General features: G+C 37.3%; 76 protein-coding genes, 1 pseudogene and 1 riboswitch. Of the genes and pseudogenes, 67 read left to right on the top strand and 10 right to left on the bottom strand.

Features of this window, described 5'->3' with window-relative positions:
- Positions 1-332: 332 nt before the first annotated feature.
- The 8 genes from V7164_RS19610 to rlmD all read left to right on the top strand — a co-directional run bounded on the left by V7164_RS19610 (position 333) and on the right by rlmD (position 7498).
- Positions 333-527, top strand: coding sequence for a hypothetical protein (locus tag V7164_RS19610; RefSeq protein ID WP_335354999.1), 195 nt, complete (start codon positions 333-335; stop codon positions 525-527).
- Positions 528-653: 126 nt separating this feature from the next.
- Positions 654-1229, top strand: coding sequence for an RNA polymerase sigma factor (locus V7164_RS19605; RefSeq protein ID WP_335347741.1), 576 nt, complete (start codon positions 654-656; stop codon positions 1227-1229).
- Positions 1226-1699 carry a hypothetical protein gene (locus V7164_RS19600; RefSeq protein WP_335354998.1) on the top strand — a complete coding sequence of 158 codons (474 nt, stop codon included), beginning with the start codon at positions 1226-1228 and terminating at the stop codon, positions 1697-1699. Before V7164_RS19605 ends, V7164_RS19600 begins: the two co-directional genes overlap by 4 nt.
- On the top strand, positions 1696-2778 hold the full coding sequence (locus V7164_RS19595) for a hypothetical protein (RefSeq protein ID WP_335355004.1): 1083 nt from the start codon (positions 1696-1698) through the stop codon (positions 2776-2778). The genes V7164_RS19600 and V7164_RS19595 overlap by 4 nt, the downstream gene beginning before the upstream one ends.
- Before the next feature lie 226 nt (positions 2779-3004).
- Positions 3005-3931: a hypothetical protein gene (locus V7164_RS19590; RefSeq protein WP_335347739.1), complete on the top strand. Its 927-nt coding sequence runs from the start codon at positions 3005-3007 to the stop codon at positions 3929-3931.
- A gap of 448 nt (positions 3932-4379) precedes the next feature.
- Positions 4380-5312 (top strand): diacylglycerol kinase, encoded by a 933-nt coding sequence (locus V7164_RS19585; protein WP_335343904.1) that lies wholly within the window; start codon positions 4380-4382, stop codon positions 5310-5312.
- Positions 5313-5413: 101 nt separating this feature from the next.
- A complete protein-coding gene (locus V7164_RS19580; protein ID WP_335343905.1) occupies positions 5414-5692 on the top strand; it encodes a hypothetical protein in 279 nt (92 codons plus the stop codon).
- Between the two features lie 435 nt (positions 5693-6127).
- Positions 6128-7498, top strand: coding sequence for a 23S rRNA (uracil(1939)-C(5))-methyltransferase RlmD (gene rlmD / locus V7164_RS19575; RefSeq protein ID WP_335354997.1), 1371 nt, complete (start codon positions 6128-6130; stop codon positions 7496-7498).
- Between the two features lie 63 nt (positions 7499-7561).
- Here the strand turns inward: rlmD and V7164_RS19570 are convergent, their stop codons facing one another.
- The 5 genes from V7164_RS19570 to V7164_RS19550 all read right to left on the bottom strand — a co-directional run bounded on the left by V7164_RS19570 (position 7562) and on the right by V7164_RS19550 (position 10511).
- On the bottom strand, positions 7562-8710 hold the full coding sequence (locus V7164_RS19570) for a tyrosine-type recombinase/integrase (protein ID WP_335354996.1): 1149 nt from the start codon (positions 8708-8710) through the stop codon (positions 7562-7564).
- A 17-nt stretch (positions 8711-8727) separates the two neighbouring features.
- The gene (locus V7164_RS19565) at positions 8728-9108 is read right to left on the bottom strand and encodes a hypothetical protein (protein ID WP_335354995.1); all 381 of its coding nucleotides are present in this window, start codon (positions 9106-9108) and stop codon (positions 8728-8730) included.
- Positions 9083-9469 (bottom strand): hypothetical protein, encoded by a 387-nt coding sequence (locus V7164_RS19560; protein ID WP_335354994.1) that lies wholly within the window; start codon positions 9467-9469, stop codon positions 9083-9085. The genes V7164_RS19565 and V7164_RS19560 overlap by 26 nt, the downstream gene beginning before the upstream one ends.
- Positions 9462-10091, bottom strand: coding sequence for an ImmA/IrrE family metallo-endopeptidase (locus V7164_RS19555; RefSeq protein WP_335354993.1), 630 nt, complete (start codon positions 10089-10091; stop codon positions 9462-9464). The genes V7164_RS19560 and V7164_RS19555 overlap by 8 nt, the downstream gene beginning before the upstream one ends.
- A gap of 75 nt (positions 10092-10166) precedes the next feature.
- Complete coding sequence (locus V7164_RS19550) at positions 10167-10511, bottom strand: helix-turn-helix domain-containing protein (RefSeq protein WP_335354992.1); 345 nt, start codon at positions 10509-10511, stop codon at positions 10167-10169.
- 157 nt (positions 10512-10668) lie between these two features.
- Here V7164_RS19550 and V7164_RS19545 point away from each other — a divergent pair, with 157 nt between their 5' ends.
- Positions 10669-10902, top strand: a complete 234-nt coding sequence (locus V7164_RS19545; protein WP_335354991.1) for a helix-turn-helix transcriptional regulator — start codon at positions 10669-10671, stop codon at positions 10900-10902.
- 30 nt (positions 10903-10932) lie between these two features.
- Positions 10933-11160, top strand: coding sequence for a hypothetical protein (locus tag V7164_RS19540; RefSeq protein ID WP_335354990.1), 228 nt, complete (start codon positions 10933-10935; stop codon positions 11158-11160).
- Here V7164_RS19540 and V7164_RS19535 read toward each other — a convergent pair.
- Positions 11153-11317, bottom strand: a complete 165-nt coding sequence (locus V7164_RS19535; protein ID WP_335354989.1) for a hypothetical protein — start codon at positions 11315-11317, stop codon at positions 11153-11155. The genes V7164_RS19540 and V7164_RS19535 overlap by 8 nt on opposite strands.
- A gap of 67 nt (positions 11318-11384) precedes the next feature.
- Here V7164_RS19535 and V7164_RS19530 point away from each other — a divergent pair, with 67 nt between their 5' ends.
- The 18 genes and pseudogenes from V7164_RS19530 (at position 11385) to V7164_RS19445 (ending at position 21098) form a co-directional block, all read left to right on the top strand.
- Complete coding sequence (locus V7164_RS19530; protein WP_335354988.1) at positions 11385-11594, top strand: helix-turn-helix domain-containing protein; 210 nt, start codon at positions 11385-11387, stop codon at positions 11592-11594.
- Between the two features lie 24 nt (positions 11595-11618).
- Positions 11619-11936, top strand: a complete 318-nt coding sequence (locus V7164_RS19525; RefSeq protein ID WP_335354987.1) for a hypothetical protein — start codon at positions 11619-11621, stop codon at positions 11934-11936.
- Complete coding sequence (locus tag V7164_RS19520) at positions 11936-12730, top strand: phage antirepressor (protein WP_335354986.1); 795 nt, start codon at positions 11936-11938, stop codon at positions 12728-12730. The genes V7164_RS19525 and V7164_RS19520 overlap by 1 nt, the downstream gene beginning before the upstream one ends.
- A gap of 145 nt (positions 12731-12875) precedes the next feature.
- Positions 12876-13142, top strand: coding sequence for a helix-turn-helix domain-containing protein (locus V7164_RS19515; protein WP_335354985.1), 267 nt, complete (start codon positions 12876-12878; stop codon positions 13140-13142).
- A 14-nt stretch (positions 13143-13156) separates the two neighbouring features.
- Positions 13157-13357, top strand: coding sequence for a hypothetical protein (locus V7164_RS19510; RefSeq protein ID WP_335354984.1), 201 nt, complete (start codon positions 13157-13159; stop codon positions 13355-13357).
- Positions 13358-13939: 582 nt separating this feature from the next.
- Positions 13940-15925 (top strand): AAA family ATPase, encoded by a 1986-nt coding sequence (locus V7164_RS19505; protein WP_335354983.1) that lies wholly within the window; start codon positions 13940-13942, stop codon positions 15923-15925.
- A gap of 1 nt (position 15926) precedes the next feature.
- Positions 15927-16850 carry a recombinase RecT gene (locus tag V7164_RS19500; protein ID WP_335354982.1) on the top strand — a complete coding sequence of 308 codons (924 nt, stop codon included), beginning with the start codon at positions 15927-15929 and terminating at the stop codon, positions 16848-16850.
- Positions 16847-17548 (top strand): MBL fold metallo-hydrolase, encoded by a 702-nt coding sequence (locus V7164_RS19495; protein ID WP_335354981.1) that lies wholly within the window; start codon positions 16847-16849, stop codon positions 17546-17548. The genes V7164_RS19500 and V7164_RS19495 overlap by 4 nt, the downstream gene beginning before the upstream one ends.
- A 25-nt stretch (positions 17549-17573) precedes the next feature.
- Complete coding sequence (locus V7164_RS19490) at positions 17574-18512, top strand: DnaD domain protein (RefSeq protein WP_335354980.1); 939 nt, start codon at positions 17574-17576, stop codon at positions 18510-18512.
- Entirely contained in the window at positions 18496-18708 is a 213-nt protein-coding gene (locus tag V7164_RS19485) for a hypothetical protein (protein ID WP_335354979.1), read from the top strand. Before V7164_RS19490 ends, V7164_RS19485 begins: the two co-directional genes overlap by 17 nt.
- A gap of 231 nt (positions 18709-18939) precedes the next feature.
- Positions 18940-19158 (top strand): hypothetical protein, encoded by a 219-nt coding sequence (locus V7164_RS19480; protein ID WP_335354978.1) that lies wholly within the window; start codon positions 18940-18942, stop codon positions 19156-19158.
- Positions 19158-19415, top strand: coding sequence for a hypothetical protein (locus tag V7164_RS19475; RefSeq protein ID WP_335354977.1), 258 nt, complete (start codon positions 19158-19160; stop codon positions 19413-19415). The genes V7164_RS19480 and V7164_RS19475 overlap by 1 nt, the downstream gene beginning before the upstream one ends.
- 95 nt (positions 19416-19510) lie before the next feature.
- The gene (locus V7164_RS19470; RefSeq protein WP_335354976.1) at positions 19511-19720 is read left to right on the top strand and encodes a hypothetical protein; all 210 of its coding nucleotides are present in this window, start codon (positions 19511-19513) and stop codon (positions 19718-19720) included.
- A gap of 1 nt (position 19721) precedes the next feature.
- Positions 19722-20015, top strand: a complete 294-nt coding sequence (locus tag V7164_RS19465; protein ID WP_335354975.1) for a MazG nucleotide pyrophosphohydrolase domain-containing protein — start codon at positions 19722-19724, stop codon at positions 20013-20015.
- Between the two features lie 12 nt (positions 20016-20027).
- Complete coding sequence (locus V7164_RS19460; protein WP_335354974.1) at positions 20028-20375, top strand: hypothetical protein; 348 nt, start codon at positions 20028-20030, stop codon at positions 20373-20375.
- The gene (locus V7164_RS19455) at positions 20372-20542 is read left to right on the top strand and encodes a DUF6011 domain-containing protein (RefSeq protein ID WP_335354973.1); all 171 of its coding nucleotides are present in this window, start codon (positions 20372-20374) and stop codon (positions 20540-20542) included. The genes V7164_RS19460 and V7164_RS19455 overlap by 4 nt, the downstream gene beginning before the upstream one ends.
- Positions 20520-20909 (top strand): annotated as a pseudogene (locus V7164_RS19450) (DUF1064 domain-containing protein); the annotation flags it as partial. The gene V7164_RS19455 and the pseudogene V7164_RS19450, both read left to right, overlap by 23 nt.
- 6 nt (positions 20910-20915) lie before the next feature.
- The gene (locus V7164_RS19445) at positions 20916-21098 is read left to right on the top strand and encodes a hypothetical protein (protein ID WP_335354972.1); all 183 of its coding nucleotides are present in this window, start codon (positions 20916-20918) and stop codon (positions 21096-21098) included.
- A 47-nt stretch (positions 21099-21145) separates the two neighbouring features.
- Here V7164_RS19445 and V7164_RS19440 read toward each other — a convergent pair whose 3' ends face one another.
- Together V7164_RS19440 and sda are read right to left on the bottom strand one after the other, a co-directional pair.
- Positions 21146-21505: a response regulator gene (locus tag V7164_RS19440; protein WP_335354971.1), complete on the bottom strand. Its 360-nt coding sequence runs from the start codon at positions 21503-21505 to the stop codon at positions 21146-21148.
- 67 nt (positions 21506-21572) lie between these two features.
- Positions 21573-21658: riboswitch (cyclic di-GMP riboswitch) on the bottom strand.
- 27 nt (positions 21659-21685) lie between these two features.
- Positions 21686-21832 (bottom strand): sporulation histidine kinase inhibitor Sda, encoded by a 147-nt coding sequence (gene sda / locus V7164_RS25740; RefSeq protein WP_438824730.1) that lies wholly within the window; start codon positions 21830-21832, stop codon positions 21686-21688.
- 174 nt (positions 21833-22006) lie between these two features.
- Between sda and V7164_RS19435 the strand changes: the two genes are divergently transcribed.
- Complete coding sequence (locus V7164_RS19435; RefSeq protein ID WP_335354970.1) at positions 22007-23035, top strand: DNA cytosine methyltransferase; 1029 nt, start codon at positions 22007-22009, stop codon at positions 23033-23035.
- Positions 23036-23126: 91 nt separating this feature from the next.
- Here V7164_RS19435 and V7164_RS19430 read toward each other — a convergent pair whose 3' ends face one another.
- Positions 23127-23597 carry a hypothetical protein gene (locus V7164_RS19430; protein WP_335354969.1) on the bottom strand — a complete coding sequence of 157 codons (471 nt, stop codon included), beginning with the start codon at positions 23595-23597 and terminating at the stop codon, positions 23127-23129.
- A 609-nt stretch (positions 23598-24206) separates the two neighbouring features.
- Here V7164_RS19430 and V7164_RS19425 point away from each other — a divergent pair.
- Positions 24207-24356, top strand: a complete 150-nt coding sequence (locus V7164_RS19425; RefSeq protein ID WP_335354968.1) for a hypothetical protein — start codon at positions 24207-24209, stop codon at positions 24354-24356.
- Positions 24357-24385: 29 nt separating this feature from the next.
- Positions 24386-24538 (top strand): hypothetical protein, encoded by a 153-nt coding sequence (locus tag V7164_RS19420; protein ID WP_335354967.1) that lies wholly within the window; start codon positions 24386-24388, stop codon positions 24536-24538.
- Between the two features lie 40 nt (positions 24539-24578).
- On the opposite strand, the gene V7164_RS19415 is transcribed toward V7164_RS19420, so the two are convergent.
- The gene (locus V7164_RS19415; RefSeq protein WP_335355003.1) at positions 24579-24746 is read right to left on the bottom strand and encodes a hypothetical protein; all 168 of its coding nucleotides are present in this window, start codon (positions 24744-24746) and stop codon (positions 24579-24581) included.
- A 73-nt stretch (positions 24747-24819) separates the two neighbouring features.
- Here V7164_RS19415 and V7164_RS19410 point away from each other — a divergent pair, with 73 nt between their 5' ends.
- From V7164_RS19410 to V7164_RS19235, 36 genes are all read left to right on the top strand, one after another.
- On the top strand, positions 24820-25020 hold the full coding sequence (locus V7164_RS19410; RefSeq protein WP_335354966.1) for an XtrA/YqaO family protein: 201 nt from the start codon (positions 24820-24822) through the stop codon (positions 25018-25020).
- Complete coding sequence (locus tag V7164_RS19405; protein WP_335354965.1) at positions 25017-25577, top strand: hypothetical protein; 561 nt, start codon at positions 25017-25019, stop codon at positions 25575-25577. Before V7164_RS19410 ends, V7164_RS19405 begins: the two co-directional genes overlap by 4 nt.
- 106 nt (positions 25578-25683) lie before the next feature.
- Positions 25684-26139 (top strand): sigma-70 family RNA polymerase sigma factor, encoded by a 456-nt coding sequence (locus V7164_RS19400; protein WP_335355002.1) that lies wholly within the window; start codon positions 25684-25686, stop codon positions 26137-26139.
- Between the two features lies 1 nt (position 26140).
- Positions 26141-26431 carry a hypothetical protein gene (locus V7164_RS19395; protein WP_335354964.1) on the top strand — a complete coding sequence of 97 codons (291 nt, stop codon included), beginning with the start codon at positions 26141-26143 and terminating at the stop codon, positions 26429-26431.
- A 63-nt stretch (positions 26432-26494) separates the two neighbouring features.
- Positions 26495-27052: a YfbU family protein gene (locus V7164_RS19390; RefSeq protein ID WP_335354963.1), complete on the top strand. Its 558-nt coding sequence runs from the start codon at positions 26495-26497 to the stop codon at positions 27050-27052.
- Positions 27053-27141: 89 nt separating this feature from the next.
- Positions 27142-27351, top strand: a complete 210-nt coding sequence (locus V7164_RS19385; protein ID WP_335354962.1) for a hypothetical protein — start codon at positions 27142-27144, stop codon at positions 27349-27351.
- Between the two features lie 55 nt (positions 27352-27406).
- Positions 27407-27619, top strand: coding sequence for a hypothetical protein (locus V7164_RS19380; protein WP_335354961.1), 213 nt, complete (start codon positions 27407-27409; stop codon positions 27617-27619).
- A 213-nt stretch (positions 27620-27832) separates the two neighbouring features.
- Positions 27833-28588, top strand: a complete 756-nt coding sequence (gene terS, locus V7164_RS19375) for a phage terminase small subunit (protein ID WP_335354960.1) — start codon at positions 27833-27835, stop codon at positions 28586-28588.
- Positions 28588-29862, top strand: a complete 1275-nt coding sequence (locus tag V7164_RS19370; protein ID WP_335355001.1) for a PBSX family phage terminase large subunit — start codon at positions 28588-28590, stop codon at positions 29860-29862. The genes terS and V7164_RS19370 overlap by 1 nt, the downstream gene beginning before the upstream one ends.
- 9 nt (positions 29863-29871) lie before the next feature.
- Positions 29872-31311 carry a phage portal protein gene (locus V7164_RS19365; protein ID WP_335354959.1) on the top strand — a complete coding sequence of 480 codons (1440 nt, stop codon included), beginning with the start codon at positions 29872-29874 and terminating at the stop codon, positions 31309-31311.
- Positions 31312-31336: 25 nt separating this feature from the next.
- Positions 31337-32323, top strand: coding sequence for a minor capsid protein (locus V7164_RS19360; RefSeq protein ID WP_335354958.1), 987 nt, complete (start codon positions 31337-31339; stop codon positions 32321-32323).
- Positions 32324-32418: 95 nt separating this feature from the next.
- Entirely contained in the window at positions 32419-33018 is a 600-nt protein-coding gene (locus V7164_RS19355) for a phage scaffolding protein (protein ID WP_335354957.1), read from the top strand.
- Between the two features lie 14 nt (positions 33019-33032).
- A complete protein-coding gene (locus V7164_RS19350) occupies positions 33033-33392 on the top strand; it encodes a hypothetical protein (protein WP_335354956.1) in 360 nt (119 codons plus the stop codon).
- Positions 33393-33408: 16 nt separating this feature from the next.
- Positions 33409-34458, top strand: a complete 1050-nt coding sequence (locus V7164_RS19345; protein WP_335343948.1) for a major capsid protein — start codon at positions 33409-33411, stop codon at positions 34456-34458.
- Between the two features lie 44 nt (positions 34459-34502).
- Positions 34503-34673, top strand: a complete 171-nt coding sequence (locus tag V7164_RS19340) for a DUF7210 family protein (protein WP_335354955.1) — start codon at positions 34503-34505, stop codon at positions 34671-34673.
- Positions 34674-34675: 2 nt separating this feature from the next.
- The gene (locus tag V7164_RS19335; protein WP_335343950.1) at positions 34676-35029 is read left to right on the top strand and encodes a hypothetical protein; all 354 of its coding nucleotides are present in this window, start codon (positions 34676-34678) and stop codon (positions 35027-35029) included.
- Positions 35030-35389 carry an ABC transporter ATP-binding protein gene (locus V7164_RS19330; protein WP_335354954.1) on the top strand — a complete coding sequence of 120 codons (360 nt, stop codon included), beginning with the start codon at positions 35030-35032 and terminating at the stop codon, positions 35387-35389. It begins immediately after the preceding gene.
- Positions 35389-35940, top strand: coding sequence for an HK97 gp10 family phage protein (locus tag V7164_RS19325; RefSeq protein ID WP_335354953.1), 552 nt, complete (start codon positions 35389-35391; stop codon positions 35938-35940). The genes V7164_RS19330 and V7164_RS19325 overlap by 1 nt, the downstream gene beginning before the upstream one ends.
- Complete coding sequence (locus V7164_RS19320; RefSeq protein ID WP_335354952.1) at positions 35927-36349, top strand: phage tail terminator family protein; 423 nt, start codon at positions 35927-35929, stop codon at positions 36347-36349. The genes V7164_RS19325 and V7164_RS19320 overlap by 14 nt, the downstream gene beginning before the upstream one ends.
- Positions 36350-36353: 4 nt before the next feature.
- Positions 36354-36551: a hypothetical protein gene (locus V7164_RS19315; protein WP_335354951.1), complete on the top strand. Its 198-nt coding sequence runs from the start codon at positions 36354-36356 to the stop codon at positions 36549-36551.
- On the top strand, positions 36551-37873 hold the full coding sequence (locus V7164_RS19310; RefSeq protein ID WP_335354950.1) for a phage tail sheath family protein: 1323 nt from the start codon (positions 36551-36553) through the stop codon (positions 37871-37873). Before V7164_RS19315 ends, V7164_RS19310 begins: the two co-directional genes overlap by 1 nt.
- A 13-nt stretch (positions 37874-37886) precedes the next feature.
- Entirely contained in the window at positions 37887-38360 is a 474-nt protein-coding gene (locus tag V7164_RS19305) for a phage tail tube protein (RefSeq protein ID WP_335343956.1), read from the top strand.
- A gap of 56 nt (positions 38361-38416) precedes the next feature.
- On the top strand, positions 38417-38845 hold the full coding sequence (locus V7164_RS19300) for a phage tail assembly chaperone (RefSeq protein WP_335354949.1): 429 nt from the start codon (positions 38417-38419) through the stop codon (positions 38843-38845).
- Positions 38846-39144: 299 nt separating this feature from the next.
- Positions 39145-39489: a hypothetical protein gene (locus tag V7164_RS19295; protein WP_335343958.1), complete on the top strand. Its 345-nt coding sequence runs from the start codon at positions 39145-39147 to the stop codon at positions 39487-39489.
- A 1-nt stretch (position 39490) separates the two neighbouring features.
- On the top strand, positions 39491-39904 hold the full coding sequence (locus V7164_RS19290; protein WP_335343959.1) for a hypothetical protein: 414 nt from the start codon (positions 39491-39493) through the stop codon (positions 39902-39904).
- Between the two features lie 60 nt (positions 39905-39964).
- The gene (locus V7164_RS19285) at positions 39965-42082 is read left to right on the top strand and encodes a tape measure protein (RefSeq protein ID WP_335354948.1); all 2118 of its coding nucleotides are present in this window, start codon (positions 39965-39967) and stop codon (positions 42080-42082) included.
- Positions 42083-42754, top strand: coding sequence for a LysM peptidoglycan-binding domain-containing protein (locus V7164_RS19280; protein WP_335354947.1), 672 nt, complete (start codon positions 42083-42085; stop codon positions 42752-42754).
- A complete protein-coding gene (locus V7164_RS19275) occupies positions 42751-43710 on the top strand; it encodes an XkdQ/YqbQ family protein (RefSeq protein ID WP_335354946.1) in 960 nt (319 codons plus the stop codon). The genes V7164_RS19280 and V7164_RS19275 overlap by 4 nt, the downstream gene beginning before the upstream one ends.
- A 1-nt stretch (position 43711) precedes the next feature.
- On the top strand, positions 43712-44065 hold the full coding sequence (locus V7164_RS19270; RefSeq protein WP_335355000.1) for a DUF2577 domain-containing protein: 354 nt from the start codon (positions 43712-43714) through the stop codon (positions 44063-44065).
- A complete protein-coding gene (locus V7164_RS19265) occupies positions 44062-44466 on the top strand; it encodes a DUF2634 domain-containing protein (protein ID WP_335354945.1) in 405 nt (134 codons plus the stop codon). The genes V7164_RS19270 and V7164_RS19265 overlap by 4 nt, the downstream gene beginning before the upstream one ends.
- A complete protein-coding gene (locus V7164_RS19260; protein ID WP_335354944.1) occupies positions 44466-45557 on the top strand; it encodes a baseplate J/gp47 family protein in 1092 nt (363 codons plus the stop codon). Before V7164_RS19265 ends, V7164_RS19260 begins: the two co-directional genes overlap by 1 nt.
- Positions 45550-46098, top strand: a complete 549-nt coding sequence (locus V7164_RS19255) for a putative phage tail protein (RefSeq protein ID WP_335354943.1) — start codon at positions 45550-45552, stop codon at positions 46096-46098. Before V7164_RS19260 ends, V7164_RS19255 begins: the two co-directional genes overlap by 8 nt.
- Positions 46098-46952: a phage tail protein gene (locus V7164_RS19250; RefSeq protein ID WP_335354942.1), complete on the top strand. Its 855-nt coding sequence runs from the start codon at positions 46098-46100 to the stop codon at positions 46950-46952. The genes V7164_RS19255 and V7164_RS19250 overlap by 1 nt, the downstream gene beginning before the upstream one ends.
- Positions 46953-46970: 18 nt before the next feature.
- Positions 46971-47357, top strand: a complete 387-nt coding sequence (locus tag V7164_RS19245; protein WP_335354941.1) for a hypothetical protein — start codon at positions 46971-46973, stop codon at positions 47355-47357.
- A gap of 50 nt (positions 47358-47407) precedes the next feature.
- Positions 47408-47557, top strand: a complete 150-nt coding sequence (locus V7164_RS19240) for a hypothetical protein (protein ID WP_335354940.1) — start codon at positions 47408-47410, stop codon at positions 47555-47557.
- Positions 47558-47887: 330 nt separating this feature from the next.
- On the top strand, positions 47888-48175 hold the full coding sequence (locus V7164_RS19235; protein ID WP_335343970.1) for a DUF5316 domain-containing protein: 288 nt from the start codon (positions 47888-47890) through the stop codon (positions 48173-48175).
- Positions 48176-48218 lie beyond the last annotated feature (43 nt).

Raw genomic sequence — 48218 nt, 5'->3', positions numbered from 1 at the left:
TGTGGGCCGCAACTAACAATCAATGGGCGCGATGAGGGCAGATTAAGAGCGCAACATCCTGTCGCAACGTCTGCACTAGCACGTCCTGTGTGTCGGCCCCCCATTGATTGAAGTTTCACTTTATGGGAAAATAGTGGGTAGGGATTTCCATGCATTTGGTAAAGTAATTAATTTTATCTTACCATGGATTGATTTCTGTTTGTGCGGAAATTTCTGAGATAGGCAAATGTGTGATGTAAATCACTTATATATCATACTAAGAAATGATATCTTTTATATAAAGAGATTTTCACTATTTATATGTGGGAAATATAGTTTAAGGGGGTAGGAGTTTGATGACAGGAGCGATATTTTTTGTGATCGTCCTTACCATTATCGCAATTATTACTACTATTATATTTATTACTAAAGGTGATCCTAATTACAGAAAATCAGCTAAACGGAATACAAGGAATCTCACCTTTATATACGTGATAGCTACCATCCTATCATTATTTGCATTAGTTTTTTATATTTGGCAATTTTAATAAAATACATTTGTCGAAAACGCTTGGGAAGCCAATTTTCTAAGCGTTTTTCTATGCCATTATATTTTTTTAAAAAAAATTACCTTTTTAGTGTAGGGATAGAGCACCTGACTTTCGTCTATTAGGGTGGAAGCTGTCAGAAAGGGGGAGAGAGCGATTAGCGACCAAGTTCTAATCCAAAAAGTAAAAAGCGGCAATCACCATGCATTTCGGCTTTTGGTTGAAAAGTACCGCAATGATTTGTTCCGGACCATCTACGCTGTATTAAGAAACCAAAAAGAAGCGGAAGATGCCACACAAGAAGTTTTTATTAAGATTTACACCTCTCTCTCCCAATATGAAAATCAAGGGTTTAAAACATGGATTACGAGAATTGCAGTAAATCATGCAATTGATGTAAAGAGGAAGCAGAATCGGAGTCAAGAAGATATAATAGATTTGGCGGAAAGAGAAATATTGGGGAATCGATGGGAAAGTGTAGAGGACGAGATTATACATAAAGAAAAAGTTTCCCGTGTTCGTGAAAAGCTCCATGAGCTGCCTGAAAATTATCGAAACGTCATTTACGATTTTTACATTGCGGATAAGACGTATCAGCAAATGGCTGCGGAACAAAATGTTCAAGTGAAGACAATTGAGACGAAGCTTTACCGTGCCCGCAATTGGATGAAGAAGCATTGGAAGGAGGACGATTTTTCATGAGGCATTATTCAATAGAAGAGTGGATGAAATACGTGAAAAATGAATTCGATCAGGACGTCCGTGAGGAGTATGAAAACCATCTTTATACTTGTGACCAATGCTTGGATTTATATCTAGAGGCGGTGACGGTAGCGGAAAGCGAATTGCCGGAGATTGAGAATGAAATTGAATTTACTAATTCAATCATGGCGCAGATAGCTGAGAGTCATCCTCCTTCAGTAAAGGTCGTGAATAAGAGGAAGGAAAGCCGGCCTTTTTATCAAACGGCGATATTTCACTATACAGTCGCAGCGGCCATGACCATTTTACTTATGACAACTGGCGTTTTCCAGTCGATTACACAATATACCGTAAGTGTCCAAACACCAAGCTTCCAGGAAAAAAGAACATCGGTTACAGAAGGAATTGTAGATAAAACCTTCGCCTGGATGGATTCATTAGATAAAGATAGCAAGGAGGCTAATAAATAATGAAAAATCCGATTATCGCGTTTTTATTGGGATTTTTCCCTGGTGGCGGTTTACTTTATTTAGGGAAGATATTTTGGGGTCTTATTTACATGTTCGGGGAGTTTTTCTTGATTGCGATTACCTTTTTCTTTGCCGCACATGGTGAAGGGGACGTCGCTTTCGTGATTGTCATCATTGGAGTGATTCTTTATCTTGTCAATCTAGTTGATACAGGGATTTCGGCATCTAGAATGTTGCATCGCAAGGAAGCAATGCCTGTCGAATCTGGTTCGGCTGGAAGTGAAATGGAGTATGAACGGTTTCGTACGATTTTATTATCCTTTATTCCCGGTGTGGGGCATTTTCAACTCGGCTTAATGAACCGGGGGATTACCTTATTAATTGCGTTTATGGGCTTAGCGATTATGGTGTTTTTTGTGGCGATATTGACCCATAGAGACGAATTCTTGATTTTTTGGGCGATCTTGCCTGTCATTTGGGTGTACGGGTTTTTTGATGCCATTCAGCAATTAAATAAGAAGCAGCGCGGTGAACAGCTTGTAGACCGCACCATCTTAGAAGACTTCGAATCCCGAAGAGAGGAAGGGAAGAAAAGTAAAGCCATCGCTACTTTATTTTCCGTTTTCCCTGGAGCTGGCCATCTATATATTGGCTTACAGCGCCGTGGAATTCAATTAATGGCTGCTTTTCTATTCTCCATCTATATTTTAGACGTATTAAGATTAGGTATTTTCTTATTTTTAATTCCAATTATCTGGTTTTACAGCTTTTTCGATGGCTTACAAAAAGCTTCAAGATACGAAGATGAACCGCTTGAGGACACGCCCATCATTTCCTACTTATTTAATCATCAGAAATGGATCGGCATTGGTCTCGTGCTCCTTGGTCTGTATTATTTAACAACGAATATTCTTCTGCCTGTTCTATCACCAATGCTAATGAATGCCATCAATATTGATATTCGCTATTGGTTCGAGCGCTATTTCCAAACAGCTGTTGTTTGTATCCTCTTAATTGGCGGGGGCTTGAAGCTGCTTACAGGAAAAAAGGAGAAGAAAATAGAGATATCAGAGGAATAGAGTTTCACTGGTGCCCGTTCGTGTGGAAAAAGGCGAAGGAAGGGCATCAGATAGCGAGATTGATGCCTGATCACGTGGAAAAAAGCGAAGGAAGGGAATCAGAAAGCGAGATAGGTGCCCGTTTGCGTGGGAAAATGCGCAGGAAGGGAATCAAAGAGAGGTTCTAGTAACATCTTGCATGAAAGATTAACCCTTCCATATTTTAATAAAGAAAGGTGGTTTTCCAATGAGGACCTGGCGTGTTGGAACATTTTCCATGGGGGCATCGCTCCTTATGCTTGGGATCATTCTTCTTTTATCACAAATTTTAGGCTACAAGCTTATACATGTGATGATGTCATGGTGGCCGATTATATTAATGATTCTTGGAATTGAAATATTAGTATTTCTCCTCTTTACAAAGCAGGAGAAACCTTTTTTAAAATATGATTTTCTTAGTATATTCTTTGTAGGCTTTTTAGGGACGGTCGGAATTGGCTTTGCGATTATTAGCTCTACAGGAATTTTGGAAAAACTGAATGATGTTTTACAACGAGAGGAGCGGACCTTTGAGCTCCCAGTCTTTGAACAGAAAATGAGTGACAGCATTAAAAGAGTAGTCGTAAATGCGGAGCATTCCCCTTTTACAATAGAGGGGACGCCCGAGAGCGAATTGGCGATATTTGGTACATACCGCGCTCTTTCAGGAAAAAATGAGGAATTAGTATCCGAATCAGAGGATTATGTGTCCATTAAAGAAAAAGGGGACACCCTTTATATCAACTTAAAGGGATTGCCAAGTGAAGCTGCCAGGCCATTTGATAGATTTGCAAGTTTATCTGCAACTATTCTCATTCCTAACAACGTAAAACTTGAGGTGAATGGAAACGATAATTCTATTACTCTTAAACCGCGTTCCCTTATGAGTGATTGGGCTGTTGACCGCGCATCTCATCTTTCCGTACAAATTCAGAACTCCAGTGATGTCAAAATCACTGCCACGGGTGTAAAGGAAATTCAGGGTGACCTGGAAAAATGGAATATTACAAAAGAAGCGAAGCAAAATGAATATGGAGATGCGGCCATAAAACAAGCCACGTTCCAAACAGGGGAAGGAAGCCACAAGCTTCAGATATTAAATAGTTATCAGGTGAGTTTAAATTCAGTCGAGTAGCCGTTATGATGAAAATACGGTACCCGGTTAATCTGGGTATCTTTTTCTAATGGTCTGCATCTATTAGTAGTAGAGATCCGGATAAATAAGCTTGTATTGTGGGAATAATGGATTTATCGCAGATTAACGGGCTGTAAGACCCCCTACTTCAAGAAGTTGAGTAATACAAAATTTCTAAGTGGGGGATCAACAGCCCGTAAAGGCCCGATTGGTTCAACTAACAATCAGTGGGAGATGAGGCAGACTATGAACGCGATGTCCTGTTGCGATGTGTGCACTAGCTTGTACTGAGCGTTGAACCACCCCACTGATTGAAGTTTCACTTTATGTGCTTAGTTCTGTCTTCGGTTTAGGTAAAAAATTGATATGTTGTTGCCTTTTAGATATGATGTTAACTGAATGAGAAAACGGATGATGTAACTTAAAGTTTATTAATAGGATGATGGGTATGAAAAGAGCAAGAATTATTTATAATCCAACTTCCGGTCGGGAAATTTTTAAAAAACATTTGGCGGAAGTATTACAAAAGCTGGAAACAGCAGGTTATGAGACATCTTGCCATGCGACAACAGGACCAGGAGATGCAACAAAGGCTGCACGAATGGCTGTCGAACGTAAATATGACCTTGTCGTGGCTGCAGGGGGAGACGGTACGATTAATGAGGTTGTCAACGGACTGGCAGAACAAGCTTACCGGCCGAAGCTCGGAATCATTCCAGTAGGTACAACGAATGATTTTGCACGGGCTCTGCATATTCCGAGGGATATTGAAGCTGCAGCAGATATCATCGTTAAAGGTGATAGGATCCCTGTCGACATTGGACGGATTAATGATAAGTATTTTATTAATATTGCCGGCGGTGGCAGGCTGACAGAGCTTACTTATGAAGTGCCAAGCAAGCTGAAAACGATGCTTGGGCAGCTCGCCTATTATTTAAAAGGGATTGAAATGCTTCCATCCATTCGATCAACGGAAGTGAGTATTGAGTATGATGGGAAGCTTTTTGAAGGGGAGGCGATGCTTTTCCTTGTTGGGTTAACCAATTCAGTCGGTGGATTTGAAAAGCTCGCTCCAGATTCATCGATTAATGACGGCTTGTTTTCCTTATTAATTTTGAAAAAGACAAACCTAGCTGATTTTATCCGAATTGCAACACTGGCAGTCCGCGGTGAGCATATCAATGATCCGCAAGTCATTTATACACAAGCGAACCGGATAAAAGTACAGTCTAGCGAAAAACTCCAACTAAATCTTGATGGCGAATTCGGCGGATTGCTGCCAGCCGAATTTGTGAATCTTTATCGCCATTTAGAAGTCTTTGTACCAATTGATCAAATCCGTGATGAGGACCGCCCGAGGGATTGGGCAAGTTCCTTATAAGAAAGAGGAGCTCGTTCCTATTGGGGGCGGGCTTTTTGCATACTAAGCATATGAAATGTGATAAACTTTAAGAGAATTTTATAAAAGGGGTGATGTTAAACATGAGTATTAGTGAAAGGATTGTGAACGAACTGATCGAAAAGATGAATCAAATGAATCAAAACCACAGTGAAAGTGAAATCTTTGTCCCTGGAAAGGGGAAATTCAAGATTATTTTACAGACAGAAAATGAAATGTCTATAAACGAAGAGGTAAATGCTGATCCCACATTGGCGGAAAAGTTTGAGAAGAGTCGAGATGCATATCGTCATCAAAGATTTATGACATCCAAAGAATTAATAAACAGGATAAAAGAAACGGACTTTAATGATGAGAAATAAAAGAAGAGTCATATGGCCAGAACCTATCTTGAAAAACTTTTTACCCTTCAAAGTATTCATTTTACACCGGAAGAAACCAAAGATTTTTTAATAAACCTCGTACTAGAAGTTGAAGACCTGTTATTAAACCCAATACTATCTAAATCATATATGGAGGAATTCGGACGATTCATTGGCATCTCAAGAGTTATTGTCAGGAAGTTTTGTATTTATAATGAGTTTCATGGCTCTGACATTGTTATATTGAACATTAAATTCCCAGGTGAATACTCCGGTTAATTTCTTACCTAATTTTCTTCGTTTGCTAATGTCCCTCAAAAAACTAATAACAGTATCCTCTTTTGTTTCTAACACAAAAGATTCATCAGTATTTCGTATTCCCCCAATAATATGATACAATTTCCCTTATTAATGCTGAAAAAAAGGAAGAAACGAATGAGCAAAACATTACCAGTACAAAAAAATGATTATATAGATGTGATTTTTGAAGATTTAACTCATGATGGGGCTGGGGTAGCTAAGGTTGAGGGCTATCCATTATTTATTCCGAACGGGCTTCCCGGTGAAAAGGCAAAAGTTAAAGTAATAAAGGTGAATAAAGGCTATGGATTCGGCCGGATTGTTGAAATGTATGAAAAAAGCCCATATCGGGTTGAGGCGGCATGCCCTATTTACAAAGAATGCGGCGGATGCCAGCTTCAGCACTTAAGCTATGAAGGGCAGCTGAAAGCGAAGGAAAAGCAAGTTAGGGACGTGCTAGAGCGGATTGGAAAACTCGAAAATGTTAAGGTTCACCCTGTCTTAGGCATGAAAGAGCCATGGCGTTATCGCAATAAGGCTCAGGTTCCAGTTGGAGAGCAAGAGGGAGGCCTCATCGGCGGCTTTTATCAGCAGCGCACCCATCAAATTATTAATATGAAAGAATGCATCATTCAGCAGGAAAAAAATGATGAAGTTGTTCAGACTGTAATTGATATCTGCAGTCGTTATGGTGTTAGTGCATATGATGAAGGCAAACATAAAGGCGATCTCCGTCATATTATGGCCCGACACGGACTCGTAACTGGAGAAGTAATGGTTGTGCTCATTACGAGAACGAATGACCTTCCGAATAAAAATAAGATTGTAGAGGAAATTGCTTCTCGAATAAAAGGCATCAAATCCATTGTTCACAACGTCAATTCAAAGAAAACGAATGTGATCTTTGGCGATCAGACAAAGGTTCTTTGGGGTGAGGAAGTCATCTATGATTTCATCGGAGATATTAAATTTGCTATTTCCGCGCGGTCCTTTTACCAGGTTAATCCGGAACAAACAAAAGTCCTTTATGATAAAGCGTTAGAATACGCGGAATTAAGCGGTGAAGAAAACGTGATTGACGCTTATTGTGGGATCGGAACCATTTCTTTATTCCTTGCTCAAAAGGCTAAGAAGGTTTTCGGTGTCGAAATTGTGCCGGAAGCAATTGAGGATGCAAAGCGGAATGCGGAACTCAATGGGATTACTAATGCAGAGTTTGCTGTTGGGGAAGCGGAAGTGGTGATACCTAAATGGTATGAGCAGGGCAATTCTGCAGATGTGTTAGTCGTTGATCCTCCACGAAAGGGCTGCGATGAAGCACTTTTGAACACAATTATTGAAATGAAGCCGAAGAAAGTCGTTTATGTCAGCTGCAATCCGGGGACGTTGGCGAGAGATTTGCGGATACTGGAGGATGGCGGGTATAAGACAGTGGAAGTGCAGCCGGTGGATATGTTTCCGCAGACGATGCACGTGGAAGCAGTAGCAAAATTATCCTTGATATAACAAGGTTTTGATGCAAGGTATGTTGGCATTGACCACATTTTAACCACATACCTTGCAAAATCCTTAATTTGAAATGTATTTTTCGAATAAATCAACGGACTTTTCCTTCATTGATTCGGTTACATGAGCATATACATCTCCTGTTGTTTTTATGCTGCTGTGGCCGAGACGATCTTGCACCTCTTTCAAAGACATTCCAGCTTCGAGACACATAGTGGCGTGTGTGTGTCGTAAATCATGGAAACGTATTTTTGTTACATTGGTGTTTTTTATTGCTCTGTTAAAATCAGAAGTTAAGCTTCTAGGGAAGATCGGCTTACCAGTATGAGTTGAGAAAATTAAATCAATATCTTCAAAAACATTACGATAGGCCATTTTAATTTTATTTTGATGGGCTTTCCATTCTTTTAATTCTTTTATTAATGAATCTCCAATTTTAATTTTTCTAATAGAGGATTCAGATTTAGGCGTAGTAAACCGAAATCCATCTTTGTCGTATACAAGAGTACGTTCAACAGTGAGATTTTTGCTTTCCTCATCTAAATCAGACCATTTTAATGACAATATTTCTCCCCGTCTGCAGCCAGTGTTAAGCGCTAGGTTTACGATTGAGTGCGTTCTAAAATCATTTAACCTGGTGGTTAATAAAAAAAGGTTCATTTCATCAATCGACCATGTTTTTTGTTCAACTCTTCTTGGTCGCGGCTTTTCAACATCCACTAGAGGGTTTACTTGTATGACTTTCCATTTACGGGCAGTTTCTAAAGCCCCATATAATATTGTACTAATGTATTCAACGTATCTAGGTGATAATCCCTCGTCTGATAGGTCGTTTACAAACTTTTGTAGATTAATAGGGTTTAATTGAGTTAATTTATAATTACCTAAGACAGGTTTAATTCGATAATTATAAGCGTTAGTGTATTCTTTGAATGTAGTTTCTTTTACTTTTCTCTTCATAATTAGCTCAAACCATTTTACAAATAAGCCCTCGACTGTGATTTCGGCAAGATCGCTTGAAACTCCATTTGCATCCTTTGCCTTTATCTTTTCAATTGCAGCATCTACTTTTTCCTGTGCTTCTTTTTTTGTATCAGCTCTTCTTGTAACTTGTCTCCTCTTACCTGTAATTGGATCACGAGGTCCATCTTCTGTGCATTTCCATTTATAACCTTGTTTATTTTTAGCAGAAACTTTTTGGAAGTAGGCCATAAATACCCCTCCTATGTTTAGTTTAGAATTAATAAATTCATTTTACGTTCAGCAGGTAGCAAATTAATGAAACCATCCAACAGCGGGTGTGGAAGTATTAATTGCCGGACTAAATATGGGTCCACTCCTACACTTTCAATCCTCTTTCGAATAGTACTTAAATGAAGACCAATTTTGTCTGGAAGTTCACCATTAATAATTAAATCTGAAAGATAAATCGGCATGCTGATAATCGTTTCATCAAATTCATCTCTTCCTGTATATTCAAAAGGTTTAATTGCCTTGTAGTAAAAAACATGCTTGTCCCAGTTTAGTTCACAAGAGGAAAAAGTAAGGACATACCAATATGGAACGAGTTGCCGGTCTATATATTCATAATAAAGTCGTTGCTTCGGCATTGAAGCTCAACTCCTTACTAATTAGTGAAAGACTTTCTTCGATATCAGACATTAAAAATATTAGTTGGCGAACTTGAAGAGGATTAGCTTCATGCTCAATAATTCGTTTTTTAATATTTTTCAGCGTAATTCCTAGAGTTGAGGAATGAGTATTTGATCGGACGATATCAGCGGAATCAATAGACACCCCAACAAGATATTCATCAAAGTCAAATGTACTAAACTTTTGAAATGGAGCCTTTACCTCGAAATAAAAGGTGTCTTTATTCCAATTTATTTCACCTTCTTCTACGGTTATTACAAACCAGTAAGGATACTCACTTCCGTCAATTTCTTCGTAATAAACAGCCTGTCTAGACACTTGTTAGCACCCTTTCTGTTTTCTTTTGTTTAAGTTGATTCTCTAATTGCAGTAATAGTATTTTTGTTTCTTCAGACCAATCCTGTACAACCTTTGAGTACCTATTCTGTTCTTTTTCAATTATTGCTATATCAATTTTGTTCCTTAGTACCCTCTGCTTAATCTGTTCCATCCTTTTTGTAGCCAAAGAAAAGGGAATATTAAATACTTCTTCAATTGCTTTAATTGCATAAAACTCATTATTCGGTAGTTCAATAGAATCTAACATAAAGGTAGGTATTGCTGCGTAAAGTTGGAATTGATTCGCTTGGGTTTCTTGTAGATCCAGAAACAACTTACACTTCATTTCCTCCTGTGCTCCTATATGCCTTAACGGATGACCAAATTCATGAAAGAACAGAGCACGTTGCTTTTTTTCGGGTAATAATGGGTCTAAAAAGATCATCGCATCCTCCTCATCCCACAAAGCTCTACAAGGTACTTTTTCTATGTATTTAATATGAAAATTAAAAGATTCACTAATATTCTTTATTGATAAATCAGAAGGAGTAAGAATTCCTTTTTCCTTATATAAATTTTCTAGCAACAATTCTAAATCAGTTTTCTTATATAAAGTTAGCAACTATATCACTCCAAAGATTATGTTATAGGAATGTATGTTCGGTTCCGGTGTAAAAAATAAATAAGGCAATTGCCTTCATTTATTTTTCTTCTTTTTCATATCTCTGAATAATTCTAGCTGCATGTCTAGAAACTCTTTTTCTTCATCGGTTAAATTTTCATAATTGTAAAATGCAGAATTGATTTCTTCCTTTTTAGAAGACGGCTGCGGATCATTGGTCCTTCCAAGTAGAAAATCGATAGTTGTATCAAATAAATCTGCTATTTTTAGTAGCGTTTCCTCTCTAGGGGTCCTATTTTTCTCTTCTGATTCATAACCGGCAATTGTAGGACGCGATAACCCTAATTTTTCAGCGACATCTTCTTGAGTCCAACCCATTTTTTCCCTAAGGTATTTAAACCTTTGAGCAAATGTTTCCATAAAAATCACCACCGGAACAATATACCTCAATTGTACAAAAATATGTTCCTAAAAGAAACGTAGATTTTCGGAACAAAATGCATTGACATAGTTCCATATGGGAACTATAATAAAATCAAATACAGTTCCTAACCGGAACTAAAAGGAGGGTTAGTAATTGTCTCATCAAAGAAAAGACCTTATTAATCGAAGAAATGAACTTAAATTAACACATGACTCTGTAGCTTCTAAAGCAGAAATATCGAGAGCATACTATACAAATATAGAAGCTGGAAGAAAAGATCCTTCTATGAAGGTAATGAAACGAATTGCGGATGCTCTTGAGACAAAAGTAGATGCTATTTTTTTTACCTACCAAGTTCCGAAAGGGAACACAGAGAAAACGGCCTAAAGTACCACACCAAACAATAGGAGTGAACCTATGAAAGCAATTATAAACTTTAAAAATGCAGAAGAGTTTCAGAAATTGTTAGGGAGAGCTGCCACTCTATCTGAGCAACTTCAGGAAACTCTTCAGCAAATCAATGATTTTGAACTAGATATAGAAGTGAACAAAACAGTCACCGCGGCAACAGCGGCTCCGACTGTGGATCTCATAGCTAAAAACATAGCAAATCAAATTGAAAAAAACATAAGGTCAATTACTTAGTTATCTCTTTTTCATATTTTTCAAGAAAGCTTTTAGTTACTTGAGCAGCAATTGTACCTATTTGGATTATCAATCCACTGGTACTGCCGGCATTTTCGAATCTTTTCTTGAGTTCATCTATAACTTCTTTCTCAATATTGCTTAATCGTTCATTCAAGTTTCACACCTCCTTCCATAGTCCTATTTCGACAGGAAGCGAGGAAAACCTTCAAGGAGGTAAATCAATGTACGTGTTCGATTTCGTAAGACAAGAAAGAGAGAAATTGGGATTAACTAAGCAACAACTAGCTGACAAAGCAAAAGTCTCACTCTATGTTGTAAAACGAATCGAAGCAAACAAACCTTATAATCCATCTGCATTAAAAATTAGCAAAGTTGCCAAAGCAATAGGCTTTGATTGGGATTACCTAAATGATCACTGCTTATGGCCGTAATCTTTGAAACCAGGAGGTGCAGTCATGCTCAAATTAGACATGTTGGTTAGTGATGATTTTGTTGATGCAATTGCTCAAAAGATTGCAGATCGGGCAACAGAAATTATTACTGAAAGAATTAGCTCATTAAATAATTTGCCTCTTGTTTTAACAAGGGAAGAGGCAATGAATGTTCTCAGATGTGGACCTACTAAGATGGCGGAGTTAATGGCTAGACCAGACTTTCCAGTAAATCGCGAATTTGGAGTTAAAATTCCAACTCACTTGTTAATGAAATGGATAGAAAAAAACACAAACTGGATTGAACAAAATACCCACTATTTTAGCAAGGAGGCTATTTAATGAACGAATTGCAAAAAGTGTTCGATTTCAATGGTCAAGATCTTCGGATGGTTATCCAGAATGATGAACCTTGGTTTGTGGCGAAAGACGTATGTGAAATTTTAGAAATCAGCAATAGCCGTGATGCGATAGCCAAACTTGAACCGGATGAAAAGGGGGTAGCCACTACCGACACCCTTGGAGGAAAACAAAAAATGTCTGTTATCAATGAATCCGGTCTTTATGATCTAATCTTTGCTAGCAGAAAGCTCGAAGCAAAAATGTTCAAAAAATGGGTGAAGCAAGAAGTTCTTCCTTCAATCCGAAAACACGGTATGTATGCAACTCCACAAACTATTGAAAACATCCTAAATGATCCCGACTTCGGTATTAAGCTTCTTACCACTATAAAAGAAGAACGGATATTACGAGAACAAGCTGAACAGCAAAGAGATAGAGTGATTGCTCAACAGCAAGCAGATCTTCCTTATACCAATTTCGGAAAAGTGGTATCTAATTCATCTGGTGCGATTAGTATAGGAGCTTTCGCAAAGATGATGTACGACAAACACGGCATTAAGATTGGCCGCAACAAAATGTTTGAATGGCTTCGAGACAATGGTTATTTAATCAAACAGGGCCGTGAGTACAACAACCCTAAACAGATTTACATAGAGCAAGGCCTATTTGATGTAAAACCAACAATTGTAACCAGAACAGAGGGCGATGTGGAAAAATTAACAACTCTGATTACTGGAAAGGGACAAGTAAAACTAGCAGAAATTCTATTAAAAAACGTAAAGGTAGCCATTTGAAAGAGGTCTTGCACCGAAAGAAGCCGCCAAGCCAAAAAATCGGTACTAGTTCCTTCTGCTATTTATTTTAAATTTATTTATTCCTAAATTCTGTTCAACGCTAGAACATGTTCTAAATTAGAACATGTGAAAGGGGGTGATGATCATGCAGTTGGGTTCAATTTTTAAAAAGACTCGTATGTTATCAGGTTTAAGTCAAGAAGCGTTAGCTGAACAATTGTACATGCCACGTAGCACAATATCAAAAGTTGAAAACAACAAGATGGAATTAAAAATATCGGATGCAATTAGATGGTTTCAAGTTACTCAAGCCCCAGAGGCATTGGCTGCTCTTTTGTGTGGAGTCGATATAACAACAGTTGTCCAAACACTATCAAAGCTAATTGGAGGGTTTATAAGCTATGTAGCTTAATTGGAGGGAAGCAGATGTTTGGACTATCACCAAAGCAATATTTTTTATTCTTATCAATTCACGTAAAGCATCTAAAGTCTATGGGATCTGAACTGCAAAAAAAATATTGCCTATCAAAAGTAAAAGATGTTGTTTGGGATAAGCAAGAGGATTGTCTAAAAGTCTACTATGACGACACTTGGTGGCATTACGACAAGAGTGGTCGTTGGTACTAAAAGGAGGATGAAAACGAATGAGAATTAAAGCTGGAGTATGGCTAATGCTACCTAGCAATTCAAAGCATGAACTACTAAAAATGCTTGCTAATCAAACCAGAAAAGAAAAAGCAGCAAGCTAAGCTGGCACTTAACTTACTGCTCAGAATCAACAACCAATACAACGATTAACTATATTTTACCTCAATTAGAATATAGCGGCAAGAACTTTTGTTCTTACCGTTGAGGCTGGGAAGGCCCCCCCTCCATATCTACCATTTACCTTTTTAGCTTCAACGGTGCGAATAAAGCATCTTAAATAATATTAGAAAGGAGGTTTTAAAATGCTTGAAACTATAAATGGCTTATTTATGAGCCAACAATTAGTGTAAGTGAATCAATCTTTGAATGGCTTAAAAAACATCAAACAACATTAGAAGGTTCTAGGGCTTATGAAGACATGAAGGATATTTATGAAACGATTGAATTCGATTTTGGGCAAAAAGAAAAACTCGTTGGCTAGAACGAGTTTCGGTTTAAAAAATATTTTATATGGCTATTTTATCTTGTTTTTCAAATTAAATCAATGGAGGTCCTAACCTAATGAAAGAACTTAGATTGATAAAGCTAAACCTTAGGAATTTTAAAGGGGTTCAGCAGTTTACTTTAGATGCTTCTGGACAAAACGTAAAAGTGTTTGGTGATAATGCTACTGGAAAAACCACAGTATTTGATGCGTTTATCTGGTTATTGTTCGATAAAGATTCGCAAAACAAAAAGGATTTTTCATTAAAAACACTGGATGGGTCCGGAAAAGAAAAACATATGTTAGAGCATGAAGTAGAAGGGATATTTTCTCTTGATGGAGAAAAAATCGCTCTTCGAAAGGTTTACATGGAGAAATGGACACGTAAACGCGGATCTGCGACTGATGAATTTTCTGGTCACACTACTGATTATTTCATCGATGGAGTTCCATCAAAGTTGAAGGATTACAAGTCACTAGTAGATTCAATTGTTCAAGAAGATATATTCAAACTTCTTACATCACCTTCATTTTTTAATGAGCAGATTAAGAAGGATGAAAGAAGAAAAACACTTATGGAAATTTGTGGTGACTTATCAGATGAAGAAGTAATTGCAAGTGATAAAAGCTTGTCCTCGTTACCTAGTATATTAGCTGGTCGAACAATTGAGAACCACAGAAAAGTAATTGCTGCCAGAAGATCAGAAATTAATAAGGAACTTGATAAGATTCCAGTTCGCATTGATGAGATCAGAAGAGGTTTACCTGAACTGGATGGACTAAATAAAGATTCCCTCAAAGCGGAAATCGGCAAATTAAATGCAGAAATAGACGAAATGATGAACCAAATTAGTAGCATCCGTAACGGTAAAGCAATTTCTGATAAGCAAAAGGCTATTCAAGAAATTGAAATAGAACTCATGCAAATTAAACGTGATCACGATTCGGATTCTAAAGAACAGCTTTACCAATTGAAAGCACGGGTCCAGGAAGAACAATCAAATATTTCAATTCTCACTGCAAAGTTAGAAAGCAACAAAAATAGCCAGCGTTTCAATAATGAACAAATTAAAAAAGTCGAAAATAATCTTGTTCTATTACGTCAAAAATGGCAAGAAGTTAACTCACAAGAATTTACTCATAATGACCAATGCGAGTGCCCAGCATGTGGACAAGCATTGCCAGAGGAACACGTGAGTGCAGCAAGAGAAAAAGCCTTATCTCAATTTAATTTAGGCAGAGCAAAAAAGCTAGAGGAAATCAATGTTAATGGTAAGAAGATGGCCGAAGAGAAACGAGTAATTGTTGAGCAAGGTGAAAAGCTCACAGCTGAATTTGAAAAGCTGAATGGGCAAATCGTTGACAAGCAGGAGCTCCTTGAAAAGTTTACTGGACAGTTAAAACAGCAAGAAAACCTTTTAACGGATATTTTGGACAATCCTGCTTATGTTTCTAAACTTCAAGAAAAGCAAGGAATAGAAGCTGAAATTAAGCAACTTCTAGAAATGTCCGAAGGTACAATACAGGATATTCAACTTGAGATCATTCAGCTAAAACAGTCTCGTGATCAGCTACAAGGTGAAGTTGGGAAATTCGTTCTTGTTGAGCAATCCGAAAATCGAATTAGGGAGCTAGAAATGCAAGAGAAAGAACTGGCTGCAGAATTTGAAAAGCTAGAGCATGAGCTTTACCTCACAGAAGAGTTCATTCGAACGAAAGTGAACCTATTAACAGAAAAAATTAATAGCAAGTTTAAATACGCTAGATTCAAGCTGTTTGAACAGCAAATTAACGGTGGGTTAACAGAAGTTTGTGAAACGCTTTATGAGGGTGTTCCTTATTCCAGTGGATTAAATAACGCTGCTAAAATCAATGTCGGCTTAGACATTATCAATACTCTTTCAGAGCATTATGGATTCTTTGCCCCAATCTTTATAGACAATAGTGAGGCAGTTACAAAACTAGTCGAAACTAAAGCTCAAACAATTAGTCTGGTAGTGTCTGAAAAGGATAAGAAACTGAGAGTCGAATATCCAGAACAAATGATGAAGGAGGCTATCTAATATGAGTAATCAAGCCCAAGTCGCAATCATTCAAAAAGATATTACTGATGATGTAAATAAAAGTTTGATAAGGCTACAGGATGACGGTTTAGTCCTACCATCTAATTACAATGCTAGTAATGCTTTAAAGAGTGCGTTCTTTAAATTACAAGAGGTGAAGGATCGTAACGGCAAGCCTGCCTTAGAAGTTTGTTCAAAACCCTCAATCGCTAACGCTTTACTAGACATGGTTACGCAGGGACTGAGCCCAGCAAAAACACAATGCTATTTCATTGTCTATGGGGATCAACTACAACTTAATCGCTCGTACTTTGGTACACAAGCCGTTTTGAAGCGATTAACTAACGTCAAGGACATTTGGGCGAATGTCATATTCGAAGGTGATGTATTTGACTATGAAATTGATGGCGGTCGTGAAAAATTACTGAAGCATGAAACGAATTTCTTAAATCGAGACAAAGAAATTCTTGGAGCTTATGCCGTAGTTAAAACAGTTGATAACGAAGAAATATTAACAGTAATGACTAGAAAGGAAATTGAAGCTTCTTGGAGTCAAGCAAAAACAAAGAATGTACAAAATAAATTCCCGCAGGAAATGGCCAAACGAACAGTGATAAATCGTGCAGCAAAGGCTTTCATAAATACATCAGACGATAGTGATCTTCTAGTCGATGCCATTAATAGGTCAACGGAAAATGAGTATGAAGATGACCGTAAAGAAATTAATCCAGAATATGCAGCACAAAAGGAAATTGAGCAAAAGGCTAATCAGGAGGTAATCGACATCAAACGAAATGAACCCTTGAAAAAACAAGCTGAAATTATCGAAACTCAAGAAATAAAGCAGGTAACTAAGCAACCACCAAACGATGGAACACAGCAAAGGGATTTATTTGAAACTGCACCAAATGGTCCAACGTGGTGATTGAAATAACAGCAATCGCTTCTAGTTCAAAGGGGAATTGCTACCGTGTTACAGACGGTCATACTCCCCTTTTACTGGAGTGCGGTATCAACTATCGCGAAATTCAAAAAGCCTTCAATTTTCGAATGTCAGAGGTTGCTGGGTGCTTTGTTACACATGAACATGGAGATCACAGTAAGAGCCTTAAGGACGTCTTGAAAGCTGGTATTGATTGTTATATGTCAGATGGTACTGCAGAAGCGCTAGGTGTTGAACATCATCGTATTAAGAAAGTTGAAGTTAAGAAGCAATTTCAGATTGGCACATGGACCATACTACCTTTTGATGTGCAACATGATGTGTCAGAGCCGTTAGGTTTTCTCCTTGTAAATCAAACAGGAGAGAAGCTCTTATTCGCGACAGATACTTATTACATCAAATATCGCTTTCAAGGACTTACACACATTATGGTGGAGTGTAACTATTCATTGGATATTTTAAACGAAAATATAGCCACTGGTAGAGTCCCAACAGTTATGAAGAAGCGACTAATGCAATCACATTTTAGTTTAGAAAATGTGAAGGATTTCCTTCTGGCGAATGATCTTAATCAAGTGCAGGAAATATGGTTGCTACACCTTAGTGACACCAATAGTGATGAAAAAGTATTTAAGGAAGAGATTCAAAAAGCAACAGGGAAAATCGTTTGCGTTCCGTGATTTTTGGTAGGGAGGAGGTACAAGCGTGCAAGGTTGGTTTAAATTACATCGAGAATTGTTTGAGACGGATTTATGGCATGATGTTTCAACGTTTAGGCTCTTTCTTTACTTAATATCACAGGCAAGCCATAGGGACGGGGTTAAGACAAAAGGCATCGAATTAAAGCGCGGGCAGTACATCCGATCCTACCGAAAATTAGCAGATGACCTGTCTTATAAAGAAGGAAGAGGATATAAAAAGTACTCTCTTAGCACAATTAAGAGTTGCGTTAACAAATTAATTGAGTCCGAAAGGGTGAACGTTCAAGAAACGGAAGTAGGAACACTGTTCACCATAGTCAATTATGCGAAGTATCAAGATTTAGAGAGTGATTCAGAAGAAACTCCGAACACCCAAAACGAGGAAGTCCGAACTAATGCCGAACTAACTCCGAACGAAGTCCGAACTAACCCCGAACAAGAACAAGAATTAAAGAATTTAAGAAATAAAGAATTAAAAAATACTACTACTACCACTGCACCAGAAAATCCCGTTCAACTTTTTGAAAAATTACTATGCCGTTTGTCGCCTAATCAGTCGCACTCATTATTTCAGTGGGTGGATGATTTTGAAGGGAAAACGGAAATAGTGAATGAGGCTATCACAATTGCGGATAACAAAAATAAACGTTATTACGGCTTTGTTGAGTACCTCTTAAAAGAATGGGCCAATAACAAACTTACAACTATTGATAGAGTAAGAGCCTTTGAACAAGAGAAATTTAATAAATTGAAAGTTAAGCCTTACCAGAGAAAAGGAGTTATTCGTACAGAAAAGCTACCTGACTGGTTTGAGGAACAAGACGATAAAGTGCAGGAAACCTCTAAACAGCCCGTTGATGATATTAGCCGAAAAAAAGCAGAGCTTGCTGAAACGTTAAAAAAATTGAAAGCAGGAGGTTTAGTGAGTGGGGATTCTGTATGATTCTGTGAAAAACAAAAAATTGATCAAAGAAATGATGAAAAATAGTTTTCTTGAAAAGTTACTAGAGAATGGCATCACAGAATCGCAGCAAGGAAAATCAGTTTACTTGATGGATTATAACGAATTAAAACGGGAAGTTGCTCTTGCAACCTTTCGTGAAATAAAAACTGAATCAGCAGAGAATGCTTGGTTCTGAAAGGTGAGAATTTATGAGCATAACAAATGTTAAGCCTGTCACTTGTTGCTCTAAATGCCTAGCTACTGGGGTTGTTCACAGGAAAGAAAAATCGCTGGTAGCCATGGAATGTCCTGAATGTAAGCACCGCTGGAAAACCTATTCAAAAATCTGCAAGGACTGCGGCCAACCGAACGGATTTGTAGTGGAAGGCCCGTGCAAGGGATGCTATGCGCAGAAATATAGATCGTCATGAGTAAGAACCCGGTTATCCAAAAAGCCCGTGAAGATGGGTACCAAAAGGGGTTTGAGGTTGGAACTAAACATGGATTTGAGCAAGGGAAATACAGTGCATGTATGTACTTTGCTGAACGGTTTGCCGGATTAGAAAAGGTTAAGGGGTTTGGACCTAAAACGATGAAAATCATTGTTGAACACTTTGGTAAAGAATACTTCAAGGGGATTGAATAATGGCTAGCGCATTGTCCGGAAATCATTACATGCAAAAATCTCGAAAAAAGAGAGTCATAGTTTGCGAGGAACTCAATTTTGTTTGGGATGCACCAGAGCTTAAAGAAATAGCCAGACTCTGGGAACAGAGTGCGGATGTACGGCTAATTGCTAACCGCTTTGATAGGGATCCTGATGAAGTATTGTTTGCCCTTATACATCTAGCCCGAAGAGATAAGATTACTGGGCGAGAAGGAAGTCTTCTACTTGAATATTGATCTTACTAAAGCAAACCTTGGTCAGTTACAGTACATAAGTCGGTATACAGAATTAAAAACAGCTGCCATAGAGGAATTGCAAAGGAGGCTAACCTATGTTTCCGGTCACAATTCGTAGACAAAGGAAATACGAGGCTGAACAGGCTATCAAAGATTTGGAAGCAAGGGGATTTGAAGTGATTTATCCTCTTACAGAGTTATCGAGGGACGGAAAGCTCTTTGATAGGGATAGCTTTAACAGAAAGATTTTTGTGGAGAACACACACAGTAGTTGTTGGATAGCTAAATTGAGAAGGGATGATTGAAATGAGTATTAATAATTTATGCAAAGAAGCTTATGAAACTGCTAAATCCAAAGGTTGGCATGATGAAGAAAGGGAAACAGGTACTTTACTAGCCCTTATCCACTCTGAGGTGTCAGAAGCTCTTGAAGCTGTTAGAAAAGGGAATAAGGACAATTTCGCTGAGGAGTTAGCTGATATTTGTATCCGTACATTTGATTTATGTGGTTCCAGGGGGATTGACCTTGGGGCAGCCATCACTAGAAAAATGGAATTTAACAAAGGCAGGTCCTACAAGCATGGCGGCAAGGCTTATTAGGAGGGATGGGGAGTGAAACTAGGGCAAGAGGTTAGATTCAATAAATGCCTAGTCAAAGGTCAGGATGCTGCGTCCTTTAATTACCTTACTCCAGAACAAGAAAAGGAACTTGAAGATACCTGCCAATTGAAAATTAAAAAGTTGGTTGAGAAGGAATTCGACAAGCATAAAACAGGCATTGTCGTTGGGAAAAGAAGAGTTGGCATAGAAACAACACTTGAAGAAGCTCAAAGCTATGAAGGAGACTTCTTAGAGCGATTTTCTTGGTATGCCACCACATATGACACTGTTTTTCTAGTAGCTTGTGACATAAGAGGGTTCTATCGAGTTATGGAAAATGATTTGGAGGTTATCTCATGAATTGCCCAGTATGCAATCGCACGTTAAAGAGTTTAAAAAGCATCGCCAAGGGCATTGGTCCTGTTTGCGAAAGAAAGCTGTCAGATATGGAAAATAACACAGATGAAGATCAATTAAAGATGGGGCTTGAGGAAAATGCAAAGAATGTCGTACAAGCAATATCGTAAAAAGAAGCAAACAAAGCCAAAGTATGGTAACAGAAAGACTGTAGTAGACGGTATAATTTTTGATTCACATGCTGAATCCGTCTACTACAACCAACTGAAATGGTTAAAGCAAGCAAAACAGATTAAGGACTTCAAACTGCAGCCAAGATACATACTTCAAGAAGGATTTAAAAAGAACGGAAAAACCTTTAGACCAATACACTATGTCGCAGACTTTGAAGTAACTAATATGGATGGAAGCACTCAAATAATTGATATAAAAGGCACAATTACTAAGGAGTTTTCTATTAAGAGAAAAATCTTTGAAAGAATGTTCGTGGATTCAATTACTCTTTTAAAATACGAAAATGGTCAATTCGTTGAGGTCGGATAAGTGGCTAGGAGAGTTGTCGAAACAAACGCAGTTAGCCTTGATCGAGAACTACTTCAGGTATTAGTCATCTATGAGGAAGGCGTGTCGAAGCAAGATATTCTAAAAGAAAATCCATATAGCAAAAAGCACGGTGTTTTGTATCAAGCAGCTGGAACTTACGAGTTTAAGGGATTAGCAAACTAATTTTGTATTATGTTTCATAAAAAAAGCACTTCAATATGAAATGCGAATTAAAGAAATATTTTTCTAACTGCTGGAACCAGCTCATTAAAATAGGGCTTGACAATAAAGTCTTTTGCTCCAGAGTTAATTGCTTCTAATATTAATCTTTTTTGTCCCATTGCTGAACAAATAATAATATTTGCTTTTGGATCATATTCAATAATTTTTTTAAGTGCCTCTATGCCATTCAAAGTAGGCATAGTTAAGTCAAGTAGCACAATGTCTGGAGACTTCTCTTTGTATAAAGAGACGGCACTTGTACCATCAGAAGCTTCGAAAAAAACTCGGAACCCTTCTTTATGTAAGATGTTCTTTATTAAATTTCTTAGAAACCTTGAATCATCAGCAATTAATACGGTTTTATTCATTTAAAACACCTTTCACTAAATACTAAGGCAAATTAGGAAAGGGAATCCTCTAGATGTTATTTAGATTTTTTGCAACCCGGCTACCATTACATGAATTGTTTTAGGCCCGTGGCTTTGCGTCTTTTACTTTCGTAAAATTTGCCCTTCTAAAGGTTAACATACTTTATCACAAAGAGAAAATTATGTCGATTTAATAGTATCTAGTGCCTTCATTTGTATATCAATATCTCGGTTACGAATCTCTGTTTCTAAAATTTTTATAAAATCATATGAAAGATTTAGGCTACAAGCCTTTCTATAGGTGCATATCAACATACGGTTACTCAATACCTTTAATGAACACAAATAAATCCTCTCTTTTCGTAAATATTAAAAAAATAACACAATGGATATTTTAACACATATTCCACTTATTTCAAATAGGGGGATCAATTTTACAAATATTTAAAGGTTTGTTAACAAAAGAATTATTGAGTTTACTAGAAAAGGAGGGGTGGCCCGATGGTTAAGATACTTGAATTGTTCGGAGGCATTGGCGCGCCCCGTAAAGCGCTAATCAATCTCGGAATTGAACATAAGTCAATTGATTATGTAGAAATTCAAGAAAACAGGGTGCGAGCCTACAATGCTCTATATGATCATTCACATAGGCCGCAGTCAGTTATTGGTTGGAATTTAAAACCCGACATACTTGTGCACGGAAGCCCATGCCAGGATAACTCTAGGGCGCAATACATCAGTCCGATTGATAAGGACATGAAGAAGCGTGGTGCAGAAGTGGGAAGTGGTACCCGCAGCTCATTAATGCATGAAACAATTACGATTATACGAAACATGGGCGAATGGAAACCACGTGTTGTGATATGGGAGAACGTCGTAGGAGTTCTTGATAAGAAAACAGTCGGGGCCTTTAATCATTATCTTCATGAATTGGACAGTTTGGGATATTCGAGTAGCTTTGACGTACTGGATGCAAGAGATTTTGGCATTCCACAAGCGAGAGAAAGAGTGTTTTGTATCTCAACTTTAGCCGAGCCATTTGATTTTAGTAAATTAAAGAAAAGACCAATGCGTCATATATCCGAATTTTTAGAAGAGGATGTATCAGATCCGCAGTACATGATAACAATTCCATCAATGTTAAACAAAATTGAGGAGCTCAATCCGGTGAAGCCAAGTGATTCTTATAAGCGACGACTTGGCGTAATTGAGGATTATTGCTGGACAATTACCGAAAGACAGGACAGATGCCCAAACGCCGGGATTATTCGATTAGATGATCACCCGACATTTCGATATTTAACGGAACGTGAAGTTTGGCGGCTCATGGGTTTTGATGATTGTGACTTTGACTTAATGCATGAACAGTTCCCTACAAAGAAGGGGAAACGTAATGCTACTCTTTACGCGTTAGCTGGGAATAGCATTGTGGTCCCAGTGTTAGAAGCGATTTTTCAAGTGATCTTGAATGAGGATTATGGTACGGATTTTATCGCAGATACAACAGGCCAGCTGCAGTTGATCTGCTAAACAAAAGAGTAAGCCAGTTTCGCTAGTGACGCATGATATGAAAAAAAGTCTGAGGAGGACCAGATTGTCACCCTCAGACTATTAATAATAATTATCTTGCTATAAATATATTCTTACTTCTTGGACTCAAGTTATCTCCACCAAAACCTGATCGACCTTCTAAATTAACAAAGCATGGTATCACTGTGTATTGAACTCCAGGTGTTGCATTTACTCTGAATGTTAACAGAAACTTTGTCTTTGTATTATCTATTGGTGTTATCATTGCCATATTTGGAGAAATACTATTAGTTGGTAAAAGCATCATGTTATTTCTTCCAAGAGTAGCAATGTCTGCAGGGTGATCTAAATTATTTCTAATCCAATAATTAGATACATTTGTTGCTGATGCTATATCTGTGGGTTGATCATACAGAAGTTCAATCCGGTTGGGTGCGACTTGAGTAGCAGATAAAAGGATAGGATGTGGTATTGTCTGACGTTGATTATAAATAGGAGCCGAATTTGGATAATAACTCATGTAATCTGCGTATCCATTTTCCCGGCTGTAATAATGATTCATCTATATAGCCTCCATTGATATAATAGTTCGTTGGTCAGTATGCATTGTATGCAAAATAAAATATTATGAGCACGATTAGAGAAATTTTTCTTTAATTAAGTATGTGAATGTAACGATTTTTTTTCGAAACTGGATAAGCAATATGTTTCATAGAAAGGAGCAAAAACATGAAACCTTCAGAGTTAAAGAAGTGGATGGAAATAAAATCGAGGAATTTTACTGGGCAGGAAAATATGTTGTTTACGTCAACACCCCCTTTGTTTGAGGGTGGGTTTGAAAAGGCAATCAAATAGCATAGTTAACAAAATGATAGACCTGTATAGAAGAGTAATGATGCAATTCAATATAAAAAAGCACCCATAGGATGCGAAAAGGTTTGTCTAAATATTAATTTTCTTATTATTAAAAAAAATAACAAAAGGTAGTTAAAATAATTACTCTAGTCAGAAACACAAGCATATGTCCAACTCCTTTTGAAAATGAGTAACTTAATAATCTAACAATATAATTATATTATTTAGTGTGTATTTCTTAATTGTAAATTTATTGTTAATTTGCCTATAGAGTGTTTTACACAGTGAAAGATCAGTTGATTAGGAGGAGAAGAGGATGAAAACGGTAAAGGTAGACGTTGAAGTAATTAAGGATGCGCTATGGCTTATTCGGAAATTAAGCGGTTCTTTAGGTATTGACCTTTCCGAACTAGAAGAACATTATAAAGATTCTTATAACAGACTTGAAGAATCTTTGAATGAGTAAGTAAGCAAAAGGTAGGAGGAGTTTAATTTATGTTCAATTGCCAGTTTAAGGGTTGTGAAAAAGCAGCAGTCACAGAAGGGGTTGTATTCGTAATGAATGAAGGAAGCAAAGATAAACCAGTGGAAGTTTACGCTTGTGACGAACATAAAAAGGTAACAAGTTTCTATGAATCAAGAGCTTAGGAAACAAAAGATCGAGCCAGTTAATTAAAAAATGAAGAAGCTAAATACTCTTCTTCATTCCACAATTGCTGCATTCTCTTATTAATTTACCTGCGCTAATGGAACTTTTAAAATGTGCTTTGTCGCAATTGTCGCAGCGGCCACTATTTTTGTCTGGGTACTCATTAAAATCATAGATGATGTTCACATCAATCTGATTGTCTATGATATATTCCCGCCTTTCATAAAAAAAGCCAGGACTTCTCCCGGCAACTCAATATCATTATACATGGAGGGTTCCTATGCGGCTACAAAAGATAGAGATAAATCCTGGTACCAATCTACTAGAAATTGATATAATTAACAGAAAAGGAAGCTTTGCTATTGTGGTGTGTGATGGAAAGGCGAGACTTACTGAGCTCCCAGTTCACGGGGAGACGAAGATCATCACGCATCAGGGCAAGGTGAAGAGGGTTAAGTTTGATGAGGGGGAAGAATTTTGAGTCTTTTTTCATTTGGCAGTCATGATGCGTGGATAAGTGGATTAGGTTCAGCTATAGGAGCACTTGTTGCAGGCTTATTGACAGGTATAACTGCTATATATGTTATGAAAAAGCAGATGCAATTCGATAAGAAGAAGAATGAAATCAATTCAATTCAGGAATTTCTTAAAGTTTCGAATTTCTTAAATGTAGAGTTAAATCATGTAACATTCAGTATTAGAGAAGTAATAAAATTGATAAACGACGATAATATTCAATATGCTACTTTTGCACAAATACAATATATTAGTAATCAAATTGATAAAAATTTAATGGAGATAAAGGGTATACCAAACGAAAAAATTAGTTTTGATATACATCAACTTTATACTGAGATTATTAATACTACTCTACTAATAAATAAAGCCATAAGTTTTTTTATTGTAGCTCCGCAGGAAAGGAAACAGGAAATTAGAATAGAAATAAACGAGAGTTTAGAGCTTCTTAATATACAAATATCTATGTTTAGGGATTTTATTATTAATCAACAAAACAAATTATTAAGTATGTATAAATAGTTCTACCAGCCATCTGGAGGACACTGAATGACGCATTATGCGTTGTTTGGTGTCCTTTTTTATTTAATAAAAGGAGAGATGAAGATTGAAAGAAGCCGCCAAGCTAATGTACGTGGGACAAATCGAAGCACTAATTAAGGATTATCCATGGATGAGAAAAGAAGTGGATCGCTTAGAAAGGATTCTTTATGGCCATTCAACACCAATGCGGAGTTGGGGAGTTGCCTTATATGGTTTAGAAGCTGCTATGCCAAAAGGAAGTTCTGGTAAGAGTGAGGCCGAATTAAGAAAAATGGATATACGTGAAGAACGTGCATTTAAGAGATTAGAAAAATTTCAAGATACTGTTTTTGCTCTTGAGATGGCAGCAGAATATCTAGAAGATGAAAAAGAAAAAGTGATCTATGATTGCATGATTGATGGCATGTCATTTAGAGAGATAGCTTATCATATTGGCATATCACGAAATCAGGTCAAAAAAACCAAAGAATCCATATTGAGCCAATTGAGCCAAAAAAGCCAGTTTGTGCAACTTTTGAAATTGGAAAAATCGGCAGGGTAAAATGGGAGGCAGGATCGGCGCGGCAGATTCCCTTCTCGGCCGTTCCGCTATGTTGTGCATGAGCGTCACCTTTCGGTGGCGTTTTTTTAATTCCCGAAAACAGGTGATGCATATGAAAATTGCTGATCATCTTTCTTCTAAAGAACTACAACATATGAATAACCTCAAGAATAAAGATAAATCCACTAATAATAAATCAAATGAAAAATTATCTGATCGTGATCTTGCTGAATTGATGGGCACTAACCGCCCTACCTATAGGCGGGTTCGGGGAGCGATTAGGAGAAAGTAGGATAAAAGTTGCAGGGAAATATCCCCTTTTGTCGAATTAAGTAGGAAGAAGGGGGATGGAAAAATGGACAAACAATTCAGCTTAAAAGAAAGATTGCTATTATCGAATCAATACAATATCTTAGCTAAACTTTCTAGTGATGAAGACGAAAAGAAACAATATGAGAATCTGAGTGAAGTATTCAGAGCAGGCTATGTGTGGGGTTACGGTTTAGCTACTGAAACAATTTTAGGTGAAACTACAAAAGAAGAATGTAGATTTGTACTCGATACTCTAGATATGTATAGTAGGTTGTATTTCTCGAGAAGAGAAAGTAAGGAAGCGCAAGAAGCTATCGAAGAAAAAGAAGTATTATTTAAAGGGTTTGATTTGAATGATCCGCAAGAGGGAAAATACTATTCGTTTTATAAATTCCTAGTTGAAGATTTGAATAGATTTAGCGAATATAAGGAATTAATTGAAAAAGGGAAAATCGAGGGATATAATTCTCACGGATTTGGACCTTCGATGGAAACAATAGAGATGATGTTGCGAAAAGCCAAAGAGGTTGATGTGATTCGTCACGACAGGCATGATCTCTACTATACAAAAGAAGAAATTGAAGAAATATTAAAGCGATAGAGTAATGACCGAACACTGTGACAAATTAAGCATTTTTAGGGGTGCTTCTAATTTTCCATTAATATCCGATATAAAGCCAGAGGTGAATTATGGAAAAGTTAGATTTTAGTCCATTTCAAGGTCAAATCAATCACATGGCAATTCAGCTTGCGCTTATACTTTTTATCCCATTATTTATTGGATTAACTGTAAAATTTGTTCTAGTAAAAATTAAATGCCACCAAGGTTTAGCCAATTTTGTTGCTGTTGGAACACTACTTTTTGCATTTTATAAAATGATATTAATCGTGTTGGGATAAAATGCAGGAAAATATCTCCTTTTGTCGAAATGAATAAACGAAAGGAGATGAGCGAGTGGAAGTATCGAATCAAACACTTATAGTTGATTATAGAGATTTATATCAAGTACAACAAATGCTTCAAGGTGGTACAGACTTAAGGGGATGTATTGAATCCCTTTTTATAATAAACGGCCATGAACCTAAATGGATAGAAAGTGCAAGACTTTCCTCTGAGCCGAATGAAAATCAAAAGTTATTTGCGGAAATGGTTTTAAAAGAAATATGATTATATCCAGTTTAAGAAACAAAAATAAGTTTCCTTAGATTCCTTTTAAAGAAGGAGGAATTGTAATGAAAGATCCAGGCGGTGGCGGTTGCTATAGAGGTTCAAAAGACCCCGGTGGCGGCAGATAATAAGATGTTTGAGCACTCAGTATATATGGGTGCTTTTTCTTTTGCCCAGAACAACTCAAATAACCGGGGGTGGCAGGTGATGTAGATGGCCGAGACACGAATTGAAGCTGAAAAAGATTATGTCAAAGGCATGAAGTACAAAGACATTGCTGAAAAATACGGAGTTTCTTTAAACACAGTGAAGTCTTGGAAAACACGTTATCAATGGTCTCGAGATGGTGTGCGTACAAAATCAAAAGGTGTGCACACAAAAAAGAGAGGCGCGCCTAAAGGAAATAAGAATGCTTTAGGCAATGAAGGTGGAGCTCCAAAAGGGAATCAGAATGCAGTTACTCATGGTTTCTTTTCAAAGTTCCTGCCAGCCGAAACGTTAGAAATCATGGAACAAATGAATGAGGGTTCCCCAGTTGATCTAATCTGGGACCAAATACAGTTACAGTATGCTGCCATTATTCGAGCCCAACAAATCATGTTCGTTGAGAGTAAAGACGAAATGATCAAGGAACTCAGGAAGGCTAAATATGAGTACTTTGAGTTGCCTAAAGATCAAGGTGGCGGCTTTGAAAAGCAAATTGCTGAAGAAGAATATGAATTTCAATTTGCTTGGGATAGGCATGCTACTTTCTTGAATGCTCAATCTAGGGCTATGAGTGAACTTAGGAGTTTGATTAAGCAATTCGATGAAATGGCCCATGCAGAAGATGAACGAAGGCTTAAACTCGAAGGCATGCGTTTGAATATCGAAAAGACAAAGGCTGAGGTTAAAAAAATTTCTTCTGGATCCGATTATAAACCAATTGAAATTGTGATTAAGCGAAAAAGCAAAGGTGAGGGCTCATGATTGAAAAAGAAGTGAATCCCCATTTTGAAGATTTCCTGTTTGATTGGTCTACTAAGTTCCAGTTTCTTGTTGGTGGCTATGGTTCCAGTAAAAGCTATCATGTTGCTTTAAAACTTATCCTTAAGCTTTTGGAAGAGAAGCGTACAGCCTTGGTTGTTCGTGAAGTCTATGATACTCATAGAGACTCAACATTTTCATTACTGGAAGAGTTGGTTATCGATTTAGGTCTAGATGAACGAATTAAGTGCTTATCTTCTCCAATGGAGCTACGCTTTCCGAATGGTAGCAAAATCATCTTCAAAGGGATGGACAAGCCTGCAAAGCTTAAATCCATTAACAATGTTTCTATCATTTGGATTGAAGAGTGTTCAGAGGTTAAGTATGCAGGATTTAAGGAGCTATTAGGGCGTCTTAGGCATCCAAAACTTAAACTGCATATGCTGTTGTCTACAAACCCTGTAGGTGAAGATAACTGGTCTTTTAAGCATTTCTTTAAGGATGAATTAACCCAGCGACTTATCCTAGATGACCAGGAACTTTATGAGAAACGAACAATAGTCACAAACGACACTTATTATCATCATTCAACAGCCGATGATAATTTATTTTTGCCTGAAAGTTATATTGCTCAGCTTGAGGAAATGAAAGAGTATGATCCAGACCTTTACCGCATAGCCCGGAAAGGTCGTTTTGGCGTGAATGGAGTTAAAGTACTTCCACAGTTTGAAGAATGGCCGCATGAAGAAGTAATGGCTGCCATTAAAAGTATTAGAAACCCGATTAAGCGTGTGGGCATGGACTTTGGTTTTGAAGATTCATTTAACGCGGTTATTCGTCTTGCTGTGGATCATGACAAAAAGATTCTTTATATCTATTGGCAGTACTACAAAAACAAAATGACGGATGATAAGACAGCAGAGGAACTAAAGGAATTTAAGGAATCAAAGGAGCTAGTTCTTGCAGATAGTGCCGAACCAAAAACGATTCAATACTTTAAGCAGCAGGGATTCCGAATGAAGGGTGCCAAGAAATTCGCAGGGTCCCGATTGGCATATACAAAGAAGGTTAAACGATTCAAGAAGATCATTTGCTCCTCTGATTGTAAAGATGTAATAAGGGAATTGAAGTACCTAACGTATAAAGTGGATAGTGACGGCCATATCATTCCTGATGAATTTAAGATAGACCCTCATACCTTTAGTGCTATTTGGTATGGGTTAGATGGTTATGAGGTATCAGACCTTAAAGGTGGCTCTGTATCTGTACTGAAATGAGGTGTCTAAGTGCTAATTGAAGACTTGTTTCGTGCGCCGTGGCATGAACAGATGAAAGGGGTGATACAAGCAATGGTGGACAGCGTCATTACGGATGAGAAAATTTTGCTACTAGAGATTAAAGAATGGGAAAATAGCGAAACTCGAAAAAATATGATCATCGGCGAACAATATTACAAAAATAAAGTCGATATTCGTAATAAAAAGCAAAAGGTAACCTGGAAATCGAACCAGAAGTTAGCTCATGCTTTTACAAGAAAATTAGTAGACCAAAAGGTTGGATACTTATTATCTAAAGAGCCGACATTTGGGACTGAGAATAAATCATATCGTGAAATTATTAAAAACACTTTTGACCGTGGACTACTAAGGAAAATTAAGAACATCGGAAAAGAAGCAATTAATAAAGGGATTGCTTATCTATATCCATATATTAATGAGCAGGGTGCGCTATCTTTCATGAAATTCCCATCTGAACAAATCATCCCGTTTTGGGGCGATAGTGAGCATATGGAGGTAATCTCGTTTCTGCGAGTCTATGAGACTAGTTTTTATGAGGATGGAAAGAAGAAAAAACAAAAGAAGGTAGAGTACTATCATCCAGCCGGCATAAGTTTCTATATTCTAGAAGCTGGCGGGTTAATTTCTGATGTACCTGCAGGAGTGGAGCAGAATTATCACTTTCTCATTGACGGAGAACCGTACTTGTGGGAAAAGACTCCTCTAATACACTTCAAGTATAACGAAGAAGAACAGCCGTTAATTGATATCATTAAGTCGCTCGTAGACAATTACAATTTACAAGCTTCTACAAATGCGGATTTACTAGCTGATATCCCAAAATTTATTTATAAACTCATCAACTACGGCGGTGTGGATCTTGCGGAATTCCTTTCTGATTTAAACGAATACATGGCAGTAAAGTTAGATCAAGACGGCGATGTAGACAAGCTGCAAGCAGAAGTTCAAACTGAAGCTGTAGAAAAGGAAATTGAACGTAACCGTAAAGCTATTTATGAGTTTGGGCGCGGTGTTGATACTCAAGACGATGAGCTTGGAAATGCTTCTGGAGTAGCATTACGTTATCGTTATACAGATTTAGACCTAGACTGTAATATTCTTGAATCTGAATTCCAGTCGAGTATTGAGCACATGTTGTGGTTCGTTGATAGGTATCTACTAATGACTGGGCAAGGTAATTTCATTGATGAGTCTATTAATATCATTTTTAATAAAGATATTATCATTGTTGAATCAGAGGCTATCCAAGATTGTCAAAATTCAGTTGGGATTCTTGATGATAAAACAATCCGCGAAAATCATCCTTGGTATAACGAGGAAGTGGAGCAGCGCCTTGAGGAGCAAATGCAAAAAGAAATGGATAATTACGATAATTACATGTCTACTTTCAAGAAAAAGCATGGTGGTCTAGATGGCCAAGAGTCGTGATTACTGGCGCACGCGTTTTGAGTTGTTGCTTAATGAGGAGTTAAATAGAAGCGAAACGTATCTCATCGATATGGAAAAAGCTTATATTCAAACGATGTCTGAGATCGAAAAGGATATAGCCAAATGGTATGGTCGCTTTGCTGCAAATAATGAAATATCACTGACTGTAGCAAAACGTCTTTTAAAATCAGATGAGTTAAAAGAATTTAGATGGACAGTTGAAGAATACATTAAATATGGTGAAAAGAATGCAATCAATCAAGTCTGGATGAAGCAGCTTGAAAACGCTTCTGCTCGGGTTCATATTAGCCGTTTAGAAAGCTTGCAGATACAACTACAACAACATGTCGAAAATCTGTATGGAGGTCAAATAGAAGCCGTTGAACGCTTGATGAAAGAAACATATCAAAGCACTTTTCTTCATACAGCATTCGAAATTCAAAGTACTTTCGGTATTGGTTTTACAATGCACGCTATCGATGAAACGAAATTAACTAAAATCATTAGCAAACCATGGACGGTAGATGGACAGACATTCAGTGATAAAATTTGGCGCGATAAGCAGCTATTGGTCAATACACTGCATACAGAACTAACTCAGTCGATTGCCAGAGGACAAGCTCCAGATAAAGTAATTACCACAATATCAAAGAAACTAAATACATCCCGATCTAACGCTGCACGTCTTGTCATGACAGAATCAGCGTTTTTTAGTGCTTCAGCTCAAAAGGAAACATTTGGTGAGTTAGATGTGGAACGTTATGAGATTGTTGCAACGCTAGATAGTAAGACAAGCGATATATGCCAGTTAATGGATGGGAAAGTGTTTAAAATGAGTGAGTTTGAGCCTGGTGTGACGGCTAATCCATTTCATCCTTACTGCCGAACTACTACAGTTCCCTATTTTGAAGATGATTATAGCCAACGGATTGCGCGAGGCAGGGATGGCAAGGTTTATTACATTGATAGCAAGATTAAATTCCCTGAATGGGAAAAGAGGTTTGTTGCATAACATTCGTCTTTTTCGAGCTTGTAGACGTTAAAGAATAAGCTTTTATTACCTAACAGGGCGTTGCCTGCAAAACACGAATTAGGAGGCAGATAAGCATGAATAAGGAACAATTAATTGCATTAGGTTTAACAGAAGAGCAAGCGGATAAGGTGGTCAGTGGTTTCGGTCAAATGGTACCGAAATCACGTTTGGACGATAAAATAACAGAATTAAATGAAGCAAAGAAAGAAATTACAACACGTGATACACAACTTGAGGAACTGAAGAAAGTGGATGCTGCAGGTCTTCAAACGAAAATTACCGAACTGCAACAAGCTAATGAAACAACAAAAACTGAGTATGAGGGTAAATTAAAAGAAACTCAACTGACTGGAGCTCTTAAACTAGCCCTTGCTGGTAAGGTCCATGATGCGGATTTGGTATCTGGTCTTATAGACAAAACCAAAATTGAATTAGGTACGGACGGAAACGTCACTAAAGGGCTTGATGAGCAGATTAAAGAACTGCAAACATCGAAGTCCTTTTTATTTGTTACAGAAACTAACATACCAGGAATAAAAGGAGCTACTCCACCAGGGGGAGATCCCAATGCTGGGAATAATGGAAATGCTAATAGCTTTGGAAAAAAACTTGCTGAAGAAGCAGCAAAAAGCAATACAGGCTTAGAAGAAGCTCGTAAATCTTACTTTGAATAAGGAGGAAAAAATCAATGAGTAAATTTGTTGAAACAACATTCACTAATAAAAGAGGAATTGTAAAGTTTCCTGATCATTACGTCAACCTTACTGTTACGGTGAGTGATGCTGGTGTAACGGCGAATGCAGAGGGCAAAAAGATCGTCCCAGCAGGCACTATTGTAGGTGGGGGATTTTTAGCAAGTGAATCTGTACTGGCCGTTAAAAAGAATGATGCCGGAGCAGAAGGTGTCCTTTTTAATGATGTAGATGTCACTTATGGGCCAGCTCCGGGTGCAGCTATGATTCATGGCTTTGTTGCTCTAGATAAATTGCCAGAAGCACCTGCAGCGGAAGCGATTACCGCACTAAAGCAAATCACATTTTTGAAATAAGAGAGGAATGATATAAATGCCAACAATTTTTGATTTAGTAAACGCCAAAGAAATTGCTACTTATTTTGAAAATAATCCATCCAACAAGATCCCTTACCTAGGATCTACGCTTTTTCCGGCGAAGAAGCAGTTAGGATTAGATCTATCTTGGATTAAAGGCTCAAATGGGTTACCGGTTGCTCTTATGCCGTCTGAATTCGATACAAAAGCGACTGTTCGTGATCGAATTGGATTTAGCAAGATTCAAACGGAAATGCCATTTTTCAGGGAGTCAATGAGAATTGGGGAAAAGGACCGTCAAGAGTTAAATAGACTTCTCGCATCTAATCTTGAAGAAGCCTACAAAACCATTGTAAATAATATCTATGATGATGTGACAACCTTGGTCAACGGTGCTGCAGTTCAGCCTGAACGAATGATCATGCAACTTCTGTCAACGGGTAAAATAGCAGTTACAGCCAATCGAGTAAACCTTGATTATGATTACAAAATGAAGGATGACCATAAAGAAACCTTGACTGCTGGGGCAGAATGGAGCTCACCGGATTCTACACCAATTCAAGATATTTTAACTTGGATGGATACCGTGGAAGATAACACTGGTGTTCGCCCAACAAATGCTATTATGACAAGAAAAACACTTGGCTATCTATTAGACCATAAGAGCATACGTTTAGATATGAACCCACTTGGTGGCCAGAATGTCATTATGACAGAGTCTATGCTTAAACAGTACTTAACTACTAAACTAGGTCTCAAAGTTGCCGTTTACAACAAAAAGTATCGTGCAGAAAATGGATCTCTTAACAATTTCTATCCGGATGATCATTTTACTCTCATCCCTGATGGTAAGTTGGGACAAACATATTACGGTACAACTCCAGAGGAATCTGATTTAATGACGGGAGCAACAAAAGCTGAGGTAAATATTGTTAACACTGGTGTAGCAATTACATCAATTAAAGAAGAACACCCTGTTAACGTAATGACCGTAGTGTCCGAGATTGTCCTACCAAGCTTTGAAACTATCGATAATATCTTTATTGCAAAAGTAGCAGGTAACTAAGGAGAGGGAAACCTCTCCTTGTTTCTTTGAAAGGGGTGTTCTAAGTGTCCGAAAAGAAAACAACTAAAAAACAAGAGCTATATAAAATTACTTTAATAAAAAATGTTAAACATAATGACTTGCGTTATAAAAAAGGTGAGAAGGCTGAAGTTTCCGCAGAAGATTATGAAGTCTTTTTAAAGGCGGAGGTTATTGCTGCTGGAGATGATGATTAACTATGGATGTATTAGAAATCGTTAAAGCAAAGGTACCAGCAGAAAAACTTCCGGATGATACGTTGTTGGCTATGTACGTTAAAGAGGTAAGGCAAGCCGTCCTAATACACTGTAACCGCAATGATATTCCGCCTGAACTCTCTTTTGTTCATGCCAATATGGTTGTTGATTTGATCAGCGAGGAAAATCGTAGAATAGATCCTGAGAACTCAAAAGTTGCTACTTCAATTCAAGAGGGAGATACTCGAGTGGAACTTGGTAACGTGAGGACATCTGCCAGTGAAATGTCCACTCAAAAAGTTATATACAATTATCAATCTCAATTAAATCGTTTTAGAAAATTGAGGTGGAAATAAGTGAATGCGGTTAGAAAAGCCATTGAAAGCCAGTACCATGGTATTTGTACCGTTAAAGAGTATCAGTCGGTAAAAGACCCGATTACTCATATAACAAGTAAAAAAGAGGTAGTTGTCCTTGAAAATCAACCTTGCAAGCTATCATTTGAAAAGCAAACAGCAGCTACTAATACAAGTGCTCCTGCAGTCATTGCACAGTCTACAAAACTATTTGTTGCTCCCGAAATTGAAATCAAGCCCGGATCAAAGATTATCGTCACTCAAAATAGTAGGACAACTGAATACTCTCGAAGCGGAGAGCCTGCAGTTTATACCAATCATCAAGAAATCATGCTCGAATTGTTTAAAGGGTATGCTTGATGGCTAGTTGGGGCAGTGTGAATTTCGAGCAATTAAAACGGCTACAGAAAAGAATGCAACAGTTGGAACGTGTTGAATATGAAAAGTTTTGTGAAGAGTGTTCAAAAGAACTAGCAGCAAGATTATTAGCGAAGGTTATTCGAAGGACACCTGTTGGACTTTACAGCAAAGAGGTCAACTTTGTTACAAAAGATGGGAAACAAGTGTCCTTTACCGCTAGTACTGAAAAAATAGGTGGAACACTTAGACGTGGATGGACAACGAAAACACATCAAGAAGCTGAAGCTAGTAGCAAAGGCAAGAACGCAAAAGCTTTTGCGGACTCATTGAAAGTGACCAAGCAAGGGAATTTGTATATATTAGAAGTCATTAATCCAGTGGAATATGCTTCATATGTTGAATTTGGACATAGGACAAGAAATAAAAAAGGCTGGGTAAAAGGTCGCTTTATGATGACGATTTCTGCTGATGAAGTGGAGCGCCAAGCGCCAAAAATAATCGAAAAGAAACTTAAAAAGTTGTTAGGAGAGGCTTTTGATGGAGATCAATGATATCATCACTGCTATTTCCATTAAACTTCACGAGGCCTTTGGAGATAGCTATGAAAAATATGTTGATGATGTTCCGCAGGGGTTTAAGACTCCTGCTTTTTTTATTCAATTTTTATCCCTAGAGCATATTAGGCAGATTGGCAATAGATGGAGGGTGACGACTCTATTCAACGTTCAATATTTTTCCTCTAGCGGTGCGTCAGAGAGCGCAAATATGACTTTGAAGGTACAACAATCTTTAAAGGAAATAACGCTGTTAAACGGCTCGGTAATGCTTGGTACAGGCGCAAATAGTGAGATTGTTGATGGCGTAGCTCACAACTTTATTCATTTCAACTTCTTTCTCCAAGAACAAGAAGAAAAAACATTCATGGGCTCATTAGAACAACGCTCTAAAAAGAAAGGGTGAGGATATGGCTACCAATAAGGAAAAAGCAGTTGCAGGTGACGAAGACTCAGAAATTAAATTTTCTAAATCACAAATCGTCAAAAGTAAAAGATATGCAGTTAGACGCGATGCATTAAACGCATTGCTAAAAGATGACAAGAAATATTCATTTTCTGAAGTAGAAAAGATTTTGGATAAATTTGATAAAGGAGGCAAGAAGTAATGGCATTAGGTGGCGGAACGTTCTTAACTCAAAACAAAGTACTTCCAGGTACTTATCATAATTTCATTAGTAAGGCTCGTGCGTTTGTGAATCTTAGTAATCGTGGTTACGTCGGCTTACCGATTGTCCTTGATTGGGGTGTAGACGGTGATGTTTTCACAGTCACTCAAGAGGATTTACAGAAGAGTTCTCGTAAAATCTTTGGTTACGATTATACTGATCCCAAATTAAAAGGAATTCGTGATGTATTTAAAAATGCTATCACTGTGTATTTTTATAGACTTGTAGTTGGTGCAGTGGCAGCTACTAATACTTTTGCAATTGCAAAATACAAAGGTGTTCGTGGAAACGATATTAAAATTGTCATTCATGCGAACGTAGACGAACCAACAAAATTTGATGTACAAACACTTTTGGACAACGTATTAGTGGACGAGCAAACAGCTGTTACTGATGCTAAAGGACTCACCGAAAATGATTATGTAATGTTTAAATCAGATGCAACACTTGCTGAAACTGCTGGAACAGCATTAACTGGTGGTTCAAACGGCAGCGCTGTTACTGGCGGTGCACACCAAGAAGCATTGGATTCATTAGAAGCGTATGGATTTAATACGATTGGCTGCCTATCATCAGAGCCTACAATTAAATCGCTGTACGTTGAGTATACAAAACGGTTACGTGATCAAGTGGGTGCAAAATTACAAATCGTTGGACATAAGCTAGGAGCTGCTGATCACGAGGGAATTATCGATGTACAGAACGATGCTAATGGTACTGATGAGGAAATCTTTGGTGCCGTTTATTGGACAGTTGGAGCTCAGGCTGGTGTAGCTGTAAATAAATCAAATACAAACAAAAAATATGATGGTGAACACACACTTGTTATGAGTGAAACCATGACCCAACCACAGCTTACTGCTTTACTTAAGGCAGGGAAATATGTTTTCCATCGTGTTGGAGATGAAATTCGTGTTCTTGAAGATGTGAATACATTCACTTCATTTACACCGGTTAAAAACGAGGATTTTAGCATGAATCAAGTCATTCGTGTATTAGATCAAATCGCAATTGATACAGCAACACTATTTAACACGCGCTACCTAGGTAAAGTTCCAAATGACCAAAGTGGGCGTGTTTCTTTATGGGGTGACATTGTGACACATCGTAGAGAATTGCAAGGTATTAGAGCTATTCAAAATTTTGATCCAGAGCAAGTTGTAGTTGAACAAGGAAACTCAAAAAAATCTGTTGTTGTAGATGAAGTGATTGAGCCTACAGTGGCTATGTCACAACTCTATATTACAACTACAGTAGCGTAAGGGAGGTATCTCAATGAATGAAACAATGCATGCTAAAGATTCAGTTCATGGTGCACAAGGCGAAGCTTTTGTAACCATTGCAGGCAATCGCTATAAATTTGCGAATGTTATCAACTTAGAAGCTCGATATGAGAAATCCAAAACGAAAGTACCTATTATGGGTCAAGTTTCGAAAGGAAACAAATCAGCAGGAGGAGAAGGAACTGGATCAGCAACATTTCATTACAACACTACTATTTTCAGAGAATTACTTTATCGATATCAAGAAACTGGTGAGGACATTTACTTCGATATTCAAGTAACGAATGAGGATGCTTCCTCAGATGTAGGTCGACAAACTACCATTTTGAAAGACTGCAATATGGATGGGGGTATTGTAGCCCTGATTGATGCGGATGCAGAATATCTCGAGGATTCATTCGACTTTACTTTTGAACGCTTTGAATTCCCAGAGAAATTCTCTATTTTACAGGCAATGCAATCCTAATTTAGAGCTCATTTCTGTGAGCTATTTTAATTAAAATTAAAGGAATGGTGATATAAATGAGTAGTTTACAAGCATTTTTCGCGCAAAATGTAGAGAAAGCAACGATGAAAGAAGTTTTTGTTTCTAATAGATTCAAAGGGGAAGACGGGAACCCAATCAAATGGAAGATAGCACCGGTCACTGCAGATGAAGATGCAGCGTATCGTAAAAGTGCTACAAAACGAGTACCTATTCCTGGTAAGAAGAATATCTATCAGCCTGAAACAGATTATGATCTTTATGTTTTGAAGTTGACTACTGCTTGTGTCAGGTTCCCTGACCTTAATAACTCCGAACTTCAAAATAGCTACGGTGTTATGGGGGCTGAAAATTTGCTTAAAAAGATGCTCCTTCCAGGTGAATATGCAGAATTAACTAAGTTTATCCAAGTGGTAAACAACTTTGATGTTACTATGGAAGAGTTGGTGGAAGAGGCAAAAAACTAATTGAAGACGGTGACTCAGAAGCAAATGTCGTTCATTATTGTTTGCATAAGCTTCGAAAGTGGCCGTCTGAATTTCTCAATTTGCCAAAAGAGGAAAAAGCCTTTGTTATAGCTTCAGTTCAAATAAAAATTGACTCAGAGAAAAAGCAGCAAAAAGAAGCTGAGCGAATAAGAAACAAAGGTAAAGGAAAAAGAAGGAAAAGATAGTTGAAGCTCAGCTTTTTTGATGTTCGAATCTAGCATTTAGTATAGATATCCTCCTTCCCTTTCTGTATATTTATGGTTAGGGAGGGATTGTCTATGGCTAAAAATAAAGTTATTGCTGGAGATTATGAAGGAAATAAAGTGACCATCTTTCTAGGTAGTCCAAGTATTGCATTGAATTTATCCAAATCAATACCACTAGACAAGACGACTGTGGAATCTTATGAGTTAGTTACTGAAGAACATCGTAAAAGCGCTGTTAGTGGTATCGCAAGAGGGTTAGTAGGGGGCGCCTTGTTAGGGCCAGTTGGTTTATTAGCCGGTTTATCTGCAAAAAATAAGGGGACTCATCTATTAGCTATTGAATTTAAAAATGAGAAGAAAAGTCTGATTGAAATAGATGAAAAAATTTATAAAGCCTTTATTAAGAAAATGTTTTAACATGATAAAAAGACTATTTTCAGTAATATTTAAAAAAGAATTCCCGAAAAATAATCCTATTAATGAAAATGGAAAAATTTCTTCTTATTACATTCACCTAATAAGGGATATAGAGGACAGCAAATATTGTTCTATTTCTGATAATGAAGAAATTTTCATAAAAAATCTTCTTATTAAATTGAATCAAAGCAATGAACATGGAGCATTAAAATTAAGAAGAATGAGTGATAAGGCGATTGATTTTTCCTATAACGGTTTCCCTATAGGAAGAATTAAAATGCATGGAAATAATACGTGGATGCAAATTCTATTAAGTTTGTATGATTTTAAACAAATAGAAAATGTTAGCCTAGAAGAATATATTGAGAACATCGATTTATGGATCAAATATATTAAAAAGGTTAAAAATATATAGACACGAAGAGAGTACATCTACATGATGTATTCTTTTTTTGTTTAAAAGGGCGGTGATTTTGTGGCTACTATCAGAACAGTAGTACAAGTACAAGACAACATGTCTCGTGCTTTTCAATCAATGAATAACGCCATGAACATTGTCATCAATAGTTTTGAGCAATTACAAATGCAATCAAGTAACGCTGTTGATACGACAAGTATACAAGCAGCTAGACAGCAATTAGCTCTAGCAGAAAACTCTTTTAATCAAATCGAACAACAAATTCATCAAGCTAATAACCAGCAACAACAGCTGAATAATAGTATTAATCAAGGCTCATCTGCTGCTAGTGGATTTTTATCAAAGTTGGTTGCAATTGTTGGTACGTACCTTTCCCTTCAGGCTGGGAAATCGATAATCGAACTGTCGGATCAAATGACCAACATTACTGCGCGCTTAAAAATGGTAAATGACGGATTACAAACTACAGCTGAATTACAACAAATGATATTTGATAGTGCTCAGCGTTCATACGGATCTTATGCGGATACAGCAGATTTAGTTGGGAAACTGAGCATGAATGCTAAAGATGCTTTCGGTTCCAATAGAGAAGCCATTGCTTTTGCTGAATTGTTAAATAAACAGTATAGCATTGCTGGAACAAATGCCGATGGTGTAAAGAATGCAACAATACAATTAACACAAGCACTAGGCAGTGGAGTATTACGAGGACAGGAATTAAATAGTATTTTTCAACATGCTCCTAATATTATTCAAAATATTGCAGATTACTTAGAAATTCCAATAGGGAAAATTCGAGAATTATCAGCAGATGGAAAACTGTCGGCAGATGTAATAAAGCAAGCCATGTTCGCGGCAGCAGATCAAATAAACAAGGACTTTGCATCAATGCCTTTGACCTTTGAGCAAATATGGACCAGTTTTAAAAACGAAGCGTTATGGGCCTTTCAGCCAGTTCTTCAAAAATTAAATGAAATAGCAAACAATGAAAAGTTTCAAAGTGTAATAAACAGCACAGTTAATTCATTGCATATACTTTCAAACATTGCATTATCCACTCTTTCAGTTCTAATGTCCATCGGTGGATTTGTTTATGATACTTGGTCATATGCAGAACCAGCCATAGTTGCAGCAACAATTGCGTTAGTAGCATATGGAATAGCGCTTCTATGGATAAACCGTCAACAAATTATTGCTGCAGCTCTAACTGCAACAGCAACTATTAGAAAATGGGCTTATGTAGCTGCAACAATCGTTTCAACGGCAGCTACTTACGGGTTGACTGCGGCTATGGCTGCACTTAGTGTCGCTATTGCTGCTAATCCTATTGCCTGGTTAATAGGTGCGATTGTTGTATTAATCCTAATTGTTTATGGTGCTGTAGCTGCGGTAAATCACTTCGCTGGAACTTCATACAGTGCCACAGGTATTATCGCAGGTGCCTTTGCAGTTTTAGGTGCTTTCATTTGGAATACAGTAGTTGGTGTAATCAATGCAATTATTCAAATCTTATGGACAAATTTTGCAGAGCCTTGGATAGGGATAATTGAATGGGTTTTGAATGTTTTCAATGGTGGGTTCAACAGTTTTGGTGATGCTGTTGCAAATTTACTAGGACAAATAATTTCATGGTTTTTATCTCTTGGAAAAGTAGTTACTAATATAATAGATTCTATTTTTGGAACAAATTGGACTGCAGGTCTTTCTTCCTTACAAGACAGCGTACTTGCTTGGGGCAAAAATGATAGTGCAATAACCCTTAGTAGAAATGCACCAGCTATCAAATCAAGGATTGAGTATAGCGGAGCTTGGGATGCTGGGTACAATTGGGGTTCCAATTTATTTTCTGGGGATAAAAATAACCCTACATCTACCATGAAAGATGCTCTATCTGGATTAGAAGGCATAAAAAGCGCGGTTAACGAAACAGGAAAAGAAACAGCTGGAAACACTAAAAAGATGGCAGATTCGATGGAAATGGCAGAAGAAGATTTAAAATATCTTCGTGATCTAGCTGAGAGAGATGTAATTAATAGATTTACGACTGCCGAGGTTAAAGTGGATATGACTAATCATAATACTGTTAACTCTGATCTAGATTTGGATGGGATCATTGATCAGTTCGGAGAAAAGCTTGAGGAAACCTTAGATGTAATTGCGGAAGGGGCAGATTAGATGGCATATAACTTCTTTGTAGACGATGTGCAGCTTCCAGTTGCTCCTTCTAGCTTAGAAACAAAGATTAGAAATAAAAACACAACCATTACATTGATCAATGAGGGAGAGGTTAATATGCTAAAAAAAGCAGGGTTGACTGAACTTTCTTTTAATTTATTGCTTCCGAATTCTAAGTACCCTTTTGCTGTTTATCCCGATGGATTTCAACCAGCAAGCTTTTATTTAGATAAGCTTGAAAAATTAAAGGTTGATAATAACCCCTTCCAATTTATCGTCTCTCGCTTAAAGCCGAGTGGCGATTTATTATTTGATACTAATTTAAAGGTTTCCTTAGAGGAATACACCATCAAAGAAAATGCAGATTATGGTTTTGATGTAGTTGTTGCCATTCAGTTGAAACAGTATCGTGAATATGGCACGAAGGTTATTGAAATCAAAAAGCCTAAAGCTTCAAATACTAAACCAGTTGCTAAAAAAACTAATCCGAGATCAACAACAAATGCTCCACCTCCCCCTAAGTCTCACAAAGTTGTTAAAGGTGATACTTTATGGGCTTTATGTAAGAAATATTACGGTAAAGCAACTAAAGCTATGACTGATGAATTAGCAGCTAAGAACGGTATAAAGAATCCAGACCTTATCTTTCCTGGGCAGGTGATTAAATTTTGAGCATTGAACTAATCATTCAAAATGGTTCTAAACTTATGATGCCAGCAGTAGAAGAAGGTATAGTTTGGGAAACGGTTCGAAAGGGCGCGCCAGGAAAGCTGACTTTCAGTGTATTGAAGGATGAGGCACTTAGTTTTGAAGAGGGGAATCCTGTCAGTTTAAAAAAGGACGGAAAGAACATCTTTTATGGATTTGTATTCACCAAAAAGCGATCTAAAGAAGGTTTAATAAATGTAACTGCTTATGATCAATTGAGGTATTTTAAAAACAAGGACACCTATGTTTATACGAATAAAACAGCAGCTGAATTTATAAAAATGGTGGCACGTGATTTTCGTTTAAATACAGGGACGATTGAAGACACAGGTTTTAAGATTGCTAGTAGGGTAGAAGATAACAAAACGCTCTTTGATATGTTTCAGAATGCATTGGATTTAACAATGGATAATACGAAAAAAATGTATATCCTATACGATAACTTTGGGAAATTAACTCTCAGAGATATCGAAAAGATGAAACTAGATGTGCTGATTGATGAGGAAACAGGAGAGAATTTCGATTACACTTCTTCAATAGATTCGAATACTTACAACAAAATAAAACTCTCTTATGAGAACGAAAAGACTGGTAAGCGCGAAATCTATATTGCTCTAGACAGTAATAACATCAACCGTTTTGGCCTTTTGCAGTATTTTGAAACGATTAAGGAATCAACGAACGGTAAAGTTAAGGCAGATGCACTTTTGTCCTTGTATAACCAAAAAACAAGGAATTTAAGTATTAAAAAAGCTTTCGGTAATATTTATATTCGCGGAGGCAATATGGTAGTCGTAAAGCTTGATCTGGATGATATTAAAGTAATGAACTATATGCTTGTAGATTCCGTTAAGCACTCCTTTAAGGAAAACGAGCATTTCATGGACCTTAAGTTAATTGGCGGTGATTTCGTTGCGTGATATGAATGACATTGTAATATCAATTAAAAAGGCAGCTAGAGAAGCAATTGCTGCTGCAGATCCGACCGCCATTCAATTCGGCCATGTAACAAGCACATCTCCATTAAAAATACTGGTTGAGCAAAAGAAAGAATTAACAACTGCTCAACTGATTTTGACAAGAAATGTGCGAGATTACGAGATTGAGATGACAGTAAATCATGTAACAGAAGTTGCTGATGCTCATACTCATGAATATAAAGGTCGAAAAAAGTTTATAGTCCATAATGCTCTAAAAGGTGGGGACACAGTAATGTTGGTTAAAATGCAAGGCGGTCAAAAATATATTGTGTTAGATAAAGAGGTGGTTAAATGATTCCTCAAGTGAATGACGGATTAATTTCAGACTTTGATGAGGCCGCATTACCATCAACCAAAAATTATAAATTGTATATGGATAAAAATCGCTGTGTAGGCTTCGTTAATGAAATTGAAGCTTTGAAACAAGCGATTTTTTTAATGCTTAATATTGAACGTTATGATTACATCATATATTCATGGAATTTTGGTGTGGAATTTAAGGACTTATTTGGCAAGCCAACAGCCTATGTATTACCTGAAATTAAGAGACGAATTACTGAATGTCTTACACAGGATGACAGGATTAACTCAGTTGATAACTTTATTTTTGATGTAAAAAAGAAGAAGGTTCATGTAACTTTTACAGTTTATAGTATTTACGGAGAAATTGATGGTGAGAAAGAGGTGGAATATTAATGGCTGAACCTCTAAATTTGGATACATCGTATGAAGAATTAATGGCACAAAAACTTGCAGGTATAGATCCTTCTCTTGATACAAGGGAAGGTACATCATTCATTTATAATGCTACTGCTGCGAACAGCATTGAAATCATACAAATGCTCGTTACCTTGAAAAATCAAATTGATTTGGTTTTTGCAGATACTGCGCCTCGTGAGTATCTAATTCGGCTTGCAGCTGAACGTGGATTAAAGCCATTTGAAGCAACAAAAGCGAGCCTAAAGGGAGTATTTAATATGGATGTGCCACTAAACTCACGTTTTAGCTTAGATGAGTTAAATTATGTAGTAATCGAGAAAATAACGTTTGGTGAATATATCGTGGAGTGTGAAACAGCAGGCAATATCGGTAACCTATTCTTGGGCCCATTAATTCCAATTGAATATATTCATGGCCTAACAAGTGCCGAATTAACAGAGGTGCTTATTCCAGGAGAAGATGAAGAAGAAACGGAAGCGTTTCGAGAGCGATATTTTAATAGTTTTGATTCTACTGCCTTTGGAGGTAACCGGAAGGATTATAAAGATAAGGTTACTAAATTACCTGGTGTTGGCGGTGTTAGAGTATACCGGACATGGAATGGTGGAGGTACTGTAAAGCTTGTGATAATTAACTCTCAGCATGAAAAGCCGTCTGCAACTCTTGTAAATGAGGTGCAAGAAGCAGTCGATCCATTAAGTGCTCAAGGTGAAGGGTTAGGAATTGTACCAATAGATCACATCGTCACGGTTTTTGGTGTAAATGAAACAGTGATTAATATTACCACAGATATTACTCTTCAAGATGGCTGGATATGGGAAGATGTTGAACCAAACGTACTTCCAATAATTGATGGCTATTTTAAAGAGTTGGCTGAACAGTGGTCACAAGCTCAAACATATGAAGAAGATCATGCAGGCTTAATTGTTCGCATTTCGCATATTGAAACTAGGATCTTAGGTGCACCTGGTGTACTGGATATTGCAAATACGATGTTAAATGGCTCCCAAGCGAATATTGCGCTCGATAAAGAGTCAATCCCGAAACGTGGTGTTGTAATTGGCTAGAGAAGTAAATGTATTAAGCTATTTACCACCGATTTTACATGAAATCAAAGAGTTAATTATAATTTCAAATGCTGAAAATCCAGTTCTAGAAGCGCTTTGGCAGGAAATTGAAAATACTCTTAACAATAAGTTTGTTATCTCAGCTAATGAAGATGGTATAGGACGATATGAGAAGATGCTTAAACTTAATGTACCAGCAACAGATACTCTTGAAACACGTAGATTTCGTATTTTAACTCGTTACCAGGAGCAAGCACCTTACACCAATCAAGTATTAAAACAATTACTAGATAGTTTGCTAGGTGCAGGACAATATGAGCTAAAAAGAGATGTTGCAGCAAAAACATTAAGTGTAAAGATAGAATTGTCCGTTAAAGGACAATTTGATGCAGTTGTTGTCATGTTGGAGCGAATTACACCCCAAAATATGGTCCTGACAGTTGAACTTCGATATAACCAGAATTCCAAAATAGCCAAGTATACCCATGCTCAATTAGCAGCATTTACACATAGGCATTTAAGGGAAGAGGTGTTGAACTAATGCCTAATAAAACAACGAATTTTAACTTATTAAAACCTGGCCAAGATGAGTTTTACAATGTAAATGATCAAAATACAAACATGGATACCATAGATGGGATTTTAAAAGCCCTGCAAGATGCAATAAATTCCGGTGCAACTGAGCAAGAATTGGCACAAATCCGGCAGGACCTTGCTACGCATTTGGCGGAAAAAGCGACGCTTTTAAAATCGGGACACGTGCAATTAACAAATAACATTGATAGCACAGATGAAGGAGTAGCTGCAACGCCTAAAGCGGTAAAGGCTGCTATGGATGAAGCAAAGAAAATGTTGCCATTAACAGGCGGAACTATGACAGGCGACATACACATTAACAATAATAAGGGTATATTCGGAAAAACTACCGGTGGCGCGTTAAAATACGTAGTGGGCTTACAAATGGATAATTCGATACGACTAGGCACAAAAGATATGCCGTTAAGACTTCAGTCCGTTGACGATATTGTAATAAACGACCTTCATGGAATACTCACAACCGGAAACATGACAAGCATGGGGGTAACGAAATCAGCAGAAGGAGACTTCATCGGAGATGGTACAAATAGTAGATTTATAAACGTGGGATTTACACCTAAGTTGGTCGTGATTACATCTAACAGGGATGCACATGCACACGGAAGAACAATTAGAATGTTTTGGGGTTTCCAATTTGGTGGTGCTTTACTCGGAAATTACAGTGGTACTAGTGTTAGATTAGCGAATTACTCACAAGGCGGAATCACTAATAATGGCTTTGTTACCCATTCTGATGGGAATAATGGAGACTCAAATAATACGAAGGATATGCCTCAAAAATGGGTGGCACTAGGTTAAGGAGAGGGGGGGATTGAAATGTTTATAATCTATCGGAAAACGGATGGAAAACCTATGCTACAAGAAACACTTTCTTCTATCCACGACAAAGAAACATACACGTTTGAAACAGAATTAAATCACGTTGTAAAGCACCATAGAGGTAGCATAGAAGATTATGACGTTGCATGGGTGGATGATAACGAGGTTACCCAAAAGACATATACACATGAATTCAAGGTGTTGAAAGGTGAAATTGTTTTTGGTGCTGAAAAAATAATAGAAGAACCGCCAATAGAACCAAGCCCATTAGAAAAATTGGCACAAGATAACATTTTGTTAAAAGCACAAAATCAAGCATTAATAGAACGAGCGGACTTTCATGAGGAGCTAATCGCTGAACTAGCGATGATAGTTTATCCATGATAGTCCGTTTTTTCATAAATTTTATTATAAAACTATTAGGAGATGATGAAATGATGGCATTACTATTCGCACAACGAGTTATTCTTGGAAAGACTGAATTTAAGGATGTACCGTCGAGTTTGCAACCTGGTGTGTATGAACATTTGAAGGACAGTGGCGTGGAGTTTCTTGCAGGGGATTATCAGCCACCAACAGCATAATAAAAACCACTAAATAGTGGTTTTAGGTTAGGCAAATGAAGTTTTTCCTTTGCCAAATATTTCAGCGATTTCTTTTGCTGCTTTTACTGCAACAAGAATAGCATTAGCGATAGAAGTAACTGTTTTTAAGACCTTCCAAAACATTTTACACACATCCTTTATTAATTTTTTATCAGTGTAGACACTGGTTTAAAATAATATACATCTGATGTGTCGCTCATGGACGAGATTGTTCAACAAGGACAGTCGCTTTTCACAAAAGGAGCAGAATAGTGGAAAAGTGAAACCTATATTATTGTTTGACGTAATATAAATAAGGGAGGGGATGTTATGAGATATTTATTTATAGGGATTTTTCTATCTTTAATAGGTGTCTTAATATCCATAGTTGTGTGGGGGAATGAAAAGGCATATTTGATATCAGGTATTATAGGCATGATTTTTATTAGCATATCAATTGTTTTATCAGGTTCAATGGTAAGCGGTGACCGTATGAGAGCAAATTTTGAAACAGAATCAGTTGAAGATAGACGAAATCGATATAGTATCACTTTACGATCAGCTTTGATTGGAATACCGAATCTTGTTATTTCATTATTGTGTTACATGTTTATCTGATGGGTGCTTTAGTTTAATAAAAAGTGTTTAAGCCAACAGACTC

The sequence above is a fragment of the Bacillus sp. JJ1474 genome (assembly GCF_036965225.1).
Lineage (GTDB): Bacteria > Bacillota > Bacilli > Bacillales > Cytobacillaceae > Cytobacillus.
Note: the sequence above shows the minus strand (reverse complement) of the source record. Positions and strands in the feature narration are given on the sequence as shown.

Bases quoted from the DNA above. Each gene is read 5' to 3' on its own strand.
- V7164_RS19600 (WP_335354998.1), top strand. From the start codon at position 1,226: ATGAGGCATTATTCAATAGAAGAGTGGATGAAATACGTGAAAAATGAA.
- V7164_RS19590 (WP_335347739.1), top strand. From the start codon at position 3,005: ATGAGGACCTGGCGTGTTGGAACATTTTCCATGGGGGCATCGCTCCTT.
- V7164_RS19585 (WP_335343904.1), top strand. From the start codon at position 4,380: ATGAAAAGAGCAAGAATTATTTATAATCCAACTTCCGGTCGGGAAATT.
- V7164_RS19580 (WP_335343905.1), top strand. From the start codon at position 5,414: ATGAGTATTAGTGAAAGGATTGTGAACGAACTGATCGAAAAGATGAAT.
- rlmD (WP_335354997.1), top strand. From the start codon at position 6,128: ATGAGCAAAACATTACCAGTACAAAAAAATGATTATATAGATGTGATT.
- V7164_RS19570 (WP_335354996.1), bottom strand. From the start codon at position 8,710: ATGGCCTACTTCCAAAAAGTTTCTGCTAAAAATAAACAAGGTTATAAA.
- V7164_RS19565 (WP_335354995.1), bottom strand. From the start codon at position 9,108: ATGCCGAAGCAACGACTTTATTATGAATATATAGACCGGCAACTCGTT.
- V7164_RS19550 (WP_335354992.1), bottom strand. From the start codon at position 10,511: ATGGAAACATTTGCTCAAAGGTTTAAATACCTTAGGGAAAAAATGGGT.
- V7164_RS19540 (WP_335354990.1), top strand. From the start codon at position 10,933: ATGAAAGCAATTATAAACTTTAAAAATGCAGAAGAGTTTCAGAAATTG.
- V7164_RS19530 (WP_335354988.1), top strand. From the start codon at position 11,385: ATGTACGTGTTCGATTTCGTAAGACAAGAAAGAGAGAAATTGGGATTA.
- V7164_RS19525 (WP_335354987.1), top strand. From the start codon at position 11,619: ATGCTCAAATTAGACATGTTGGTTAGTGATGATTTTGTTGATGCAATT.
- V7164_RS19520 (WP_335354986.1), top strand. From the start codon at position 11,936: ATGAACGAATTGCAAAAAGTGTTCGATTTCAATGGTCAAGATCTTCGG.
- V7164_RS19515 (WP_335354985.1), top strand. From the start codon at position 12,876: ATGCAGTTGGGTTCAATTTTTAAAAAGACTCGTATGTTATCAGGTTTA.
- V7164_RS19510 (WP_335354984.1), top strand. From the start codon at position 13,157: ATGTTTGGACTATCACCAAAGCAATATTTTTTATTCTTATCAATTCAC.
- V7164_RS19505 (WP_335354983.1), top strand. From the start codon at position 13,940: ATGAAAGAACTTAGATTGATAAAGCTAAACCTTAGGAATTTTAAAGGG.
- V7164_RS19500 (WP_335354982.1), top strand. From the start codon at position 15,927: ATGAGTAATCAAGCCCAAGTCGCAATCATTCAAAAAGATATTACTGAT.
- V7164_RS19480 (WP_335354978.1), top strand. From the start codon at position 18,940: ATGAGTAAGAACCCGGTTATCCAAAAAGCCCGTGAAGATGGGTACCAA.
- V7164_RS19475 (WP_335354977.1), top strand. From the start codon at position 19,158: ATGGCTAGCGCATTGTCCGGAAATCATTACATGCAAAAATCTCGAAAA.
- V7164_RS19470 (WP_335354976.1), top strand. From the start codon at position 19,511: ATGTTTCCGGTCACAATTCGTAGACAAAGGAAATACGAGGCTGAACAG.
- V7164_RS19465 (WP_335354975.1), top strand. From the start codon at position 19,722: ATGAGTATTAATAATTTATGCAAAGAAGCTTATGAAACTGCTAAATCC.
- V7164_RS19455 (WP_335354973.1), top strand. From the start codon at position 20,372: ATGAATTGCCCAGTATGCAATCGCACGTTAAAGAGTTTAAAAAGCATC.
- V7164_RS19440 (WP_335354971.1), bottom strand. From the start codon at position 21,505: ATGAATAAAACCGTATTAATTGCTGATGATTCAAGGTTTCTAAGAAAT.
- V7164_RS19435 (WP_335354970.1), top strand. From the start codon at position 22,007: ATGGTTAAGATACTTGAATTGTTCGGAGGCATTGGCGCGCCCCGTAAA.
- V7164_RS19430 (WP_335354969.1), bottom strand. From the start codon at position 23,597: ATGAATCATTATTACAGCCGGGAAAATGGATACGCAGATTACATGAGT.
- V7164_RS19425 (WP_335354968.1), top strand. From the start codon at position 24,207: ATGAAAACGGTAAAGGTAGACGTTGAAGTAATTAAGGATGCGCTATGG.
- V7164_RS19420 (WP_335354967.1), top strand. From the start codon at position 24,386: ATGTTCAATTGCCAGTTTAAGGGTTGTGAAAAAGCAGCAGTCACAGAA.
- V7164_RS19410 (WP_335354966.1), top strand. From the start codon at position 24,820: ATGCGGCTACAAAAGATAGAGATAAATCCTGGTACCAATCTACTAGAA.
- V7164_RS19400 (WP_335355002.1), top strand. From the start codon at position 25,684: ATGTACGTGGGACAAATCGAAGCACTAATTAAGGATTATCCATGGATG.
- V7164_RS19395 (WP_335354964.1), top strand. From the start codon at position 26,141: ATGGGAGGCAGGATCGGCGCGGCAGATTCCCTTCTCGGCCGTTCCGCT.
- V7164_RS19390 (WP_335354963.1), top strand. From the start codon at position 26,495: ATGGACAAACAATTCAGCTTAAAAGAAAGATTGCTATTATCGAATCAA.
- V7164_RS19385 (WP_335354962.1), top strand. From the start codon at position 27,142: ATGGAAAAGTTAGATTTTAGTCCATTTCAAGGTCAAATCAATCACATG.
- terS (WP_335354960.1), top strand. From the start codon at position 27,833: ATGGCCGAGACACGAATTGAAGCTGAAAAAGATTATGTCAAAGGCATG.
- V7164_RS19355 (WP_335354957.1), top strand. From the start codon at position 32,419: ATGAATAAGGAACAATTAATTGCATTAGGTTTAACAGAAGAGCAAGCG.
- V7164_RS19350 (WP_335354956.1), top strand. From the start codon at position 33,033: ATGAGTAAATTTGTTGAAACAACATTCACTAATAAAAGAGGAATTGTA.
- V7164_RS19345 (WP_335343948.1), top strand. From the start codon at position 33,409: ATGCCAACAATTTTTGATTTAGTAAACGCCAAAGAAATTGCTACTTAT.
- V7164_RS19335 (WP_335343950.1), top strand. From the start codon at position 34,676: ATGGATGTATTAGAAATCGTTAAAGCAAAGGTACCAGCAGAAAAACTT.
- V7164_RS19325 (WP_335354953.1), top strand. From the start codon at position 35,389: ATGGCTAGTTGGGGCAGTGTGAATTTCGAGCAATTAAAACGGCTACAG.
- V7164_RS19320 (WP_335354952.1), top strand. From the start codon at position 35,927: ATGGAGATCAATGATATCATCACTGCTATTTCCATTAAACTTCACGAG.
- V7164_RS19315 (WP_335354951.1), top strand. From the start codon at position 36,354: ATGGCTACCAATAAGGAAAAAGCAGTTGCAGGTGACGAAGACTCAGAA.
- V7164_RS19310 (WP_335354950.1), top strand. From the start codon at position 36,551: ATGGCATTAGGTGGCGGAACGTTCTTAACTCAAAACAAAGTACTTCCA.
- V7164_RS19305 (WP_335343956.1), top strand. From the start codon at position 37,887: ATGAATGAAACAATGCATGCTAAAGATTCAGTTCATGGTGCACAAGGC.
- V7164_RS19300 (WP_335354949.1), top strand. From the start codon at position 38,417: ATGAGTAGTTTACAAGCATTTTTCGCGCAAAATGTAGAGAAAGCAACG.
- V7164_RS19295 (WP_335343958.1), top strand. From the start codon at position 39,145: ATGGCTAAAAATAAAGTTATTGCTGGAGATTATGAAGGAAATAAAGTG.
- V7164_RS19290 (WP_335343959.1), top strand. From the start codon at position 39,491: ATGATAAAAAGACTATTTTCAGTAATATTTAAAAAAGAATTCCCGAAA.
- V7164_RS19280 (WP_335354947.1), top strand. From the start codon at position 42,083: ATGGCATATAACTTCTTTGTAGACGATGTGCAGCTTCCAGTTGCTCCT.
- V7164_RS19270 (WP_335355000.1), top strand. From the start codon at position 43,712: ATGAATGACATTGTAATATCAATTAAAAAGGCAGCTAGAGAAGCAATT.
- V7164_RS19265 (WP_335354945.1), top strand. From the start codon at position 44,062: ATGATTCCTCAAGTGAATGACGGATTAATTTCAGACTTTGATGAGGCC.
- V7164_RS19260 (WP_335354944.1), top strand. From the start codon at position 44,466: ATGGCTGAACCTCTAAATTTGGATACATCGTATGAAGAATTAATGGCA.
- V7164_RS19250 (WP_335354942.1), top strand. From the start codon at position 46,098: ATGCCTAATAAAACAACGAATTTTAACTTATTAAAACCTGGCCAAGAT.
- V7164_RS19245 (WP_335354941.1), top strand. From the start codon at position 46,971: ATGTTTATAATCTATCGGAAAACGGATGGAAAACCTATGCTACAAGAA.
- V7164_RS19240 (WP_335354940.1), top strand. From the start codon at position 47,408: ATGATGGCATTACTATTCGCACAACGAGTTATTCTTGGAAAGACTGAA.
- V7164_RS19235 (WP_335343970.1), top strand. From the start codon at position 47,888: ATGAGATATTTATTTATAGGGATTTTTCTATCTTTAATAGGTGTCTTA.